At 73.7% G+C, this 56322-nt stretch carries 50 protein-coding genes (1 of these 50 only partly in view); 26 read left to right on the forward strand and 24 right to left on the reverse strand.

The features are described 5' to 3' along the window. Positions 1–88 precede the first annotated feature (88 nt). Complete coding sequence (locus ACFWP2_RS34520; RefSeq protein ID WP_380458960.1) at positions 89–373, forward strand: hypothetical protein; 285 nt, start codon at positions 89–91, stop codon at positions 371–373. A 61-nt stretch (positions 374–434) separates the two neighbouring features. On the opposite strand, the gene ACFWP2_RS34525 is transcribed toward ACFWP2_RS34520, so the two are convergent. Beyond that, complete coding sequence (locus tag ACFWP2_RS34525; RefSeq protein WP_380458963.1) at positions 435–845, reverse strand: VOC family protein; 411 nt, start codon at positions 843–845, stop codon at positions 435–437. Between the two features lie 36 nt (positions 846–881). Between ACFWP2_RS34525 and ACFWP2_RS34530 the strand changes: the two genes are divergently transcribed. Next, entirely contained in the window at positions 882–1160 is a 279-nt protein-coding gene (locus ACFWP2_RS34530; RefSeq protein WP_380458966.1) for a MarR family winged helix-turn-helix transcriptional regulator, read from the forward strand. Positions 1161–1312: 152 nt separating this feature from the next. On the opposite strand, the gene ACFWP2_RS34535 is transcribed toward ACFWP2_RS34530, so the two are convergent. The 3 genes from ACFWP2_RS34535 to ACFWP2_RS34545 all read right to left on the reverse strand — a co-directional run bounded on the left by ACFWP2_RS34535 (position 1313) and on the right by ACFWP2_RS34545 (position 3373). Then, complete coding sequence (locus ACFWP2_RS34535; protein ID WP_380458968.1) at positions 1313–2059, reverse strand: phosphotransferase family protein; 747 nt, start codon at positions 2057–2059, stop codon at positions 1313–1315. An 87-nt stretch (positions 2060–2146) separates the two neighbouring features. Further along, the gene (locus ACFWP2_RS34540) at positions 2147–2773 is read right to left on the reverse strand and encodes a C40 family peptidase (RefSeq protein WP_380458971.1); all 627 of its coding nucleotides are present in this window, start codon (positions 2771–2773) and stop codon (positions 2147–2149) included. A gap of 240 nt (positions 2774–3013) precedes the next feature. Then, entirely contained in the window at positions 3014–3373 is a 360-nt protein-coding gene (locus ACFWP2_RS34545) for a hypothetical protein (protein WP_380458973.1), read from the reverse strand. 208 nt (positions 3374–3581) lie between these two features. Between ACFWP2_RS34545 and ACFWP2_RS34550 the strand changes: the two genes are divergently transcribed. From ACFWP2_RS34550 to ACFWP2_RS34565, 4 genes are all read left to right on the forward strand, one after another. Continuing rightward, positions 3582–4148, forward strand: coding sequence for a TetR/AcrR family transcriptional regulator (locus ACFWP2_RS34550; protein ID WP_380458977.1), 567 nt, complete (start codon positions 3582–3584; stop codon positions 4146–4148). A 146-nt stretch (positions 4149–4294) separates the two neighbouring features. After that, the gene (locus tag ACFWP2_RS34555; RefSeq protein ID WP_380458980.1) at positions 4295–4795 is read left to right on the forward strand and encodes an SRPBCC family protein; all 501 of its coding nucleotides are present in this window, start codon (positions 4295–4297) and stop codon (positions 4793–4795) included. A 52-nt stretch (positions 4796–4847) separates the two neighbouring features. Next, positions 4848–6221, forward strand: coding sequence for a carotenoid oxygenase family protein (locus tag ACFWP2_RS34560; protein WP_380458983.1), 1374 nt, complete (start codon positions 4848–4850; stop codon positions 6219–6221). Positions 6222–6420: 199 nt separating this feature from the next. Then, on the forward strand, positions 6421–6615 hold the full coding sequence (locus ACFWP2_RS34565; protein WP_380458986.1) for a hypothetical protein: 195 nt from the start codon (positions 6421–6423) through the stop codon (positions 6613–6615). Positions 6616–6676: 61 nt separating this feature from the next. Here the strand turns inward: ACFWP2_RS34565 and ACFWP2_RS34570 are convergent, their stop codons facing one another. From ACFWP2_RS34570 to ACFWP2_RS34585, 4 genes are all read right to left on the reverse strand, one after another. Further along, positions 6677–7309: a peptidase inhibitor family I36 protein gene (locus ACFWP2_RS34570; RefSeq protein WP_380458988.1), complete on the reverse strand. Its 633-nt coding sequence runs from the start codon at positions 7307–7309 to the stop codon at positions 6677–6679. Between the two features lie 110 nt (positions 7310–7419). Further along, complete coding sequence (locus tag ACFWP2_RS34575) at positions 7420–8280, reverse strand: DUF4389 domain-containing protein (protein WP_380458991.1); 861 nt, start codon at positions 8278–8280, stop codon at positions 7420–7422. 214 nt (positions 8281–8494) lie between these two features. Further along, positions 8495–9100 carry a hypothetical protein gene (locus tag ACFWP2_RS34580; protein ID WP_380458993.1) on the reverse strand — a complete coding sequence of 202 codons (606 nt, stop codon included), beginning with the start codon at positions 9098–9100 and terminating at the stop codon, positions 8495–8497. Between the two features lie 173 nt (positions 9101–9273). Then, positions 9274–9948, reverse strand: coding sequence for a hypothetical protein (locus ACFWP2_RS34585; protein WP_380458996.1), 675 nt, complete (start codon positions 9946–9948; stop codon positions 9274–9276). A 124-nt stretch (positions 9949–10072) separates the two neighbouring features. On the opposite strand from ACFWP2_RS34585, the gene ACFWP2_RS34590 reads away from it, so the two are divergent. Continuing rightward, positions 10073–11524 (forward strand): BTAD domain-containing putative transcriptional regulator, encoded by a 1452-nt coding sequence (locus tag ACFWP2_RS34590; RefSeq protein ID WP_380458998.1) that lies wholly within the window; start codon positions 10073–10075, stop codon positions 11522–11524. A 253-nt stretch (positions 11525–11777) separates the two neighbouring features. On the opposite strand, the gene ACFWP2_RS34595 is transcribed toward ACFWP2_RS34590, so the two are convergent. The 3 genes from ACFWP2_RS34595 to ACFWP2_RS34605 form a co-directional block, all read right to left on the reverse strand. Next, the gene (locus tag ACFWP2_RS34595) at positions 11778–12605 is read right to left on the reverse strand and encodes a hypothetical protein (RefSeq protein ID WP_380459001.1); all 828 of its coding nucleotides are present in this window, start codon (positions 12603–12605) and stop codon (positions 11778–11780) included. Beyond that, positions 12602–13012, reverse strand: a complete 411-nt coding sequence (locus tag ACFWP2_RS34600; protein WP_380459004.1) for a peptidase inhibitor family I36 protein — start codon at positions 13010–13012, stop codon at positions 12602–12604. Before ACFWP2_RS34600 ends, ACFWP2_RS34595 begins: the two co-directional genes overlap by 4 nt. 72 nt (positions 13013–13084) lie before the next feature. Continuing rightward, on the reverse strand, positions 13085–14140 hold the full coding sequence (locus ACFWP2_RS34605; RefSeq protein ID WP_380459007.1) for a helix-turn-helix domain-containing protein: 1056 nt from the start codon (positions 14138–14140) through the stop codon (positions 13085–13087). A gap of 501 nt (positions 14141–14641) precedes the next feature. On the opposite strand from ACFWP2_RS34605, the gene ACFWP2_RS34610 reads away from it, so the two are divergent. From ACFWP2_RS34610 to ACFWP2_RS34630, 5 genes are all read left to right on the forward strand, one after another. Beyond that, a complete protein-coding gene (locus tag ACFWP2_RS34610; RefSeq protein ID WP_380459010.1) occupies positions 14642–16042 on the forward strand; it encodes a M14 family metallopeptidase in 1401 nt (466 codons plus the stop codon). A 298-nt stretch (positions 16043–16340) separates the two neighbouring features. Next, positions 16341–20405: an AAA domain-containing protein gene (locus ACFWP2_RS34615; RefSeq protein WP_380459012.1), complete on the forward strand. Its 4065-nt coding sequence runs from the start codon at positions 16341–16343 to the stop codon at positions 20403–20405. Between the two features lie 293 nt (positions 20406–20698). Further along, positions 20699–21415 carry a ScbR family autoregulator-binding transcription factor gene (locus ACFWP2_RS34620; RefSeq protein ID WP_380459015.1) on the forward strand — a complete coding sequence of 239 codons (717 nt, stop codon included), beginning with the start codon at positions 20699–20701 and terminating at the stop codon, positions 21413–21415. 300 nt (positions 21416–21715) lie between these two features. Continuing rightward, positions 21716–22597 (forward strand): BTAD domain-containing putative transcriptional regulator, encoded by an 882-nt coding sequence (locus tag ACFWP2_RS34625; protein ID WP_380459017.1) that lies wholly within the window; start codon positions 21716–21718, stop codon positions 22595–22597. 75 nt (positions 22598–22672) lie between these two features. Then, positions 22673–23356: a ScbR family autoregulator-binding transcription factor gene (locus ACFWP2_RS34630; RefSeq protein ID WP_380459020.1), complete on the forward strand. Its 684-nt coding sequence runs from the start codon at positions 22673–22675 to the stop codon at positions 23354–23356. A gap of 144 nt (positions 23357–23500) precedes the next feature. Here the strand turns inward: ACFWP2_RS34630 and ACFWP2_RS34635 are convergent, their stop codons facing one another. Next, a complete protein-coding gene (locus ACFWP2_RS34635) occupies positions 23501–26863 on the reverse strand; it encodes an LPXTG cell wall anchor domain-containing protein (protein ID WP_380459022.1) in 3363 nt (1120 codons plus the stop codon). 369 nt (positions 26864–27232) lie between these two features. Here ACFWP2_RS34635 and ACFWP2_RS34640 point away from each other — a divergent pair, with 369 nt between their 5' ends. Continuing rightward, entirely contained in the window at positions 27233–28024 is a 792-nt protein-coding gene (locus tag ACFWP2_RS34640) for a putative protein N(5)-glutamine methyltransferase (RefSeq protein WP_380459024.1), read from the forward strand. A gap of 88 nt (positions 28025–28112) precedes the next feature. On the opposite strand, the gene ACFWP2_RS34645 is transcribed toward ACFWP2_RS34640, so the two are convergent. After that, positions 28113–28541, reverse strand: coding sequence for a PPOX class F420-dependent oxidoreductase (locus ACFWP2_RS34645; protein WP_380459027.1), 429 nt, complete (start codon positions 28539–28541; stop codon positions 28113–28115). Positions 28542–28826: 285 nt separating this feature from the next. Here ACFWP2_RS34645 and ACFWP2_RS34650 point away from each other — a divergent pair, with 285 nt between their 5' ends. Further along, positions 28827–29273, forward strand: coding sequence for a hypothetical protein (locus ACFWP2_RS34650; protein ID WP_380459030.1), 447 nt, complete (start codon positions 28827–28829; stop codon positions 29271–29273). A 106-nt stretch (positions 29274–29379) separates the two neighbouring features. Next, entirely contained in the window at positions 29380–29883 is a 504-nt protein-coding gene (locus ACFWP2_RS34655) for a DinB family protein (RefSeq protein WP_380459032.1), read from the forward strand. Positions 29884–29967: 84 nt separating this feature from the next. Here ACFWP2_RS34655 and ACFWP2_RS34660 read toward each other — a convergent pair whose 3' ends face one another. Next, a complete protein-coding gene (locus tag ACFWP2_RS34660) occupies positions 29968–31404 on the reverse strand; it encodes a pyridoxal phosphate-dependent decarboxylase family protein (RefSeq protein WP_380459035.1) in 1437 nt (478 codons plus the stop codon). Positions 31405–31678: 274 nt separating this feature from the next. Here ACFWP2_RS34660 and ACFWP2_RS34665 point away from each other — a divergent pair, with 274 nt between their 5' ends. The 3 genes from ACFWP2_RS34665 (at position 31679) to ACFWP2_RS34675 (ending at position 35432) form a co-directional block, all read left to right on the forward strand. Further along, positions 31679–33079: a cytochrome P450 gene (locus ACFWP2_RS34665; RefSeq protein WP_380459038.1), complete on the forward strand. Its 1401-nt coding sequence runs from the start codon at positions 31679–31681 to the stop codon at positions 33077–33079. Positions 33080–33165: 86 nt separating this feature from the next. Beyond that, positions 33166–34143 (forward strand): pentalenene synthase, encoded by a 978-nt coding sequence (locus tag ACFWP2_RS34670; protein ID WP_380459041.1) that lies wholly within the window; start codon positions 33166–33168, stop codon positions 34141–34143. 89 nt (positions 34144–34232) lie between these two features. Next, positions 34233–35432: a cytochrome P450 gene (locus ACFWP2_RS34675; protein ID WP_380459044.1), complete on the forward strand. Its 1200-nt coding sequence runs from the start codon at positions 34233–34235 to the stop codon at positions 35430–35432. Here the strand turns inward: ACFWP2_RS34675 and ACFWP2_RS34680 are convergent. The 5 genes from ACFWP2_RS34680 to ACFWP2_RS34700 form a co-directional block, all read right to left on the reverse strand. Next, a complete protein-coding gene (locus ACFWP2_RS34680) occupies positions 35422–36807 on the reverse strand; it encodes an MFS transporter (RefSeq protein ID WP_380459046.1) in 1386 nt (461 codons plus the stop codon). The two genes, ACFWP2_RS34675 and ACFWP2_RS34680, sit on opposite strands and share 11 nt — an antisense overlap. 38 nt (positions 36808–36845) lie before the next feature. Next, positions 36846–37439 carry an ArsR/SmtB family transcription factor gene (locus tag ACFWP2_RS34685; RefSeq protein WP_380459049.1) on the reverse strand — a complete coding sequence of 198 codons (594 nt, stop codon included), beginning with the start codon at positions 37437–37439 and terminating at the stop codon, positions 36846–36848. A 125-nt stretch (positions 37440–37564) separates the two neighbouring features. Beyond that, positions 37565–38485 (reverse strand): transglutaminase-like domain-containing protein, encoded by a 921-nt coding sequence (locus ACFWP2_RS34690; protein ID WP_380459051.1) that lies wholly within the window; start codon positions 38483–38485, stop codon positions 37565–37567. A gap of 205 nt (positions 38486–38690) precedes the next feature. Beyond that, positions 38691–41609: a poly(A) polymerase gene (locus ACFWP2_RS34695; RefSeq protein WP_380459053.1), complete on the reverse strand. Its 2919-nt coding sequence runs from the start codon at positions 41607–41609 to the stop codon at positions 38691–38693. Then, entirely contained in the window at positions 41609–43474 is a 1866-nt protein-coding gene (locus ACFWP2_RS34700) for an RNA ligase family protein (protein WP_380459056.1), read from the reverse strand. Before ACFWP2_RS34700 ends, ACFWP2_RS34695 begins: the two co-directional genes overlap by 1 nt. A gap of 222 nt (positions 43475–43696) precedes the next feature. Between ACFWP2_RS34700 and ACFWP2_RS34705 the strand changes: the two genes are divergently transcribed. From ACFWP2_RS34705 to ACFWP2_RS34715, 3 genes are all read left to right on the forward strand, one after another. After that, positions 43697–44482: a class I SAM-dependent methyltransferase gene (locus tag ACFWP2_RS34705; RefSeq protein WP_380459058.1), complete on the forward strand. Its 786-nt coding sequence runs from the start codon at positions 43697–43699 to the stop codon at positions 44480–44482. A 115-nt stretch (positions 44483–44597) separates the two neighbouring features. Beyond that, positions 44598–45368, forward strand: coding sequence for a carboxylesterase family protein (locus tag ACFWP2_RS34710; protein ID WP_380459108.1), 771 nt, complete (start codon positions 44598–44600; stop codon positions 45366–45368). 58 nt (positions 45369–45426) lie between these two features. Next, positions 45427–46143, forward strand: a complete 717-nt coding sequence (locus tag ACFWP2_RS34715) for a flavodoxin family protein (RefSeq protein ID WP_380459060.1) — start codon at positions 45427–45429, stop codon at positions 46141–46143. A gap of 311 nt (positions 46144–46454) precedes the next feature. On the opposite strand, the gene ACFWP2_RS34720 is transcribed toward ACFWP2_RS34715, so the two are convergent. Then, complete coding sequence (locus tag ACFWP2_RS34720; RefSeq protein WP_380459062.1) at positions 46455–47390, reverse strand: helix-turn-helix domain-containing protein; 936 nt, start codon at positions 47388–47390, stop codon at positions 46455–46457. Between the two features lie 103 nt (positions 47391–47493). On the opposite strand from ACFWP2_RS34720, the gene ACFWP2_RS34725 reads away from it, so the two are divergent. Then, positions 47494–48519 carry a saccharopine dehydrogenase NADP-binding domain-containing protein gene (locus ACFWP2_RS34725; protein WP_380459065.1) on the forward strand — a complete coding sequence of 342 codons (1026 nt, stop codon included), beginning with the start codon at positions 47494–47496 and terminating at the stop codon, positions 48517–48519. A 179-nt stretch (positions 48520–48698) separates the two neighbouring features. Here the strand turns inward: ACFWP2_RS34725 and ACFWP2_RS34730 are convergent, their stop codons facing one another. Continuing rightward, positions 48699–49838: a PucR family transcriptional regulator gene (locus tag ACFWP2_RS34730; protein WP_380459068.1), complete on the reverse strand. Its 1140-nt coding sequence runs from the start codon at positions 49836–49838 to the stop codon at positions 48699–48701. A gap of 88 nt (positions 49839–49926) precedes the next feature. Between ACFWP2_RS34730 and ACFWP2_RS34735 the strand changes: the two genes are divergently transcribed. Both ACFWP2_RS34735 and ACFWP2_RS34740 read left to right on the forward strand, forming a co-directional pair. Further along, positions 49927–50982, forward strand: coding sequence for a ferredoxin reductase (locus ACFWP2_RS34735; protein WP_380459070.1), 1056 nt, complete (start codon positions 49927–49929; stop codon positions 50980–50982). 7 nt (positions 50983–50989) lie between these two features. Continuing rightward, positions 50990–52108 (forward strand): fatty acid desaturase family protein, encoded by a 1119-nt coding sequence (locus tag ACFWP2_RS34740; protein ID WP_380459073.1) that lies wholly within the window; start codon positions 50990–50992, stop codon positions 52106–52108. A 542-nt stretch (positions 52109–52650) separates the two neighbouring features. Here the strand turns inward: ACFWP2_RS34740 and ACFWP2_RS34745 are convergent. Together ACFWP2_RS34745 and ACFWP2_RS34750 are read right to left on the reverse strand one after the other, a co-directional pair. Then, positions 52651–53535, reverse strand: a complete 885-nt coding sequence (locus ACFWP2_RS34745; protein ID WP_380459075.1) for a RimK family alpha-L-glutamate ligase — start codon at positions 53533–53535, stop codon at positions 52651–52653. 209 nt (positions 53536–53744) lie between these two features. Beyond that, entirely contained in the window at positions 53745–54014 is a 270-nt protein-coding gene (locus ACFWP2_RS34750; RefSeq protein ID WP_380459078.1) for a lipopolysaccharide assembly protein LapA domain-containing protein, read from the reverse strand. Positions 54015–54326: 312 nt separating this feature from the next. Between ACFWP2_RS34750 and ACFWP2_RS34755 the strand changes: the two genes are divergently transcribed. Continuing rightward, positions 54327–54686, forward strand: coding sequence for a UBP-type zinc finger domain-containing protein (locus tag ACFWP2_RS34755; protein WP_380459081.1), 360 nt, complete (start codon positions 54327–54329; stop codon positions 54684–54686). Positions 54687–54701: 15 nt separating this feature from the next. On the opposite strand, the gene ACFWP2_RS34760 is transcribed toward ACFWP2_RS34755, so the two are convergent. Then, positions 54702–55646 carry a DUF5996 family protein gene (locus ACFWP2_RS34760; protein ID WP_380459084.1) on the reverse strand — a complete coding sequence of 315 codons (945 nt, stop codon included), beginning with the start codon at positions 55644–55646 and terminating at the stop codon, positions 54702–54704. A gap of 172 nt (positions 55647–55818) precedes the next feature. On the opposite strand from ACFWP2_RS34760, the gene ACFWP2_RS34765 reads away from it, so the two are divergent. Beyond that, on the forward strand, positions 55819–56322 hold the 5' portion of the coding sequence (locus ACFWP2_RS34765) for an alpha/beta fold hydrolase (protein ID WP_380459087.1). It continues 183 nt past the right edge of the window; 504 of the gene's 687 nt are visible here — the first part of the coding sequence; its start codon is at positions 55819–55821; the stop codon falls past the right edge of the window.

The raw sequence follows: 56322 nt of genomic DNA on the forward strand, positions 1-56322 counted from the left end.
CCGGTGGGGGGCCGCCGGGTGGGGGGGGGGCGCCGCCCCCCCCCCCCCCCGGGCCACCGCTGTCCCCACCCGTACGGAGGTACCCCCGATGCGCATTCCACGCGGCTTCGCCGTTCCCGCTCTGGCCGGCTGTCTCGCCCTCGCCGGGGCGGTGGCCGCCACCCCGGCGGGCTCGACCGAGCTCCGCCCGCTGCCCAGCCCCGCCGTCCAGTACTGCGCCGCGGTGCTCGGGCACGTCCCGGGTGCCGACACCGCCGCGCAGGCCCTCGGACGGGCCTGCTCCTCGGACTTCCGGGCCGACCAACTCGAGCAGGCCGGAGCCGGGTTCGAGGCCGCCGGGCTGCCGGGCCGCCCCGCGCTGCCGATGGAGTAGCCGGCGATCGACCGCGCCGCACGAGGTCAGGGCTCCGTGCGGCGCGGTCGGTCCGTACGGCTCAGTACGACTGGAGCTCGATCACCCGGCCGTCCGGGTCGCGCAGATGGGCGCTGCGCAGGGTGGGGCCCCACTCCGGACGGTCGGTCGGCGGCGTGACAGGGGTGCCGCCGTGGCGCAGGCAGAGGGCGAGTGCGCCGTCCACATCGTCCACCCGGAGGACCAGCATCGCGGTGTCCTGCGAGGGTGCGGCGGGCTGGGCGGGCAGGTCGGCGGTGCCGAGGGTGGCGGCCATCGCGGAGCGGTCGAAGAGGGCCAGGAAGGTGCGGTCGGCGAGGTCCCAGCCGGCGTACGGGCCCTCGGGCGTGCCCTTGGCCAGGGTGGCGCCGGCGAGCGGCGTCAGGACCGCCCGGTAGAAGCCGAAGCACTCGGCGAAGCGGGTGACGAGCAGGCGGGGGTACGGGGCGTCCACGGGAGAACTCCTGGCAGCGGGCGGAGGGTGCGGTTGGTGTGGCGGCTCGCCATCGACCCGAGCGACCTCGCCAAGGTCGCCGACCAGCTCGCCGCCGCCGGGTACGTCGAGCGCGCCCGCGACCAGACCGACCGCCGGCGGGTCTCGGTCTCGATCACCGACGCCGGACGGGCGCTGCTCGCCGAACTGCAGGCGCAGGCGCGGGCGGTGCAGGACGAGGTGCTCGCGCCGCTGGAAGCCGGGGAGCGGCAGGTGCTGCACGAGTTGCTGGTGCGGGTGCACCACGGCACGGGGGAGTGGCGCGGCGGCCTGTGACCGCGGGCCGACGGATCTCCGCTGCCGGTGCCGGGCGAGACCGCGGCCGGCCCTGAAGGAGGTGACACCTCGACGGCCGGTGGTCGGGGCGACGCCGATGGTGGCGCTCCTGGCAGGCGAGGTCGTGCGGCTGCTCGGGCCCGCGCGGTGGTTCACATCAGGGATCTCAGCACGTCGACCTCACAGCCCGGTGCGAAGGGGTCGAAGCCGTGCTCGATCAGCCAGCGAACCGCCAGCAGGCTTCGCAGCGACCACCATGCGTGGATCACGTCGAGGTCGACGGCGGTGCCGTAGCCGGCGATGACGTCGTCGAGGTGCTCCCCGTGTCCGAGCGTGAAGGTGGCGAGGTCGTACAGGGCGTCGCCCTGGCCCGCCTCGGACCAGTCGATGATGCCGGTGACCTCGCCGCCGTCGACGAAGAGGTGCGCGATCTGCAGGTCGCCGTGGGTGAACGCCGGAGTCCACGGCCGGAGCGCGGCCTCGGAGACCCGGCGGTTGCGGGCGACCAGGTCGGCGGGCAGGATCCCGTTCGTCACGAGGGTCTCGCACTCGTCGTCGAGTTCCGCCGCCAGTGCGGTGATGCTCCGGCCGGCCCGGCCGCGCCAGGGCGGCAGCGGCGCGTCGTGCAGCGTCCGGATGGCGGCGCCCGCCGCGGCCCACTCCGCCGGTGCCCCGGTCGACGGCCCGCCGAGGCGCCCGAGCGTCGTCCCCGGGAGCGCGGCGATCGCGAGCACGGGCGGCCTGCGCCACAGGACCTCCGGGGTCGGGACCGGCGCGAGGGCCATCGCCTCGACCTCGACGTCGATGCGCGCCTGATCGGCGTCCACCTTCAGGAACACGTCGCCGACGCGCAGGGTCGCGCGTTCGGAATGGGCGACGACGACTTCGACCTCATCCATGGGAGACCAGTATCCCGGGGACGACCGCGGACGTCGCCGGGTTTGTCACGTGCGATGACCGCGGCAGGCCGCCACCCGCTCCCCGAGTCAGGCCGCGGGCGGGCCCGGGCGGCGGGCGCCGGCGAACTCGCCCGCCCAGCGCGGGACGTCGAGCACGTTCTCGACCCGGGCGACCAGGGTGCCCGTCCGCTCGGCGTGGATCATCGCGCCCTCGCCGACGTGGATCCCGACGTGGTGCAGGGGGGCGTCGGGGCGGGAGAAGAACAGCAGGTCGCCCGGGGCGAGCGCGTCGCGCGCCACCGGGGCGCTGAGGTTGAACTGCGCGACGGTGTAGTGCCCGAGCTCGACGGTGCCGTGGCTGGCCCGGTACCAGCAGTAGAGGGAGAGGCCGCTGCAGTCGAAGCCGACCGTCTTCTCACCCAGGCACTCGCCGTTCAGCCAGCCGTTCTCCTCGTCGCAGAAGCCGAGGCCCGCGCCCAGCCGGTCGCCGCCGCCCCAGGCGTACGGCACGCCGAGCTGGCTCGTGGCCACCTCGGCGACCCGGCGGCCCAGCGCGGCCGCGGGCAGGATCCGCGGCGTCTCGGGCGAGGTGTCGGACGCCGCCTGGGCGGCCGGGCCGAGCGCCGGGACGAGGCCCGCCCCGAGCGCGAGGCCGAGCATGCGGCGCCGCCGTACTCCGGAGAGCTGGTCGCGGCCGGACGGTTGGGGCTCCATGGCGGTGCCTCCCGGTGCTGGAGGTGGCTGTGTCGGACGTCCGGTGGCGTGGTGCCCGGGCGCACCCACCAGGATTCCGTTCCGGCGGGCCGGTCCGCCATCACCCGCAACGGTGAATCGCGGCCGCAAGGGCGGTGGAACGGAAGGGAGTTCGCCGGTGTGCATGGGGGCGGGGCCGGTCGGCTCGCGCCGATGGGTACGGTTCCCGAGGGCGGCCCGCCCCCGCCGGTCAACCGGTCATCAGCGCACGCTGAGCTTCACCGTGGCGCTCCTGCCCGTGTAGAACTTGTGGATCTGCTCGCGCGTCCCGGAGCCGCAGGCCTGCACCTCCTCCGGGTAGCGCCCGCCGTCGGGCGCGATCGTGACCGTCGCGCACATGCCGTCGGCCCGGGTGTCCTCCACCCACCCGTCGACGTACAGCGACTCGACTCCTTCGACCTTCTTGCACTTCAGGGTCCAGGTGGCCTCCGCGCCGTCGATCTTGGGCGAGTCGCTGTGCGGGCACGTCGCCGCGGTGGCCGGCGTCGCGACGACCATCACCGACGCGCCGACCAGCGCGAGGACGGTGAGGACGGCGCGGAGGGACAAGGCCAGTCGCATGGTGGGCTCCTTGGGTGGGCGCGGAAGGTCTGCGGAGGGGTTCTGCCGCACACGAAGCAGATCGACTCCACAGGGCCGCACAATGCGCTCGTGTGGGTGACGTCCGGTCCGGGGCGGTGCGGTGCGCACCGGCCGGGACACATGGGGTGGCGGCGCTCCTGGGCGCCGGATCTTGACGGTGATGAAGTGTGAGTGGTTGAGTACTCACATGCAGAAGGAACGACCCCGGCAGCTGTCCACCGCCGAGGAGCGTCGCGAGACGGTGCTGCGCACCGCGATCGGGGCGTTCGCCGCGCGGGGGTACTTCGGCACCACCACCACGGAGGTGGCGAAGGCGGCCGGCATCTCGCAGGCGTACGTGTACCGGCTCTTCCCGAGCAAGGAGGCCCTGTTCGTGGCGGTGGTCGAGCACTGCTTCGTACGGGTCCGGGGGAGTCTGGAGCGCGGCGCGGCGGAGGCGGGGGGGAGTTCCCCGGAGGCGGTCCTCCAGTCCATGGGGGACGCCTACGCCAGGCTGATCACCGACAACGACCTGATGCTGGTCCAACTGCACGCCCAGGCGGCGGCGGTCTCCGAGCCGGCCGTCCGGGAGGCGGTCCGGCAGGGGTACGCCCGGCTGGTCGAGTACGTGCGCGGGGCCTCGGGTGCGGCGGAGCCGCAGATCCAGGGCTTCTTCGCCACCGGCATGCTCTGCCACCTGCTGGTCTCGATGGGTGCGGACGAGGTCGACGCGCCGTGGACGCGGACCCTCGCGGCCGGCATCACGCACTACTGATCGCACCCGTCGGCCATTCCCGGTCGGCGCCACCCACCCCGGCGGGGCGGGAGGTCCGCGCGCACGCGACGGGCCGAACGCCGCCGCCCTTTTTTCGGGAACAAGTGTGAGTGGTTAACCACTCATCCAATCCGGGAGACCACGAAGTGACCACTCACCCCACCCACGCCATCGACGCCACCGCCCCCGTCGTCGTCCGCCTCGCCACCACCGTCGACGCCCCGCCCGCCCTCGTCTGGGCCCTGCACACCGACGTCGAGGCCTGGCCGGGCTGGAACCCCGACATCGAGCAGGCCCGCCTCGACGGCGCCCCGCTCACCGGACCGGGCACATCCTTCACCTGGCGCACCCACGGCCTGGACATCACCTCGACCGTCCGCGAACTCGCCCCCGGCCGCCGGATCGTCTGGGGCGGCCCCGCCGAGGGCATCGAAGGCATCCACGTCTGGTCCTTCGAACCCGCCGGCGACGGACGGGTGACCGTCAGCACGGAGGAGTCCTGGAGCGGACCGGCCGTCGACGCCATGCCCGAGGCGCTGGGGCAGGCGCTGCGGGAGTCCCTGGAGCGCTGGCTGGACCACCTCAAGGCCACCGCCGAGACCGTGCACCGCCCCGCCACCGCCGCCGCCCAGGCCACCGCCGACTGAGCTCCCGAACCTCGTCCCCACCCGCCCGCACCGTGCACGGAAGGACCCTCCCATGACCGCCGCCTCCGCCCCCAAGCCCTACCTGGCCGGCCACTACGCCCCCGTCGCCGACGAGCTCACCGCCACCGAACTGACCGTTGAGGGCCACCCGCCGCCCGAGCTGACCGGCCGTCTGATCCGCAACAGCCACAACCCCAAACCCGGCATCACCCCCTCCCACTGGTTCAAGGGCAGCGGCATGGTGCACGGCATCCGGCTCCGCGACGGCCGTGCCGAGTGGTACCGCAACCGGTGGGTCAGGACCCCCGCCCTCGACGGCGCCCCGTACCTCACCGAGCACGGCCCCGACCTGACCGCCTCCACCGCGGGCACCCACGTCATCGAGCACGGCGGCCGCCTGCTCGCCCTCTGCGAGTCCGCCCTCCCCTTCGAGCTGACCGCCGAGCTGGAGACCGTCGGCGCCTACGACTGGAACGGCCGGCTCACCTCGGCGATGACCGCCCACCCCAAGGAGGACCCGCTCACCGGCGACCTGCACTTCTTCGCCTCCTCGCCGTTCCCGCCCCACCTGATCCACCACGTCTCCTCGCCCGACGGCACCGTGCTCACCAGCCAGGAGGTGCCGGGCGCGAGCGCCGCGCTCAAGCACGACTTCGCGATCACCGCGCACCACGTGGTCTTCCTGGAGGGCTCGGTCACCTTCGACCCGGCCGACCACTCGGGCATCCCGTACGGCTGGAGCGACGGCCAGGCGGCGCGGCTCGGTGTGATGCCGCGCGGCGAGGGCGGGGCGGCCGCGGTCCGCTGGTTCCCGATCGAGGCCGGCTACGCGATGCACCTCGCCAACGCCTACGAGGACGCCGCCGGGCGGATCGTCGTCGAGGGCCCGTCGGTCGGCCGGGACGGCTGGCAGCGCTCGTGGAACTGGTGGGTCGGCGCCCCCGACCGCGGCGCCGAGCCCAACTCCGGCTCCCGCGGCCGCCGCTGGGTCGTGGACCTGGTGGCCGGGCGGGTCCGGGAGGAGCAGACCGACGACCTCACCGTGGAGTTCCCGACCATCAGCGACGCGTTCCTCGGCCGCGAGCACCGCTACCAGTACGCGCTCTCCTTCCCCGACGACCGGGGCGTCGGCAACCACGCCCTGGTCAAGTACGACCGCCGCACCGGCGGGCGGCAGCTGCTCCCGGTCGGCACCGGGCAGCTGCCCGGCGAGGCCGTGTTCGTCCCCGCCGAGGAGCGCCCGGACGCGGACGAGGACGCCGGCTGGCTGCTCACCGTCGTCAGCGACCTGAACGTGAACGCCTCGAAGCTGCTCGTCCTGGACGCCTCCGACCTGACCCTCCCGCCGGTCGCGACCGTCCACCTGCCGCGCCGGGTGCCCGCCATGATCCACGGCTCCTGGATCCCCGACACCGCCCTTGCGTAGCACCCCGCGCCCTACCGACCGCCCCCGGCCGCGCTTCCCCCGCACGGCCGGGGGCTCGTGCGTGCCCCGTCACGATCGCGCCCGGCTCTCCCCGGAACCCGGGGGGCGCCGGGCGGTACGTCAATCCTGATTGACGGTTGAGCTGCCCATCGGGCCGTGGCGGCAAGGAAGTTGACCGCTCCGCCCCTACCCTTGGGCCATGAAACAGCACATCCTCACGCTGGTCCTCGGGGGCCTTCTGCTGGGCATCGTCGCGTTCGGTGCCGGCTGGTACGCGGCGGACTCCCGGCAGACCGCTCCGGCGCCGACCTACATCACGGTCACGCCGGAGCCGGTCCCCACCGGCGCGGTCTCGCCCCCGGTCTCACCCCCGGCCTCGGCCGGCGGCCGGTAGCGCGGCCGGTGTGCGACCGATGGCAGGGCCGATGGCAGGGCCGATGGCAGGGCGGGGTGGACTACTGCCTGACCGCCCAGAACCGGTCGGCCATGTTGTCGTACGCGACCGAGGCGGACAGCGACACCGCCGGCTCCTTCCAGAGCATCTGCCACTGGCCGTCGCCCGGGTCGTTGTCCACGATCACCTCCAGCCCGCGCGCCGTGTTCACCCAGCTGCTCGCCTGGTCGCGGAACCCGTAGTCGGTGAAGTACACGGCGGCGTCCTCGTGGAAGAGGTTGAACTGGAGCCGGCGGCCGCCCCAGTTCTTGTCGGTGTAGAAGCAGTAGTACGACGGCTCGGTGGCCGGGGTGGGGCAGTTCTTCCAGTCCGGGCTGCGACCGGCGCGGCGGTGGTGGTCGCCGCTCCACGGCGGTGCCTGCGCCTGGCCGGGCAGCGGGAGCACCATCACCGCGCCGTCGGGGTAGGTGATCTCGTTGGCGGCGGTCTGCTTGCCGCCCTTGCCCGCGGCGAGCTGGGCGTCCACCGCCTGCTGCAGTGCGTCGCGGTCGCGGTCGCCGAGTGCGGTGATGATGGCTCTCTGGTCCCCGGCCGGGCTGTGCGCGGCGGCGGCCTGTGCCCCGAGGGGAGCGGCCAGGAGCACGAGCGCCCCGGCTGTACGGACGAGGAGTCGGCGGACTCGAGAGTGCGTCATATGCCAAACGTAGCCGTACACGTACGGCCGGTAACCTCGCTTTCTCGATCAGACGGCGCGTACGCGGCGACAGCACGCCGGTGCGCACGCGCCCCCCTGATCGGGCGAACCTACGACCCGCGGGTGGACTCGCCGGGCCGGTGGGAGTCGCGCGCCCGGTCGGCGGGGCCCGGTACGAGGGGTGCGACGACGCGCCGGGTCGGGGCGGAGCCGCCCTCGTCGTTGTCGTCGTCGTCCGAGTTCACCGAGGCGGTGATCGAGCCCGTCGCCGAGGAGGCCAGGCCGATGATCAGGAAGAGGACGAGCAGCCCGCGCGCCGCGCCGCTCAGGACCAGCGGACGGGTGGCCGAGGCCGGGCCCTCCGGCTCGCTGCCCGGCTCGTCGCCGAACAGGCGCTTGGGGTAGGCGGACGAGATCATCACCAGATAGGCGTAGAAGCGCATCCGGTAGCGCAGGATCGCGGTCGTCGCCTCGTACAGCGCCTGCGGCATCCGGCCGAGGACCAGCACCACCAGCCAGAGGACGAACGACACCGCCCACCACCCGGCGAACACCAGGCCCTGCACGATCGCGGCCGGGATGACGAGGAAGATGCGGAACAGCACGGCGAGCCGGTTCAGCTCACCCGGCCGCAGCCCGACCTGCACCGGATAGTCCGGGACCTCGAACCGGAACGGCGGGTAGCGGTCCACGGTGAGCATCAGGTACGCGGTGACGCGGATGTCGTACGGGACGAACACGGTGAGGTAGTCCGCCACGAAGACCGGCAGTCGGCCGAGCGCCAGCGCACCGAACCAGCCGACGACGGTGACGAGGAACGCCACCACCGACAGCACCCACACCACCACGAACTGGGGGATCAGCAGCAGCGCGCGCAGCAGCACCGTCCAGCGGTTCTGCGGGCCGGGCGCCGGCATGTCCAGCACCGGGAGCCACTCGCGGCTGACGGGGGCGGGGGGAGCCTGCCACATCCGGGCCTCCACGGTCTCGGGACGACGGGACCCGGCGGTCGGGCGCGGCCGGGTGCCCTCCGAAGATCGCAGCAACCCGCCCGCCCCGCGCGTCACGCTGCGCCGGACGGGGCAGCCGGCCGACGTGGCCCGGCGCGCCGTTGTCCGGCGCGGCCCGGCCGACCTGCCCGGTGGGGGCGGGGGCGCCGGTGAAGGCCGGGCGCGTGGCGCCCGGTCAGGCGATCTTCGCGCAGAGGGGCTCGGCGGAGCCGTGCTCGATGGTCAGCGTCCGGTAGCCGGTGGCGCTGATGTCGATGGTGTAGACACCGTCGACGGTGTAGAGGTCGCGGGGCAGGTTGCCGGCGTTCGCGCCGACACCGAGCAGGATCGGGCCGCGGGCGTGCCAGGTCTGGGAGTTGTCGGGACGGTAGTCCACGACGGACCGGCCGCCGGCGTCCGCGTCGTACGAGGCGCCGGTCGTGGTGTTGGTGAGCCGCAGGACGAGGGCTCCCCGGAAGGCGGCGCGCCGCACGGTGGTGCCGTCGGGGGCGTACTCCAGGACCCGCCGCTGCACCTCGTCGACGACGGCCTCCATGTGCACGGGGAAGTCGCAGCGGGAGCCGGCCGGGAGGTCGAACGTCGGCGACGGCCACGGCTCCCACCCGCCCTGACCGGCGACGGTCCCGGAGGTGTCCGATGAGGTGTCCGAGGCGGTGGACGAGGCGGAGGAGCCGGCCGGGCCGGACACGGCGCCGGCCGGGGTGCCCGCCAGGACGGTCAGGGCGACGGCGGTGGCGGCTGCCAGCACGGTGGACGCGGCGTTGAGCAGGATTCGTCGCATGATCGCTTCTCCTGGTGGGGTGTCGGGCCTTCAGGGGCCTCAGCCTGGCAGGCACCCCTGACCGGATTCTCACCACGAGCCCCGGGCCGTCGCCGCCCGGCGCGCCGCCGACGGACCGCCCGGCCGCGCCGCCGGCGGACCGCTCGGGCTCCTCCCGGCGGTCCGCCGAAGGGTCAGGACGTGCCGGCGGCCGTGAGAGCACCCACGGCGAACTGGTGCGTCCGTGCGGCGGCTTCGTCGATCGGCACGTGCTTGCCGTCCGGCGGGAAGAAGTCGACGACGCCGATCGCTCCGTAGTTCGCCCAGAAGCAGGTCGTCATGGGGAAGGTGTCGCTGACGTTCTGCTGGCACTTCACCACCAACTCCTTGGTGGTGAAGGTCCTCGGCTCGCCGACCGGGTTCCGGCCGTAGCCCTTCACCAGGTCCATGGTGTGGGAGAAGACCGCGTTCAGTGAGGCGGCGGGGTCCGCGACCTTCTCGTACAACGTCGTTCGGGTGGTGAGGTGCGGCACGGTCGCCCGCATCCCGCCCTTGCCGAGGGTGATGCGCGTCGCGCCGAAGCAGGAGACCTTGTCCTTGCCGGAGTCCTGCTTGATCTCCGGCAGGTCGTCGTCACCGGCGATCAGCATGTCCAGGTCGTTGCCGAAGTGGAAGCCGCCGTTGCCCTTGTCGCAGGTCAGGCCGTCCAGCGCGGGCACGCCGATCGACGTGTACCGTGCGCCGGTGTCGGCGGCGAGCTTCTCCGCCTTCGGCAGCGCCTCCTTCTTGTCGCCGCCGTCGGACCCGCAGCCCGTGGCGAGCACGCCGACCGCCACGGCCGCGGCCAGGATCCCCCGTGCGTTCCTCATCGCTGATCTCCCCTCGTTGATGATCATCAAGGGATCCTAAGGCCCGGGGACTCACGGGCCGTCAACAAGGGTTCCGGAACCGGCCCCCGAAGACCTCCGGGGCCGACCGCTAAGGTGGCCCGCCATGGAGTTCCGACTGCTCGGGTCGTTCGAGGCCGGCCACGAGGGTGAACCCGTCCTGGCCGGCAGCCGCCGCCAGGAGCGGTGCCTGCTGGCCGTCCTGCTGCTGGAGGACGGACGGGTCGTCACCACCGACCGGCTGATCGACCTGCTCTGGGGCGGCAATCCGCCCGGCTCGGCCCGCGGCACCGTCCACACGTACGTCGGGCGGCTGCGGGCCCGGCTGCGCCCGTACGGGGTGGTGATCGAGACCCGGCACGACGGGTACGCCCTCGCTTCCGGCCAACACGCGGTCGACGTCCGGGAGTTCCTCGACCTGACCGCCCGGGCGGCGGCCACCGGGGACCCGGGTGAGCGGCTGCGCTGCCACGACCGGGCGCTCGCGCTCTGGCGCGGACCGCTGCTCGCCGACGTCGTGGACGAGGAACTGCGCGGACGCCTCGGCCGCCGACTGGCCGAGTTGCGGCTGTCCGCGCTGGAGCAGCGGGCTGAGATCCTGCTCGCCATGGGCCGGCACGAACAGGTGCTCGCCGATCTGACCGCGCCTTCTCTGACCGGGCCTTCTCTGAGCGCGCCCTCTCTGACCGCGCCCTCGGTCGGGACGCCGGCCAACGACGGTTCCGAGGCTGCCGGCGCCCCGTCCGGCTTCCCCGCCGACGACCTGCTGTCCCGCGAGCGCCTCGTCCTCGCCCTGATGACCGCGCTCTACCGGGCCGGCCGGCAGGTGGAGGCGCTCGCCCTCTACCGCCGCACCCGGCGCCTGCTGGTGGACGGCCTCGGCGTGGAGCCGGGCGCCGAACTCGCCGCCCTGCACGACCGCATCCTGCGGGCCGACCCCCGGCTGGACCGCCCTCCGGCGCCGCTGTACGCGGTGCGGGTCGGCGAGCAGTGGCTGCCGTGGAGCGCGGGCGGCCATCCGGCGCTGGAGTTCTGCAACACCTACGCCGGCTGGAGCGTCGACCCGGCGGCCCCGCCGCTGCCCGGGTCGGACTGGCTGCGCGGCTACCCCACGCTCGCGGTCTGGGCCGGCCACCACGACCTCGCCGACGAGCTGGTGGTCGAGGCGCTGCTCCGCCGGGCGGCGGAGCGGCCCGAGGAGGCCGCCGCCGTGCTCGCCGGCGCCCGCGCGTTCCGCTCGGCCCTCCACGCGTGCCTGACCGACCCGCAGGACGGCGCCGCCTTCGCCGCGGTGGCCGCGGTGGTGCAGGAGGCGGGGCGGTCGGCGGTCTTCACCCGGGGCGAGGACGGGCTGGCGCACTGGCGGCTGCCACCGGCGGTCGGCCTGCGGCTGCCGCTGTACGCCGCCGCCCGCGCGGCCGGTGAACTGCTCGCCGACCCACGCCGGTTCACCATCCGCCGCTGCCCCAGCAACGGCTGCGGCTGGCTCTTCCTGGACGCGAGCGGCCGGCGGCGCTGGTGCAGCCTCTCGACCTGTGGGACCCGTTCGGCCACCTGAGCCGTACGGGCCGTACGGGCCGTGCGGGCCGTGCGGGCGGGCGGGCCGAAGGGCGCGGGTTCGCAGGATCCTGGATCAGGATGCCACGGAACTCGCTCGTGACCCGTGGGTCGGGCGGGGTGCCCACGGGCTCGCCTCCTGGCACGACGGGGCTCCGGTACGGGAGCGGCCTCGCATGGTCACCCACGTACCGGAGCCCCGGTCGAGCGCTCGCCACGGTCGGCGGACGCGGTGGCTCGTCAGCCGTCCCCTGTCAGCCGTCGAGCACCGCGCGTGCCCGGTCGACGACCCGCTGCGCGGCGGACCGTTCGGCCGACAGGGCGTCCTTGTTCCGCTCGATCATCTCGTCCTGGTACGCGGCCTCGACCGCGAACCACTCGCGGACGACGCCGGACGAGCGGTTGCACCGTACTTCCGAGGCGGCCTGTGCCCGCTCCGCCGCCAGGTCGGCGGCCTTCCGGTCGCTCGTGTCCACGGGCGAGGAGGCGTGGTAGCCGAGCGCGTTCATGCACGACGACCACCTGGCCGTCGCCGCGACGACCCGGGGATCCTTGGCCGACGCGTCCCACGACTTCCGCTGCAGTTCCATGGCGACCGGTGTCTCCCGCACCCTGGCGGCGTCGCCGAGCTGCTCGACGGCCCGGCCCACGCAGCCCTGCGGCTGCTCCCCGCCCGGCGTTCCCTCGTAGACGAGGCGTTGAGCGTCCGTCAGCTCCGGCGGGGCCGGTGCCGGGGCGGCCTCCCTGGACGGAGGGAGCCCGTAGCCGTACCGCTCGGCCTGTTCCAGGTCGGTCAGGCCGTAGCGCCGTTCCAGGAAGTCCTTCAGGGGCGGGCGCACGTGCACCAGCGGCTGGATCGGCGCGCCCCGTTCGCGCATGCAGCGCTCCACCAGCCGTTCGTACGCGCTGTTCAGGTCTTCGCGCTGCTGGTAGGTCAGCAGGTACGCCTGCACGGGGAGCTCCGCCCGTGTGGTCCCGGTGCCGTCCGTGCCGCGGCCGGCGGTGGTCGTGTAGCCCACCGCCCCGCCGGCCGCGACGCAGACGGCGACCGCGCACGCCGTCAGTGCGGTCCGCCTGTTCACGGCCCGAACTGCACGGAGGCGTCCTCGTTGTACGTGTTGCCGAGGTTGCGAAGGGCGTTGGTCGGAATGAAGTCGCTCGGGCCCAGGTAGTTGAACCGGTAGAAGACGGTGGCGGCGTAGAAGTCGTTGGTGTTCCGCGCCGAGGCGGCGTTGTTCCAGACGCTCTGACCGATCCCGTTGCAGTTGGTGCCGCAGGCGTTGAACTTGACGTCCGTCAGGTTGGGGATGTTCCCGCCGATCCTGACGAACGCTCCGCCTCCGTTGGAGTTGTAGTAGAGACAGAACCATCCGTTGACGCAGCTGTCCGCGCTCGCCGGAGCGGCCGCGGCCACGGTGCCGGCCGTGAGGCCCGCCGCGGCCAGTGCCGCCAGTAGCAGACTGCGTCCTCGCGTCTTCGTTCGTCGCATGTTCGCTCCTCCGTTGGGGGACGGGTCGCGACCGTCCCGTGCGAGAAGTCTCCGTCGGACCGTGCGGTGGCGTCATTGCCCGGGGGCGCAGCCTTCCTTGACGCTGCGCGCAGGGCGGCCGGAGCCGGCGCGGGCGGGACGGGTGGCCGGCGGAGCGGGAAGCGTCGATCGCCGGTGCTCGGCGGGGGTGATGCCGTAGGCGCCGCGGAAGGAGCGGCTGAAGGTGGCGGCGTCGGCGATGCCCCAGCGCGCGCCGATGGCGTGGACGGGCAGCGCACGCAGGGCGGGGTCGCTCAGGGCCGCGTGGCAGCGCGCCAGTCGGCGGCTGCGGATGGTCGCCGAGACGGTCTCCCGCTGCTGCCGGAAGAGGTAGTGGAGCGTCCGTACCGAGATGCCGTGGTGGGCGGCGACGGACGCGGGGGACAGCGCGGGCTCGGCCAGGTTGTCCTCGATGAAGGCGTTGATCCGGGCCAGCAGCATGCGGTTGCGGGCCTCCGGCGGCAGGCGGTCGTGGGCGTCGAGGTGGTGGGCGAGGAAGGCGGCGGTCAGTTCCAGGGCCACCGTGCCCATCCGGTCCAGCGCCGGCCCCTCCAGCGACGGTGCCTGGTCGACGACGCTGCGCAGGAAGGCCGCGAGCACCGCGCCGGCACCGCTCCGGCCCGGCAGGGCCCGTGCCAGGAGGCGGTCCATCCTGCCGCCCGGCAGCGGGAACCCGGAACGCGGCAGATGCAGCACGATCCCGCGCAGCAGTGGTCCGGCCGTCCCGCCCAGCCCCTTTCCCTCGTACGGCAGCGACGTGTTCCACAGGGCGAAGTCGCCCGTCGACAGGCGGCTGTCCTGCCGGGACTGCGATATCGACATCTCGCTGTCCAGGATGAGCGCCAGTTCATAGCCCTCGGGGTCGGAATTCCTGATCAGCGCGGGCGTGCGCAAGGAGTGGATCGGCGGAAAAGACATCGTGGTCAACCGGACGGCCCCCAGGTCCAGGGCGCCGGTGTCGGCCAGGAAGTCGGAGGTGTGGCCGCTCCGGATCCGTACGGGGGCGACGGAACGGCCTATCAGGTCGCACCACCAGTCGAAGCGCTGCTCGGCCGGCACACTGGTCGTGCTCAGGACGGTGTATCCCACGGAACCTCCAGTTCCCACGTCGGGGTGAGGGGATCGTCGGCCCGGTCCGCGTCCGGCGGGGACTTCTCCGCGCGGAGGTCGCGTGCATCAAGGACGGCACAGCGCGGACTCCCTGCCTCGGCGGTACACGCGATGTGGCTACCTCGGCGGTACGCACGATGTGGGCGGCGAAGGTTCGGCCGAGGGCCGGCGCCGTACGGGTTCATCGAGGCCGCGCGCCGCCCGGGGACAGCTGCCAAGGGCCCCTTCGACAGTAGGCAGAGCCCACCTGCCGGATCCCCGCGATCCCGTGGAGCTGGCCCGAACCGATCCCCGTGTGGCCGGAAGCACGGAGACCGGGACGCGGTTCGGCAGGGCCCACGCGCGACTCGCGTCCGGCCCGCGCCGGACCCGGCCTTTCCAACGCCTTGACGAACCCATGACACTGACGCACCATCAAGCTGGCGCGCGCCTCACCTCCTCCACCGTTCCGCCTCCACGGACCCCCACAGGAGGACAGTCATGCGACTGCCCCGCCGAGGGAAGCCCGCCGCGGCCACCGCCGTGCTGCTGGCCCTCGCCCTCGCCACCCCGCTCACCGCCCAGGCCGCCGCCCCCGACCGCCTGCCGGCACCCACGCCCGTCACCGCCGACCGTGCCACGGACATCCGCGTCGACTTCGGTGCCGACTTCGGTGTCGACACCTCACGGCAGTACCGGATCGACGGTCCCCGCACCGTCGCCGAACGCACCGCCGTCGCCGCCACCGGAGCCTCCGTCGACGCCGTCCTGCCCGACGCGGTGGTGATCACCGCCACCCCGGCCGAGGCCACCCGGGTGCGGGCGCTCGGCTGGTCGCCGGTCGCCCTGCCCGGCCCGCGCTACGGCGCCGAACCCGGCGACGAGGCCCTGGCCGGCCCGGTGTACGACTTCCCGCAGGCCGACTCCGGCTACCACAACTACGCCGAGGCCACCGCCGACATCGACGCGGTGGTCGCCGCGCACCCGGACATCATGAGCAAGCGCGTCATCGGCACCTCCTACGAGGGCCGCCCGATCGTCGCGGTGAAGATCAGCGACAACGTCGGCACCGACGAGAACGAGCCCGAGGTGCTGTTCACCGCCCACCAGCACGCCCGCGAGCACCTCACCGTCGAGATGGCGCTCTACCTGCTGCACGAGTTCGGCGACAAGTACGCCACCGACAGCCGCATCGCCAACGCCGTCAACAGCCGCGAGATCTGGGTGATCCCCGACCTCAACCCGGACGGCGGCGAGTACGACATCGCGACCGGCCGCTACCGCAGCTGGCGCAAGGACCGCCAGCCGAACGCCGGCAGCGGCAGCGTCGGCACCGACCTCAACCGCAACTGGAACTACAAGTGGGGCTGCTGCGGCGGCTCCTCCGGCTCCACCTCCAGCGAGACCTACCGCGGCAGCGCCCCGGAGTCCGCCAAGGAGACCAAGGTGGTCGCCGACTTCGTCCGCAGCCGGATCGTCGACGGCAAGCAGCAGATCACCGCCGCCATCGACTTCCACACCTACAGCGAACTGGTGCTCTGGCCGTTCGGCTGGACCACCGCCGACACCGCCACCGGCATGACCGCCGACGAGTACAACACCTTCGCCGCCCTCGGCCGGGGCATGGCCGCCACCAACGGCTACACGCCCGAGCAGTCGAGCGACCTCTACATCACCGACGGGGCGATCGACGACTGGCTGTGGGGCGCGCAGCGGATCTTCGCCTACACCTTCGAGATGTACCCCGGAGAGACCGGCGGCGGCGGCTTCTACCCGCCCGACGAGGTGATCGGCCGCGAGACCAGCCGCAACCGCGAAGCGGTCCTGCGCCTGGTGGAGACGGCCGACTGCGTCTACCGCGCGATCGGCAAGCAGCAGCAGTACTGCGGCATCCCGGCCTGACCGGGCGCCGATGGTACGGCTCGCACCGTGCCACGGCCCGACGCCGGCCGCGGGATCGACCCCGCGGCCGGCCACCCGTCGTTCCGGGCCACCCGTCGTACGCGGGGTGGATCCTGCGCGAAGGCGGTGTGGCGCGGCGGCTCCGCCGTACCCCGGCCGAGCCGGGTGGGTGCGGTGCCCGCCGCCGGATCCGACCCGGGCACTCGGCGTACCCGCCCGCCGTCCGGTAGATTCTGCCGCCGGTTGATCGGCACACGAAGCGGCTGCGGGCCGCTGGTTCGGATCAGGGGGCTACGGGGTGCGGGGTAGGGACGGGCGGGTCGGGGACCTGCTGGAGTGCTGGCGGGCGGTCGAGCTGTTCAGTCCGCCGTCGATTCCGGAGGTGCCGCGCAAGCGCCGGACGGGCCGCCCCCGGGCGTCGGACGTGATCGTCGTCGACGTGACGCCGGCGGCGGGCCGTGCGGCGCCGCTGCTGCCGTGGGCGCCGGAGCATCCGGAGACGGCGGCCCGGCGGGCGCCGCGCGGGATGGTGTGGCGGCACGAGGTGTACGGCGGGGTGTTCGACCTGGAGCTGTTGCGGCAGGCGATGATCGCCGTCCTGCCGAAGGGAACCGACCCGGATCCGGGGGTGCCGGACGAGGAGCTGGTGCTGTCGGGGAAGAGCGCGATGTTCGCCCTCGTCCTGGACGAGCACGGGCGGCCGGTCCAGGACACCTCGGTGGTCTCCGCGTGCGGCTGGGCGACGGGCCGGCTCTTCGACCCGGGGCCGTCGGCGGCCGGTTGGCTGGACGGCTTCGAGGAGCTGGGCGAGGCGTTCGAGGTCGCGGTGGGGCGGCTGACCGCGACGCCGGTTCCGTACGCGCCGGGGCCCGGGTTCCTGCCGGAGCCGACGCCGGTGGGGGAGGAGACCGCCCGGGGCTGGCGCCAGCTGCTCGCGGAGATCCTGGGCGGCGCGGCGGTGGCGGCGGTCGGCGCGCTGTTCGGCGAGGTCGCCGGGGCCGCGGTGCAGGGGGCGACGGACCCGCTGGTGCGGCGCGTCGCCGAGTGGGCGGCGGCCCGCCGCCCGGACCAGGCCGGGGCGGCCACGCGTTCGGCAGACGGGGCCACGCACCCGGCCGAGGGGGCTGCCGACGGGACGGAGGCGGACGGGACGGCGGAGGACACCGGCCCGCGCCCGGTCACGCTCGCCGACCTCGTCGCCCTGACCGCCCAGATCGCCCATCTCTGCGGTGTCGAGACGCACCTGGACCCGCGGGTGATCCGGGTCCAGAGCCGGCTGGTGCACCGTCCGCGCGACCCGAAGGCCAAGCCCGCCGCCGCGCAGCCGTTCCTCAACAGCCTCCTGCCGCCCGACCTCGCCCGGGTCCGTGGCGCCCTCAAGGACGGCCTCGGCCCCGCCCTGGAGGCCTACCTGACCGGCCGCGGGGACATCCCGGTCGACGCCCGCACCGACCTGCGCGAGGACCGCACCACCGTCCTCGCGGGCGTCGATCCGGCCCTCGTCCCCGCCGGACGCTGGCCCGCCAAGGCGCGCTACCCGTTGGCGCTCAGCCAGCAGTTCGCGGTCAACCGGATGCTCGCCGACCGCGCCGCGCTGGGAACGGCGCCGGGAACGACGGCCGGGACGACGGCGGGTACGACGGCCGGGAAGACGGACGCCGCCACCGCGAGCACCGACCCCGGCGGCCTGTTCTCCGTCAACGGCCCGCCCGGCACCGGCAAGACCACCATGCTGCGCGACCTGGTCGCCGCCCTCGTCGTCGAACGGGCCGCCGTCATGGCCGGCTACCGGCGGCCCGAGGAGGCGTTCGTCGGCCGCGCCTGGCGGGGCAAGGACCGCCAGGGCGTCCACCCGCGCTTCGTCTCCGCCCTCGACCCGCGGCTCACCGGCCGCGAGATCGTGGTCACCTCCTCCAACAACGGCGCCGTGGAGAACATCACCGCCGAACTGCCCGGCGCCGACGCCCTCGACGCGCACTGGCACGACGGCCCCGACCACTTCTCCGACCTCGCCTCCGCCCTGCTCGGCGGCGCGCCCGCCTGGGGGCTGGTCGCCGCCGTCCTCGGCAACAAGACCAACCGGACCAAGTTCACCGAGCGCTTCTGGTGGGGCCGCCTGCCCGAGGACGAGACCGCCGCCCGCGACGCCGCCGGGCTCCCGCCGCTGCGCGGCATGAACGCCGTCCTCGGCGACTGGGTCCCGCCCAGCGCGCCCAGGCCCGCCCGTACCCCGCGCGACCGTCAGACCGCGGCGGCCACGGCCGCTACCGCTCCCGAACAGGCCCCGGCCCCCGCCCAGCCCGTCCCCTCCTGGTTCGAGGCCGTCGGCGCCTTCAAGGCCGCCCAGGCCGAGGTCGAACGCCTGCGCGCCGAACGCGTCCGCCTCGCCGCCGCCCTGGCGGAGACCCGGGCGGAGCGGGTCCAGCCCCGCCTCGACGCCCTGCGCGCCGCCATCGCCCGCGCCGACGAGCGCGTGGCGGCCGCCGAGGCCCGCCACGCCGCCGCGGCGGCGGCCGCCGAGACCGCCCGCACCGCCACCCACAGCGCCGAAGCCGCCCACCGGGCCGCCGCCGCGCACGTGCCCCGGGCCCGCGAGGCCCTCGCCGACGCCCGGGCCGCCCTGGCCACCGCCCGCGAACGCGCCGACCAGCACCGCCGACAGGTCGAGGTGCTGACGGCCCTCCACGACGAGCCGCCCGGCGCGCAGCCGGGCCTGCGCGCCGGGCTGCGCCGCCTGCTCCAGAGCGGCGCCGAACGCCAGGCCGCCGAAGAGCACCGCGAACGCAGCCGGAGCGACCTCCTCGCCCAGCTCGTCCAGCAGCGCACCGCTCTGGAGGAGGCCCACGACCACGTCTCCCGCTACACCCGCGCCGAGGACCTCGCGGCCGACCTGACCGCCCGCACCGCCACCGCCGTCACCGAGGCCGAGACGGTCGCCGCCCGTGCCCGCGTCCACCAGGACGCCGCCCGCGGCGCGGAGTCCGCCGCCGGGGCGGACGTCGAGCGGGCCCGGCAGGCCGCCCGGGCCGCCCGGAGCGACCTGGCGGCCGCCGACGCCGAACTCGGCGCCGCCCACCGGGCCCTGCGCGCGGCCGCCGCCGGACTGCCCTCCCTTCCCCTGGACTGGCCGCAGCTCGACGACCACGAGCAGGAACTCGGCGCCCCCTGGTCCGACGAGGCCTGGAGCACCGCCCGCAGCGACCTCTTCCTGCGCGCCCTCGACCTGCACCGGGCCCTCGTCGCCAACACGGCCAAGCGGATCCGCGGCAACCTCCAGGTCCTGGTGGAGCTGATGGCCGGAAGCGGCGGCCCGGTCCCCGACGAGCAGGTCCTCCAGGCCTGGCAGACCCTCTTCCTCCTCGTCCCGGTCGTGTCCACCACCTTCTCCTCGATCGGCAGCATGTTCGCCCGCCTCGGCCAGGGCTCCATCGGCTGGCTCCTCGTCGACGAGGCAGGCCAGGCCACCCCGCAGGCCGCCGTCGGCGCCCTCTGGCGGGCCCGCCGCGCCGTCCTCGTCGGCGACCCGCTCCAGCTGGAACCCGTCGTCACCATGCCGACCGCCCTGCAGCGCCGGCTCCTGCTGGCCTACGGCGTCGACGAGGAGTGGCTGCCCTCCGCCACCTCCGCGCAGGCCGTCGCCGACCGGGTCAACCGCTACGGCACCTACCTGCCCGCCCCCACCGGCGGGGAGGACGACACGGTCTGGGTGGGCTCACCGCTGCGCGTCCACCGCCGCTGCGAGGAGCCGATGTTCACCGTCAGCAACGAGGTCGCCTACGGCGGCCTGATGGTCCACGGCACCCACCCCCAGCCCTTCCCCGACCCGGACCACGACGGCCTGCTGCCCAGCCGCTGGCTCGACACCCCGGACCCCGACCGCCCGGCCGACGCCCCTTGGGGCGAGCGCGACCGCCGCGCCCTCACCTTCCTCCTGGGCCGACTCGACCGTCACGGTGTCGGCGTCGAACGCCTGCGGATCATCGCCCCGTTCCGCGCGCTCGTCTCCGAGGCCCGGGAGACCTGCCGCAGGCTCCCCGGCTGGACCGCCGAACTCCTCGACGAGCGCTGCGCCACCGTCCACAAGGCCCAGGGCAAGGAGGCCGACGTCGTCATCCTGCTGCTCGGCGCGGGCCGCCCCGGCGCCCGCGCCTGGGCCGCCGCGACCCCGCACCTGCTGAACGTCGCGGCCAGCCGCGCCAAACGGCGCCTCTACGTCGTCGGCGACCGCGCGCTGTGGGCCCCACTGCTCCACTTCGACGTCCTGGCGGCCGAACTCCCCGCCTACGACCACGTCCGCGACCGCGACTCCTGGCCCCTCGACGACCCGGCCGGCGATCACGCCGACCGGGGAGGCGAGGGCTGAGCCCCTCGGTCTTCCGAGCGGTCCCGTCCGCGACCCGGAAGCCGATGAGGCGGCGAACCGCACCGGATGAAACCGTTCGTTCGGTTTTCGGGGGACGGGGCGGCGGGCCGGCCGCCGAAGCACCGGAGTGATCGAGATGTGTACTCGTCAACGGAGCGGTGCGGTCTGACGGATCGTGGGGAGAGGGGGAGCGCTCGGCGGGATCCATTCATCGACATCGTCTTGTCGGTCGCGGGTGAGGCGAAGCTAAGATACGGGGTGTTTGGTTTTGTTTTCCGGGAGCCCAGGGCGGGGTGGTTTCGGTGGTACGGCAGGAGCGGGCGCTCCGGACACGTCGGCTGATCCTGGAGGCGGCGGCCTCGGTCTTCGACGAGTTCGGGTACGAGGGCGCGACCATCGGTGAGGTGGTCTCCCGGGCCGGTGTGACGCGCGGTGCGGTGTATTTCCATTTCGCCTCGAAGCGGGATCTGGCGCAGGGCGTGGTGGAGGAGCAGTTCGTCCAGGACGGAGTTCCCGAACGGAGCTGCAAGCTCCAGGAGTTCGTGGACACCGGAATGGTGGTGGCGTACCTGATGCCGCGTGACCCGCTGCTCAGCGCGGGAGCCCGGCTGTCGCTCGGGCAGGACCTCTTCGACGACCTCGGCGGCGGTGCCACCCCCGGCTGGATCAGCCGGTTCGAGGCGCTGCTGGTCGCGGCCGGCGAGCGCGGCGAGCTGCTCCCGCACGTCGTGCCGGCCGACACCGCGTGGCTGCTGGTCGGGGCGTGGACGGGGGTGCAGATCCAGTCCCAGAAGCTGTGCGGCCGGGCCGACTTGGAGCTGCGGGTGTCCGGTCTCTACCAGCACCTGATGCCGAGCATCGCGGTGCCGGGCGTGCTCGGCTCTCTGCAGATGGGGCCGAACCGCGGTGCCGAGGTGGTCGCCGAGGCCGAGGCGGCCCGTGCGGCCGCGGACGGCGACGTAGCCGATGTCGCGCGCGCCGAAGCGCAGACGGGGGTCGGCGTGGGCTGACGGCTCCTCACCAGCCCTCCCGTCAGCGGGAGTCCGGCCGGGAGCGGCGAAACCGGCGGCGACGGGACCACGGGGTTCCGGCGCCGCCTTTGGTTTGTCCGGACCCGGTCGCGCAGCGCGGCGGAGGTCCTCTCGGGGTGGGGATCGTGATGGCTCGACAAAACAAACAGCACGTTCGGTTTTGTATTGACAAACCGCGCGTCCTGTTTTTGACTGGGTGACAGCTGACCCAGGGTGTCGACCCGGGTGCCGGCCGTGGCGAAGGCGGCCGCGGCGTTCCGTGTGATTGGGGTGGTCATCGTGGAGATCCGGGTGCTCGGGACGCTGGACGTCCGAGTGGGCGGAGTGTCGGTGGTGCCGTCGGCGCCCAAGCCGCGGCAGGTGCTGGGCCTGTTGGCGCTTCGGGCGGACCAGGTGGTCCCGGCCGAAGCGCTGGCCGACGAGCTGTGGTCCGGCCGTCCGCCGCGCAGCGCGCGCACCACCGTGCAGACGTACGTGCTCCAGCTGCGCGAACTCATCGACCGGGCGCTCACCGCGGCCGGTTCGGCCAGGGAGGCGTCCTGCGCGAAGGACGTCCTGGTGACCTCGTCGGGCGGCTACCTGCTCGACAGCGGCGGAGGACCGACGGACCTGCGGGAGTTCGAGCGGCTGTCCGGAACGGGCTACCGGGCGATGGACGGCGAGGATTACCCGGCGGCGGCCCGGCTGCTCGGCGAGGCGCTGGCGCTGTGGCGCGGACCGGCCTTCGCCGACGTCCCGGTCGGCGGCCAACTCACGGTCGAAGCCAGGCGCTTGGAGGAGACCAGGCTCTGCGCGCTGGACCAGCGGATCGAGGCCGATCTACGCCTCGGTCGGCACCGGGTGCTGCTGGCCGAACTCACCGTGCTCGTGGACCGCTACCGCACCCACGAGAGCCTGCACGGCCAGTACATGGTCGCCCTGCACCGCTCCGGCCGCCGGGGCGAGGCGCTGGAGGCGTTCCAGTGCCTGCGCAACACGCTGGTACGGGAGTTGGGCATGGAGCCCTCGGCCGGACTGCGGCGCCTCCAGCGCTCCATCCTGCTCGCCGGGCCGGAGCACGTGACGGAGCGTGCGACGGAACGTCCGGTGGAGCGCGTGCCCGCCGGTGCGGGCGCGGCCGCCGGGTCGCTGGGGGTGGCCCGGTTCAGCCGGGTCGGGTGAAACCGACCGGCCGTCCGGGGCGGCCGGCCGCGGTCCGGTGGGAACCTGCTTGTCGTGGTGAGGAGTTGGGGACGGGTGGTCCAGGAGAGGTCGGAACGGACGCGCGGGCGGCTGGTGGCGGCGGGAGCGGCACTGTTCGACCGCCGCGGCTACGCCGGCGCCACCTTGGGCGAGATCGCCGCGGCCGCCGGGGTGACGAAAGGGGCGCTGTACTTCCACTTCGCCTCCAAGGAGGAGCTGGCCAGGGAGGTGTTCTGGCAGGCGGAGGGCTCGCTGCGGTCGGTGTGTGCGGAGCTGCGCGCCGCGTCCTCCCCGCTCCAGGGGTTGATCGACGCGGGGTACTGGCTGGTCGACGCCCTCGGGGCGGATCCGGTGATCCGGGCGGCCTTCCGCCTCGGCCGCGAGGACACCGGCTGGCAGACCACGTCGGCTACGGCGGGGCCCGCCGTAGCCGACGCCGGGCAGCCGGCCTTCGCCGACATGCGCGGCTTCCACGGCGTCTGGGCCGGGCTGGTGCGCGACCTGCTGGCCGGCGCCCGCCGCGCGGGCGAACTGCGCGACCGCTCGGGCGGCCTCGGCGCGGAGACCCTGCTGGTGACCGCCGCCTGCGGCCTGGAGGTCGTGTTCGCCGACGGCTGCCCCGCGGAGGAGCGGTCCCGTAGGGTCGGGGCCCTCTGGGACTGGCTGCTGCCCTGCCTGGTGCCCCCGGGCACGGCCGCCGGCTACCGCACCGGGCCGCCGGCCCCGCGGCCGGCCTGAGGCCGGGCCCGTCCGAATCCGGGTCCGTCCGAATCCGGGTCCGTACGCATCCGGATCTGCCGGCCGGACAGCGGGCCGCCCCCGGTACCCGAAGGCACCGGGGGCGGCCCGACCGCCGTCGCACGGCGGAATCGCGGGTGTTCGTCAGGCGACGTACCGGTCGGCGGTCGCGCGGCGGCGGGCCCGGTAGAGCACCAGACCGCCGAGGGTCACCAGCCCGCCCCCGGCCAGGCCCGCGCTGACGGCGCCGGTCGATACGCCGGTCGCCGGCAGCCCGCCCGAGCCGCCGCCCTGCGGCGGAACCGGGTGGTGGCCGTGGTCCGGGCGGCTCGGGCAGCCGTGGCCCCCGCCGCCCTTGTGGTCGTGCCCCTTCGGCGGGCAGGGCTCGACGGTGATGCAGAGCTCGGCCGGCGGGCTCTCCACGAGTTCCCCCTGCGGGTCGCGGGCGGAGGCCCGGGCGGTGTTGGTGACGCTGCCCGCCCGTCCGTCCTCCTCGGTCACCGTGTAGGTGCCCTCGCAGGTGGTGCTCTCCCCGGGGTCGAGGGTGCTCTCCTCGCAGGTCACCTGCCGCACCCGGTCGTCGTTGACGGCGACGTCGCTCAGCGTGGTGGTCCCGGTGTTGGTCACCGTGTACGTGTAGGTGACGGTGTCACCCGGATACACCGTCCCGGCGGCGTCGGACCGCTTGGTGATGGCCAGTGAGGTCACCGGGGTGACGACGTTGACGGTGGCGTCGGCGGGTGGGCTCTGGACGGGTCGGCCCTGGGGGTCGGTGCCGTCGGCGTGGGCGGTGTTGGTGACGTGTCCGGCCTGGGCGTCGGGGGCTGTCACGGTGTAGGTGCCGTGGCAGGTGGTGTTCTGGCCGGGGTCGAGGGTGGTCCGGTCGCAGCTGACGGACGTGACGTGGTCGTCGGTGACGGTGACGTTGTCGACGACGGTGTTGCCGGTGTTGGTGACGGTGTAGGTGTAGGTGACGGTGTCACCCGGATGCACCGTCCCGGCGGCGTCGGACCGCTTGGTGATGGCCAGTGAGGTCACCGGGGCGACGACGTTGACGGTGGCGTCGGCGGGTGGGCTCTGGACGGGTCGGCCCTGGGGGTCGGTGCCGTCGGCGTGGGCGGTGTTGGTGACGTGTCCGGCCTGGGCGTCGGCGGCTGTCACGGTGTAGGTGCCGTGGCAGGTGGTGTTCTGGCCGGGGTCGAGGGTGGTCCGGTCGCAGCTGACGGACGTGACGTGGTCGTCGGTGACGGTGACGTTGTCGACCACCGTCGTCCCGGAGTTGGTCACCGTGTAGCTGTAGTGCACCGTGTCCCCGACGTGGTACGGGCCGGCGCTGTCGGCCCGCTTCGTCAGGTCGAGCTTCGCGACGCCCACCACCGGCAGCGTCACCTGGTCGATCGGGCTCACCACCTCCTGCCCCTGCGGGCCGGTGGCGGCCGCCTGGGCCGTGTTGGTGACGTGGCCGAGCCGCAGGTCGGCGTCGGTCACGGTGTAGGTGCCGCGGCAGGTGGTGCTCTGGCCGGAGGTCAGGGTGGTCTGGTCGCAGGTCACCGGGGAGACGTGGTCGTCGAGGACGAGCGCGTCGGTCAGCGTGGTCGTCCCGGTGTTGGTGACCGTGTAGGTGTAGTGCACGACGTCCCCGACGTGGACCGGTCCGGCGGTGTCCGCCTGCTTGGTCAGACCGAGCGAGGACGGGCCGACCACGGTGACGGTGGCGTCGGCCTCCGGCGAGGTGACCGGCTGGCCGTTCGAGCTTCCGGTGGCGTGGGCGTGGTTGGTGACCTGCCCGGCCTGCGCGTCGGCCGCCGTCACGACGTAGCTGCCGTGGCACTGCGTGCGGTCCCCGGCGCTGCCGGCCGGGGCCAGCGTGGTGGAGTCACAGGTGATCCCCGTGACCTTGTCGTCCGTCACCGCGAGACCGGTGATCTGGGTCCCGCCGGTGTTGGTGACCACGTAGGTGTACGGGACGGTGTCCCCGACGTGGAACGGCTCGGCGGCGTCGACGTGCTTGACGACGTCGAGCCCCGGCGGCGCGATCACCGGCACGTTCTCCGAGGCCGGTGGCGAGGTGACCGGGCCCTCGTCGGTGGTCCCGGTGGCCTGGGCGGTGTTGGCGACCTGGCCCAGCGCGGCGTCCTCGGCGGTGACCCGGTAGGTCGCCGTACACGTCACCGTCTCGCCGGGGGCCAAGGTGCTCACCGGGCAGTCGACCGGCCCGACCTTCGGGTCCTCGACGCCCAGGTTGGTGATCGGCACGTTCCCGGAGTTGGTCACCACGAAGTCGTACGGGACCGGGGTGCCCACGGTGATCAGCCCGGGCAGCGGCTGGTGCGCCTGCTTGACCAGGTTCAGCTCGGGCAGCGGCTGGTCGGTGTGGATCACGACGTTGCGGATCAGGTGCACGTCGGTGAACAGGCCGGTCGACCCGGCGAAGCCGAACTTGTAGGTGGAGGGCACCGGTTGGGGCGCCGGGGTCTGCAACACCTGGTGCGAGCCGGTGCCGTCGTTGAAGTCGACGGAGACCGTGAGCACCGGGGAGGGCGCCGGGGTCAGGTGGACGTTGACCCGGCGGCGCGAGGGCTCCAGCAGGGTCTGCGCCTGGTCCGGGGTGACGCCGGGCGGCAGCGAGGTGAGGGGGCCCTGGAGCTTGCCGGGCAGGGTGGAGGGCCACGGGCTGCTGGTGGTGAAGTTGCTGGTCGTCGCGGTCAGGAAGCAGTAGCCGGTGGTGCCGTCGCCGGGGCCTCGGACGGTGACCATGTTGGAGCCGGGCGCGGGGATGCGGAAGGACGTGCCGGCGGGGGAGCGCTGGGCGCAGCCGCTACCGCGCTGCTCCCAGTCGCCGAAGTAGTTGCCGAGGACGTCGAGCCCGACGCCCAGGTAGCCGCGGTCGACGCCGGGCAGGAAGGCGAGGTTCGGGTTGTCGTCGGGCAGCTTCTGGGCGTAGCCGAGGCTGCCGCCGAAGGCCCCGGGGTGGGTGAGCGAGACGTCGCCGTTGACCAGGAAGAAGGAGATGCCGTCGGCCGGGGTGTTCGGCGTGGTGCTGCCGTACTGCCACTGGTCGAAGGTCACGTCCAGGCCGTTGCCGGCCGGCAGGGCCTGGTCGAAGAGCACCGCGCCGCTCTGGTCGTTGCCGGCGTCGGTGATCCGCAGGTAGCCGAGCGGTGCGCTGTTCAGCGGCGGCACCGGGCCGGTCTCGGCGGTGGGGCAGCCGCCCAGCGGGTGGTCGCCCGACCCGGGTGTCCCGGGGGCCGCGCCGGTGAGGCAGGCGGAGCCGACGGCGATGAAGCGGGGGTCGGCGGTGGCGCCGGTGAAGTCCTCCTCGACCAGGGGCGTGCCGACGGCCCGGACACGCTCCGGCAGCGGCGCGGCCGGGTGGCGGTCGGGGGTGGCGGCCTGGGCGAGGGGGGCGGTGAGGCCGGCACCGAGCAGACCCAGGGTGGCCGCGGCGCTGATGAAGCGGGCCGTTCGGGCGCGAAGCCGTGACGGTCCGCGGGCTTGTCTCGTCATACGGGTACTATGCGCGGCCGCTACGGTCCGTCATGGCTGAAGTACTGTCAGTGGAGTCATCGAATCGCCCGGACGGGGGAGGGGGAGAGGGGGTGTCAGGTGCTTCCCGGGTTGTCGCTGGGATGGCAGTGCTCTCCTGGATCATTCCCATGATTCCCACTCAACCGGTGCGGTAGGGTGGCCGACGCCGAGTATGACCGCGACTCAGGGAGGTGAGACCCATTACCGGAATGTCCGAGCGGGTGCTCCCGGAGCGCGGCCGTGCGGGCGCCCCGCGCGCGTAGCGCGGCCGGCGCGCCGACGCGGTGTCGGCCCCTGCGGGAGCCCTGACGGAATCGTCAGCCCTCCCGTCCTCCCCAAGGGGTTCTCTTGCCCGTCCACTCCTCCGCCTCCCTCCGTTCCTCCGTGGTCTCCCGACTGCGCGCCGCCGGCTGCGTGTTCGCCGAGGACGAGGCGCGGATCCTGCTCTCCGCCGCCGCCTCGCCCGCCGACCTGGCCGCCATGGTCAGCTCCCGCGCCGACGGGAGACCGCTCGAACACGTCGTCGGCTGGGCCGAGTTCGCCGGGCTGCGGATCGCCGTCGACCCGGGCGTCTTCGTCCCGCGCCGCCGCAGCGAGTTCCTGGTCGCCGCCGCCACCGCGCTGACCACCCCGGGCGCGGTGGTGCTCGACCTGTGCTGCGGCAGCGGCGCGCTGGGCGCCGCGGTGGCGTCCGCGGCCGCGCACCCGGTCGAGCTGTACGCCGCCGACATCGATCCGGACGCGGTCCGCTGCGCCCGCCGCAACCTGGCCGGCACCGCGGCACGCGTCTTCGAGGGCGACCTGTTCGCCGCCGTGCCCGCGGAGCTGGCCGGCCGGGTGGACGTGCTGATCGCCAACGTCCCGTACGTCCCGACCGGCGACATCGGCCTGCTGCCGCCCGAGGCGCGGCTGCACGAGGCGCTGCCCGCCCTGGACGGCGGGGCGGACGGGCTGGACGTGCTGCGGCGGGTGGTCGCCGAGGTGCCGCGGTGGCTGGCGCCCGGCGGGTCGCTGCTGTTCGAGACCAGTGAGCGGCAGGCGCCGGCGGCCCTCGCGGTGACCCGGGCGGCCGGGCTGGAGGCGGCGGAGAGCCGGGAGGAGGACCTGGACGCCACGGTGGTCACCGCGACGCTGCGCTGAACCGCTCTGCTGACGGGGGAGTTCGCTCAGGCCGAAGGGTCGTGGCCCGGCCGCCGCCGCTCCGGGACGGCGGCCGGGCCGGAGTCGGTCAGATGTGGGTGCCGTAGACGTGGTCGACCGGGATGGTGAGGAGCACCCGGCGGTCGGAGACCATCGCCTCGCGGTACTCCGCCCAGTCCGGGTGCTCCCCGGCGGCGCGGCGGTAGTAGTCCACCAGTGCCTCGACCTCCGGCCCCTCGGGGTCGGTGCCCGGCCCGGTCAGGGTGGCCACGCCCTCGGCGGTGGCCCAGGAGCGGCCGTCCGGCCCGGTCACCTCCAGACTGGCCCGGGGGTCCCGGCGCAGGTTGACGGTCTTGGCCAGCCCGTCCCGGGTGGAGATCAGGAGGGCGTTCGCGGCCCGGTCGTAGAACGGCAGGACGGGGGAGAGCTGCGGGCGGCCGTCCGCCTTGATGGTGGCGAGGATGCCGAGGCGGCTCTGTTCCAGGAGGGCGTACGGGTCGAAAGCGATGGCGGTCATGGGGGACATCATCGGCCTTGCGCGCCGGGGTGCGGGCGAGATCCGCCACGCGTGTTGGGCGAGTTCGCCGGGCAGGCGGGGTGGGCCGTCCGGCAGGAGGGTCGAGGTCCGTCGGGCCGGTGGGGCGGGGGAGGCTCCGCAGGTGGTGCCGCTCGGCGAGGAGCGGGGGTGGAAGGTTCGGGAATCCGCCGTGCCGTCCGGCGCCAGCCGCTAGGGTGTCGGTCGCGATAACGGTGACGGTGCGTCAGCGAGCGCGTACCGTCCGAGCCGAGGGGGCACCGCACGATGGCACGCGAACGCAAGCCGGTGGAGCTGCTGGAGTTCTCCGACGACCTCCACACCGACGACGTCACCCCGCTGCAGGCCTTCCTGGCCGCCCGGATGCGCGAGCTGGTCCAGGCCCAACCCGAGGGCACCAGTGCCCGGTTCGCGGCCGAGCGGCTGGCGGAGGTCACCGCCTGCGACTGCGTCTTCCTCTCGGACATCCTGGTGGCCTGGGAGGAGGTGGTCCTGGAGGGCCGCAACGATGAGCCCGGCTGGACGCAGCGGATGCGCCAGGACGCCATGATCTGGTGGGAGCGGCTGTGCGAGACGGCCGACCAGTTCCGCGACCACCCCGACCACCACTCCCGCTGGCGCCCGCTGCACTTCATGAACCTCGCGCACGCGGAGCTCATGGCGAGCCTGACCGACCGGGCGGGCGGCGTGTACGGGGACGGGGCGCACCCGTGATCCCGGACGGCTGGGGGCAGTGGCCGTAGGGGCCCGGCTGTCGGAGGCGGCTGTCGGAGGTGACTGTCGGAGGTGGCTGTCGGAGGTGGCTGGTACCGTCCGGCGCATGAGCAACCATGTGCCCTACACGGGTGGGGAGAAGGAAAGCCTTCACGCGGCGCTGGACCGGCACCGCGATGCGGTGCTGTGGAAGCTGGAGGGGCTGGACGACGAGCAGCTGCGCCGGCCGATGACGCCCAGCGGGACCAACCTGCTCGGGCTGGTGAAGCACCTCGGCGGCGCCGAACTCGGCTGGTTCCGGGAGACGTTCGGCCGGGAGACCGGCCCGCTGCCGTTCGACATCGACGCCGACGACTCCTCCGACATGCGGGTGGAGCCGCACGAGTCGACGGCGGACGTCCTGGCCTTCTACGCGCGGGCCCGGGCCGACTCCGACGAGACGATCCGGGAGCTTGCCCTGGACGACCTCGGCACCTCCTGGTCGGGGAACACCGTCTCGCTGCGCTGGGTGCTGATCCACATGACCACGGAGACGGCGCGGCACGCCGGGCACCTGGACATCGTGCGCGAGCTGATCGACGGGGGGACGGGGGACCACAACCGGCGCTGACCCAGGACGGTGCCGCCGCCGGTCCCGTTCCGAGTCCGGTCCCGTTCCGAGTCCGGCGCCGGGCCCGTCCGTGGGCCGAGGGCCTCAGGGCGTCAGCTTCCGGACCGCCCGGGCCAGCGCCTCCGCCGTGCGCCGGACGTCCGCCTCGGTGGTGCGCCAGTTGCTGAACGCCGCGCGCAGGGCGGGCCGCCCCGCGTAGCGGGTGGGGGTGAGGAAGGCCTCGTCGGCCAGCTCGGCGGCGAGCGCGGCCAGCCGCTCCGGGGTCGGGTCCGCCGTCAGCGAGAAGCAGACGACGTTCAGCCGCACCGGGGCGAGCAGCTCCAGACCATTGATCCCGGCCACCTCCGCGCCGAGCGTCCGGGCACCGGCGATGCAGCGCTCCACGATCTCCCGGTGCCCGGAGCGGCCGTACGCGCGCAGGGTGAACCAGGCGGCGAGGGCGCGCAGCCGGTGGGAGTTCTCCGGTGTGAGGTGGACCAGGTCCGGGTGCTCGCTGAGAGGGCCCAGATAGGCGGCGGCGTTCTGGAAGACCCGGGCCTGGAGGTCCGGGCGGCGGGTGAACTGCACGGCGCTGTCGTAGGGCACGTTGAGCCACTTGTGCAGGTCGACGCAGACCGAGTCGGCGAGGTCCAGCCCGGCCACCAGCTCCGCGTGCTCCGGGGACAGCGCGGCGAAGGCGCCGAACGCGGCGTCCACGTGCAGCCAGAACCCGTACCGCTCGCGCAGCGCGGCGATCGCGCGCAGGTCGTCGAAGTCGACGGTGTTGACCGTCCCGGCGTTGGCCACCACGACGCACGGCCCCTGGGCCTCGGCCAGCGCCCGCTCCAGCGCGGCCACGTCCACCGCCTCCCGGCCCGGCAGGACGGGCACCGTCCGCAGCGCCGTCCGGCCCAGGCCCAGGACCGACAGCGCCTTGGCGACGCTGGAGTGCGCACTGCCCGACAGCACCCGGACCGGCCCCAGCGCGCCGACCCCGTCCTCGGCGACGTCCACGCCGAGCCGCTCGCCCAGCCACTCGCGGGCGATCGCCAGCCCCACCGTGTTCGACATCGTCGCGCCGCTCACGAAGGTGCCGCGGTGCGCCGCCGAGAGCCCGAACAGCTTGCGCAGCCACCCGACCGTCTCCCGCTCCAGCTGCTGACCGGCCGGGTCCAGGGAGGAGTTGGAGTTCTGGTCCACGGCCGAGGTCAGCCAGTCGCCCGCGAGCGCAGCCGGCGTTGCCCCGCCGGTCACGAACCCGAAGTAGCGCGGCCCGGCACTCGCGGACAGCCGCGGCTCCCAGCGCTGCGCGAACTCGGCCAGCGCGGCCCGCGCACCGCCGCCCTCCTCGGCGAGCGGCGCGCCGGCGGGCTCGATGACGGCGGGCTCGATGACGGCGGGCTCGATGACGGCGGCCGCGCCGGCGGCGGACGGTAGGACGGGCCGTTCGTCGAGGGCCTCCAGGAAGGCGAGCGCGCGCTGCCGGGTCTCCTCCAGGAGTTCGGGTAACTGTCCGAGATCGGCGGCGAGTTCGGGGTGCATGGCGCTTCTCCATCGATCGACTGTGCGGTGCGCCCGAGGCTAGTGGCGGGGGCGGACGGAGTCCCGGTCCAATCGGGGACGGGTGGCCTGAAACGCGCGGGCAGGTGGGGGAATTCACGCCGTTCGGCTCAAAAGCACCCCGGTGGTGCAATTTCGGCCGGTCCCTTGACCTCTCTCGATCCGTCGGATGATGATCACCGTGCACCGCGAGCGAGTGAATGTTCCAAAGGTCGGGCGGATTTTCGATCCGCGACTTCGGGGGAGGTGCAGGGCCGTGCGTTCCATCACCGCTTCCGTGGCGGCACCCGTGGCACGGGGACGCCTTCCGCTGCTCGGCCACCTGCCGCAGCTCGCCCTCAAACGCGTGGAGTTCCTGCAGTCGATCCGGGCGCAGGGCGGGATCGTCAGGATATTCCTGGGCAATCGGCCGGTGTTCGTCCTGAACTCGCCGGAGGCCGTCCACGAGGTTCTGCTGACGCAGAGCCGGAAGTTCGGCAAAGGCCTGCTGTTCGACGTCGCACGGCCTTTCATCGGGAACGGCATCATCACCTCCGAGCACGACGTCCACCTCCGTCAACGGCGCGCGCTCCAGCCGGCCTTCCGCCGGGACGCCATCGCCGCCGGCGTCGCCACCATGACCGCCATCGCCGAGGAACAGGCATCGGCCTGGCGCCCCGGCGAGGTGATCGCCATGGACCTCGTGCTGCGCCGGACGATGACGGCCATGCTCGTGGCGACGCTGTTCAGCACCGAACGCCCGGACGGCGCCGCGGCCGTCGCCGAACTGGGCGAGCGCGTCGCCGAGCACCTCGACACGGTGATGCGCGGGGTCTTCGTGGGCACCCTGCTGCCCGCTCCCCTCGCGACCTCACCCGCGCTGGGGCACCGCCGGTACCTGGCCGCGGCCGCGGCGCTGCGCGAACTCGCGGACTCCGCCGTCCGGCAGGCCCGCCAGGACCCGACCGACCGCGGCGACCTGCTGTCCATCATGTTCGCCGGCACCCCGGGCAACCCGCGCGGGATGACCGACGTGGAAGCCCGCGACGAACTGCTCTCCCTGCTCATGGCCGGCGCCGAGACCACGGCCACCACCCTGGCCTGGGCGCTCCACGAGATCGGACGGCGCCCGGAGCTCACCGAACGGATCAAGGCCGAGTGCGACGCCCTGCCCGCCGGCGCCCTGCCCGGCGCGGCCAACCTCCCGTTCACCGAACGGTTCCTGCGCGAGGTGCTCCGGCTGCACCAGCCCAGCTGGCTGCTGATGCGGCGGGCCCTGGAACCGGTGCGGGTCTGCGGAGTCGACCTCCCGCAGGGCGCCGAGCTGATCTACAGCGCGCTGACGATGCACCGGGACCCGGCCTACTACCCGGACCCGCTGCGGTTCCACCCGGACCGGTGGCTCGACCGCACCGAGAAGGACCTCCCGCCGGGCGCCTACGTCCCCTTCGCCCTCGGCAACCGGAAGTGCATCGGGGACCACTTCGCGATGACCGAGATGCTGGTCGTGCTGCGCTCGATCGTCTCCCGGTGGCGGCCGCGACCGGTCGGGGGGCACCGGGTCCGGCCGGTGGTCCACGCGCTGATCCGGCCCGACGCGCTGCCCATGCGCGTCTCACCCTGGCCGGCCGACCGGCCCCCGGCCCCGGCCGACCGGCCCCCGGCCCCGGCCGACTGACCCCCGGCCCCGTTCGGCACGGCCCTGACCCGGGCCCCGTCCCACGCGGCCCTGAACCGGCCCCGTCCCCGGAGGTGCGCCCCACCATGACGACCACGGCAGAGATCCTCTCCCCGGGCCCCGACACCCCGGCCCTCGACCCGCTCCCCTTCCCGCGCCGGATCAGCCCGGACTTCCGGGCCGCCCACGACCGCCACCTCGACTGGCCGCGCTCCTTCGGCTTCCTCGCCACGGAAGCGGAGCGGGCCCACCACCTCAAGGGCCAGTTCCCGCTGATCGCGGCCATGTTCTACCCCAACGCCACCGGGAGCGAACTGGACCTCGGCGTCGACCAGCAGAGCTGGTACTTCCTCTTCGACGACGCGCTCGACGAACAGTGGGGCGGCACGCCGGAGCGGGTCCGCCACCTCGTCGGACTCGTCCGGGAGGGCGTCACCGGCCAGGCGTCCCCGCTGCCGCTGGCCGCCGCCTTCGCCGACATGCGACGCCGCAGCTGCCAGGGCATGCCCGAGGACTGGATCCGGCGATCGGCCGTCCACTGGTCCTCCTACCTCGACCACCACGTCCACGAGGCGCGCAGCCGGCAGTCCGGCGCGCCCATGCCGCTGAGCACCTACCTGCGCGTCCGGCGCCACACCATCGGGGTGGCACCGGTCGTCGACCTCGCCGAGCGGCTGTCCTCCTGCGTCCTGCCCGACCACCTGTACGCGCTGCCGCACCTGTCCGTCATGCGCGAGATGACCAAGACCTTCATCATCTGCGACAACGACATCGTCTCCCTGGAGAAGGACGCGGCCCAGGGGGAGCAGAACAACCTGGTGCTCTGCCTGGAACGCGAACACGGACTCACCCGGGCGCAAGCACTCGACCGGGCCCTGCGCCGCCGCGGCGAAGCCCTGGAGCTGTTCACCGGCGCCCACCGGGCCCTGCTCGACAGCACGGCGACGGGCCACCTCGACCCGGCCGAACGCGACCTGCTGCGGCGCTACTGCACCGAGGCGCTGCAGACCACCATCCGCGGCGCCTACGACTGGCACCACGCCTCCACCCGGTACCACGGGTAGGCCGACGCCTCCCGCCTCCCACCGCCTGACCGCGTGCCCGGACCGCATCCGGACCGGACCCGGACCGATCCAGCTGAGGAGCCCGCACCATGCCCGACCGCCGCTCGGCGTCCTTCGTCGCCTCCGAACGGGACCGGACCTGCCCGTTCGACCCGTCGCCGGACCTCCGCCGGATGCGCGAGGAGGACGGCCTGCCGCGGCTGCGCGTCACCCACCCGGTGCGCGGCGAGATCGAGGCCGTCGTCCTCACCCGCGACGCCGACGTCCGGGCCGCCTTCGCGGACGACCGCCTGGTGACGGGCAACGGCATCGACCCGATGCTGCCGCGCACCCTCTTCAACCACCCGGGCTTCCTGCCCGCCTACAGCGGCGCGGACCACGCCCGCCTGCGCCGGATGCTCACCGGCAGCTTCACCGTCCGCCAGGTCGAGGGGCTGCGGCCCGCGATCGAGACGATCGTCTCCGAGCACCTCGACGCCATGGCGGAGCGGGGGCCGGTCGTCGACCTGGTCGAGGCCTTCGCCCTGCCCATCCCCTCGCTGGCGATCTGCGAACTGCTCGACGTCCCGTACGGCACCCGGGCGATGTTCCAGCGCTGCTCGCAGGTGATCATGGACGGGACCGCCGACGCCGCACAACTGGTGGCCGCCTCGGCCGAGTTGAACGCCGCGATGGCGGACATCGTCGCCCGCAACCGGGCCACCCCCGGAGCCGGCGTGCTGGGCGCGGTCGTGCGCCGGCACGGTGCCGAGCTCACCGACGAGGAGCTCATCGGCTTCGGCACCACCCTCCTGGTCGGAGGACACGAGACCACCGCGACCCAGCTCGCCCTGAGCGTGCTCGCACTGCTCCGCCACCCGGACCAGCTCGCCGCCCTCCGCGACGACCCCGAGGTCACCGGCACGGCGGTGGAGGAACTGCTGCGCCACCTCGCCATCCCCGCGCCGCTGCTGCGCACCGCCGTGGCCGACGTCGAGGTCAACGGCCACCGGATCGCCGACGGCGAGCACGTCCTGCTCTCCCCGCTGACCGCGAACCGCGACCCCGAGCTCGTGCCCGAGCGCCCGGACGACCTCGACCTGCACCGCCGCCCGGTCGCCCAGCTGTCCTTCGGCTTCGGCGCCCACCAGTGCCTCGGTCAGCAACTGGCCCGGCTGGAACTGAAGGTGGCCCTGCCGGCCCTGCTGCGCCGCTTCCCGACCCTGCGGCTCGCCGTGCCCGAGGCCGAACTGCGCTTCCGCGAGGGCTCGACGGTCTACGGCGTCGAGGCGCTCCCGGTCACCTGGTGACCGGGCTGCCGGGGCGGCGACCGCGCCCGGTGGAGGACGTCCGGCGGGCGGCCGCGCGGGGCGGTTCCGCGCGGGGGAGTTCGGCTTGTCGGACGGCGGGAGAGGCGAGGGCGAGGGCGGCGCCCAGACAGGAGAGGGCGCCGCAGCCGACGAAGACCGGGGCACTGCCCCAGGCCCCGATGGCGGCGCCGACCAGCGGGTAACTGAGCGGGGCGAGGCCGACCATGGTGAGCATCGTGACGGAGGTGACCCGGCCCAGGTAGGCGGGGTCGGCGGAAGTCTGGATCAGGGCGCTGTCCAGGCTCCCGAAGACGCCTGCGCTCAGGCCGACCAGGGAGGCGAGGACGGCGGCGGTCCACAGCTGCGGCACGAGCGCCATGGCCGCCGCGCCGACGCTGCCCACCAGCAGGGTACAGGCCATGGTCAGCCCGGCCCGGGGAAGCCGCCCGGCGACGGCGAGCAGCGCGGCGCTCGCGGCGGCCCCGGCGCCGAAGCAGCCGACGATCCAGCCGTAGCCGGACGGGCCCCAGCCGCGCTCGGCGTTGAGCAGCACCATGCCGACGTTGAGGGTGCCGGTGAGGCCGAGTTCGCAGACCGCACCGGCCACCACCAGCGGGCCGATCAGGCGGTGGCGGCGCAGGTAGCGCAGCCCGTCGAGGAGGTCGGCGCGCGCGGTGCCCGAGGTCCTGTTGTTCGGGGCGCCGTTCGAGGGCGCGCCGTTCGAGGGCGCGCCGTTCGAGGGAAGGTCACCTGCGGGTGCTTCGAGCGGGCTGATCCGCACCGAGAGCAGGAGCGGCAGGGAGAACGCGAACAGCAGGCCGGCGGTGGCGAAGGCGGCGGCCGGGCCGCCCAGCCCCATGGCCAGGCCGCCGAGCGGCGGTCCGGCGATCTGGCCCAGGCGCATCGACAGCGAGCGCAGGCCGGTGACCCGCGCCAGCTGGTCGGGGCTGGTGATCCGGGGCGGGAGAGCGCCGACGGCGGGAACGAACAGGGCGTCCACGGCACCGAAGACGAGCGCCACCGCGACCAGCAGCCAGAGTGCGGGCGCGGTCAGGGCGATGGCGGCGGCCACCGCGAGGATGAGCAGACAGCGCACGGCGTCGCTGCCGAGGATCACCCTGCGCGGGTCGAGCCGGTCGGCCAGGACACCGCCGCCGAGCATGAGCAGGGCGCGCGGCGCGGCGCCGGCGGCCATCACCAGGCCGACCTCGGTGGGGCCGGCGGAGCGCTGGGCGGACCAGGCGAGGGCGGCGAAGTAGACGCTGTCGCCGATCAGCGAGGCGGTGTACGCGGTGAGCCAGCGCAGCACGTTGGCGTCGCGGTGGGCGGGCGGCACGGAGGCTCGGTGGGGGAGGGGCGGTTCCGCGAGGGCCATGGGGGACTCCGGCGGTCGGGGACACGGCGGCGCCGGTGTCAGGGGCGGAAGGGGAACCCGTACAGGTGGACGGACACGTGCTCGCGGCCCGCGGAGTCGCCGGCCGCCCCGGCAGCCTTGCCGCGCTCCCGCCAGCGCCGGCCGAGGGCCTGCAACTCCTGCTCCAGCTCGGCGAGTTCGGCCGCCGTGAGGTCGAGCAGCCACTCCGAGGTGAAGGCCGCGTCGGTCCACTCCTTGCCCCAGGCGGAGCTCTGGTCGAGGTAGGCGCGGTACTGGGCGGCCCGGGAGTCGACCAGGCCCTTGGTCACCGCGCCGACGACGGCCGCGCCCTCGGGCGTGCTGGCGAGGTCGGACTCCCGGAAGCCCCAGCCCTCCTCGGAGGCGACCTGCCACCACCGCTCCCGGCCGTCGGTGCTCCGGGTGCTCGCCTCGGTGACGAAGCCCTGCTCGGCGAGCTTGCGCAGGTGGTAGCTGACCAGGGACGGCGCCTGGTCGACCTGCTCGGCGAGCTGCGAGGCGGTCGCGCTCCCGGCGGCGTAGAGCAGGCGGTAGAGCTGCATCCGCAGCGGGTTGGTGAACGCCTTCAAGCGGGACAGGTCGGTGATCCGGTCGGGCCGGGGCTTCTCGGGCATGCCTCGACGATAGATCTGAAGGAAAAGTTGCGCAATAAAAATTTCAGATCTCGATATGGCCCGTCCGGCCGGTTCGTCGGGTTCGCTCGTGGAGGGCTCGTCGTCGATGGTGGCGGTGGGTGGCGTCAGCGCAGGGTGACCTCGCGGGGGCCATTGAAGGGGGCCAGGGACAGGACCGTCTTCGGGGTGCGCAGGGCGTCGTGCTCGGCGAAGAGGCGGCGGACGGCGGGGAGGTCGACCGGGCCGACGGTCAGGTGGGCGACCTCGTCGTACGGGGCGTGGGGCGTGTTGGTGGAGCCGGTGCCCCAGGTGTCCCAGAGGAGCGTCTCGACCTTGTTCAGCGCCGCGAGGTCGAGCCGGGTGGAGTGGGCGACGAACCACGCGCCGTTGAGCGGGCCCTCCTCGGGCGGGTGGACGCCGAAGGAGCCGGCGGCGGCCCGGTCCGCGCGGATCGTGCGCCAGGCACGGCCGGCGACCAGGAAGCGGTCGCGCGGGACGTCCATCGGGTCGAAGTCCACCCGCCAGGCGGCGGCGACCCTCGGGTCGGCCAGCTGCGGATCGGCGAGCAGCCAGCCCCTCCGGTCGTCCCAGTACTCGGTGGCCACGTGGTCGCCGTGGAAGCCGTCCGGGCCGAGGTAGTCGGCGAAGCCGCAGCGCAACCGGGCCGGGATGCCGACGTGGCGGAGGAAGGAGCAGTGAAGCAGCGCCAGGTCCCGGCAGACGCCGACGAAGCGGTCGGCGGGTGCCCGGGGGTGGCTGAGCGGGGCCGGGTCGCGCTCGGTGATCAGGTGCAGGATGTCGTCGAGGTAGCGGGTCTCGGCGTCGTGGTGGAGCCGGCTGGTCGGGATGTGGTGGTGGAACAGCCGGCCTTCGAGGCGATGGATGATCAGGTTCCGGGCGATCCGGGACAGTTGGCGGGGGTCCTTGGGGAGCTCGGTGTAACGGGGGAGGTGGGTTCCGGGGTCGGAGAAGGCGCTCTGCCCGAGATAGAAGGCGGGGAAGTCGGCGGAGGGCACGGGGGAACTCCCATGGGGCTTCGGCCGCATGATCGATGGCTGGGCCGCTGGTCCTCACCGTGGCAAATTTCGGGGGTGATTGTCCAGAAGAGACCGATGGGCAGGGCTGGTTCGGCTGATCCTGGTGGTTCGGGGGTGGGGGGTGGTTCGGTGGGTGGGGGCTGTCCCGTGGGTGAGCGTGGTCCGGCCGATCGGGATGGATCGGTTGGGTGGTTGGGCGGTGGCGCGGTGCGGTTCAGCGGGTCGGGGTGGGGGCGCCGCCGCCGTCGAGGTGCTCGACCCGGACGCCGGGCAGGGTGCGGGACCAGGCCTCGGTGAGCGGGGCGAGCCGGGCGGCGGAGAGCGGTGCGGGGCCGAGGCCGATCGGGAGGTGGGCGCGGCCGTCGGCCGTCCGGTACGGGTGGGGCCAGGCGTGCAGCCGGGTGGCCCCCGCCTCCTCCAGGGCGGCCAGCAGGGCGCGGATGCGGCCCCGGACGAGGCCCAGTGACTCCTCGTCGGTGCTGACCACGGCCCAGGCGGCGTGCCGGCGGTGCAGCGGGGGAGCGGCGAGCAGGGTGCGCCACGGGGGTTCGGTGCCTGCCTGGCCTGCCTCGTTCGCCTCGGCGGCCTCGGTGGTCAGCTCCCAGGCGCGGTAGAGCTCCTCGGTGACCAGGTCGCGGGTGTCGGCGCCGACCTGGGTGGTGCAGCTGCGGACCGGGGCGGAGGGAGTGAGGACGGTGAGCGGGCCCGGGCCCGGGCCGGCGGGTGTCGGGTCGCCGGTGAGGGCGACGGGCCGGCGCCAGTCCCAGCTCGCCCAGGTCTCGGTGAAGCGCCGGAAGAGGTCCTCCTCGGGGCTTTCGGCCGCCTCCAGGACCGTCCGGGCGACCAGCACCGACCAGGCGAGTGAGGGGAGTTGGCCGAACGGCGCGGAGTCCAGGCCGCGCGCCCGGGCCCAGGCCTTGACCTGGCGCGCCAGCCGGACGAAGCGGGCGTGCCGGTCGCCGAGCGCCGTCAGGATCGCCTCGGCGTCCGTGACCGCGCTCAGCGCGACGGCTTCGGCCTCGCCCAACTCCGTGCGGCGGCCGACGGCCTGGGCCGGATCGAGAGCGCCGGTGAAGACCACCACGAGGTCCACCGCCAGGCCGTCGGCGGTCAGCCGCAGCCCCGGCACCCGGGCGCCGCGCACCTCGCGCAGCCCCCGGGCCCCCGGCAGCGCGGCCGCCAGTCGGGCGCGGACGGCGGGCAGGTCGGCGGGGCCGGGCAGCGCCGCCACCAGGTCCAGGTCGGCCCCGTCGAGCTGGCAGCCGAGCCGCCGGGAGCCGACGGTGTGCACCACGCCCTCGGGCAGGGCTTCCGCGACGCGCTCGGCCAACGCCCGTGCGGTGGAGGTGCGTTGAGCCGACTCGCGGGACGGGGAGGCGAGTGGCTGCTCGGGCGCCGGCCGCACCTCACCCGTCCCCAGCGAGACGATCGCGCGTGGCCGCATCGGCTCGGCGCCCCGACGGGAGAGCACCACCAGCTCGCCGACCCGGGCCGAGACCCCGGTGAGCCGGGCCGCGCAGTCGGCGGCCACGCGCTGCGGGTCGTCGCTGCGCCCGAGGCTCAGGTGCGGAGTGAAGCCCCGAGCCCGGCCGTGGCAGCGGGGGAAGCGCCGTTCCAGCGCTTGCCGCAGCGTCGCCCAGGGCGTGGGGGAGTCGGCGGCCGGGTCCAGCCAGACGGTGGCGTCCTCGCGGTGGCCGAAGGTGCGCACGCCCTCCAGTCGCGCGGTGAACGGCACCACCTCGGCGGCGGCCGCGGCCAGCAGCGGCAGTGCGCGGTCGAAGTCGGCCTCCGGAACGAAGCCGAACAGCAGGTTGACGTGCGGGGGCCAGCGGCGCAGCTGCGGGTCGTACGCCTCGCGCAGTCGCTGGATCGGCGGCCACAGCTCCTCGGGTGGCAGCCAGGCGACGGCGGTGCGGGCGGTGGGCGCGGCGTCGAGGACGTCCGGTGAGCCGGTGCCGAGGTCCTCGCCGTCGAGCAGGAGGTCCACGGCCACGCCGTAGTGGTCGGAGGGGAGGAGCCCGTCCTCGTCGGGGCGGTCGCCGAGCAGGACGGCCGCGGTGGCGCGGGTGCCGTCGCCGCGGTGCAGGACGCGGTCCAGGCGGCCCGGGCGGCCGGTCAGCGAGGAGACCGCGGCGAGCGGGTTGGCCGTCGGGTCGAAGGTGGGGGTGTCGTCGGACGGTCCGTGCACCTGCGTCCAGGCGTCCCGCAGGCCGAGCGCTGCGGCCGGGCCGGACGGGCCGGAGCGGCCGTCGTTGAAGTCCCCGAGCAGCAGCAGCTCGCCCTCGACACCGGCCAATCCCTCGGCGAGTCGGGCGAGTTCGGCCTGGCGGCGGGCGGCGCCGTCCGGCGAGTGGTCGCTGCTGAGGTGGACGGCGGCGACGGTCAGCGGCGTGCCGCCGTTCGTCCGTACCGAGAGGGCGGTGACGGCCTTGTGCGGGCCCAGCGCGTGCCGTCCGGCCGCCAGCACCGGCAGCCGGCTGAGCAGCAGCAGGCCGTGGTCGTCGACGTCCGGCCCGAGCGGGTCGGCGCCCAGGGTGTACCCGGCGCGGACCCAGGGGGCCGCCAGCAGCAGGGCGACCAGGGCGGGCTCGACCTCCTGGAGGGCGATGACGTCGGTGTCGGCGGCCTCCAGCGCGGCGAGCAGCAGGGGCCTGCGGCGGGCGGTGGCGATCCGGTCGGCGTCGTAGCGGTCCCACAGGGTGTTCCAGGTGACCACGCGCAGGCCGGTGGCCACGTTCAGGCCGGTGGCGACGCGTGGGCCAGTGGCCACGTGCAAGTCGAGGGCAGCCGTGGCGTCCGGGCCGGTGCCGGCGGGCCGCCAGCCGCCGCCCGGGTGCCAGGCGTGCGGGGTGGTCGCGGTGAAGAAGGGCGAGGGCAGCCGGGCAGGGTCGGTGCGACGCCCGGCCTCGGTGGTGTCGAGCAGGTCCACGCCCGAGGCGCGGTCCCAGACCCGTACGCCGTCCGCCTCGACCCAGTGCACCCGGTGCCAGGGGATCTCGCCGGAGGCGGCGAAGGCCTCCAGCGGGACGCGCTTGGTGCGGTCGTCGCGCTGGCGCACACCCAGGGTGAAGCGGGCCGGGTCGAAGCGGGCGTCCCAGCGGATGCGCTGGCAGATCTGTTCGATGGGGCGCATCACTCCTCCTCGTCCCTCTCGTCGAGCGTGCCCGCCGTGTCCTCCACGGTGCCACCGGGGCCGACGTACCAGGTGCGGTGCGCCTGGCCCGGGTAGGGCGGGCCGAAGCGGTGCAGTTGCGCGGTGAGCACCTCGGCGGGCACCGGGTGCGGCCGGACGGCGTTGCGCCGTACCAGCTCGTCCTCGCCTACCACCAGCACCACCTGGGTGACCAGGGCGCCGCGGCGCTGCGCGACGGCGTGGACGTGGGAGCGCTGGAGGCGGTTGAGCGAGGTCGCGTCCCAGACCACGGTGGCCGCCTTCGCGGCCGTCCCGGCAGCCGCCTCCGTGACCGCGGCCGCCTCGCCGTAGCCCGGGGTGCCCAGGGTGCCCGGGGCGGCCAGGGCGGCGTCCAGCCGGGCCAGCCCCTCACGCAGCACCTCGGCGTTGTCGCGCTGGTCGGCGCGCGAGCCCCGGGCGGCGCGCAGGTCGTCCAGGCTGATCCGGGCGGTCACCCCGGCGAGCCCGGCGGCGAAGCTGCTCTTGCCGCTGCCGGAAGGGCCGCACAGGTGGACCAGTCGGGGGAAGCGGCCGTGGCGCCAGCGCCAGGTGGCCGCCACGGCCTCCTCGGCGGTGGCGATCCGGCCGAGGGCGTACGCCTCGCGGGCCTGGGCCCAGCAGCGGTCGGCGGCGTCGCGGTCCAGACCGGCCAGCGCCTCGCGCAGCCCGGTCCGCAGCCGGGCGAGCGGCGCCCCGTCGAGCAGCCCGGCGTCCTCGGCGTACAGCGCCGACCAGGCGACCTGCTCGCGCTCCACCCGCCCGGGGGCGGCGGTCGCGGCGACGGCGTGCAGCACCCCGAGGTCGGCGGCGGCCGAGAGCCGGACCAGCCCGGCGCGGCGCTCCTCGTCCGGGTACGGCTGCTGGAGCGCCGGATGCAGCCCGACCAGGTCGGCGACCCGCCGGGCCAGCGGCAGCCCGAGCGGGCCGGCCAGCCGGGGCGCCAGCGACTGCCGGCGGGCGGTGCGCAGCGCGGTGGCGAGCACGCCGGCCAGCCGGGCGTCCCCGCCCCGGCCGAGTTCGTCCAGCCGGGCCGAAACCTCGGCCAACTCCTCGGTCGGGCAGGTGAGTTCGGGGAGGTCCAGAGCGGCCGCGAGGGCGGCGGGTTCGGGCAGCGCGCCGGAGCGTACGGCCCAGAGCGCGGCGCTCGGGCCGAGCCCGTTCTCCACCACGGCGGCGTGCATCCAGTGGGTGTCGGTGCGCACGTGCCGCGGGCGCACCCACTTGGCGACCCGCTCGCCGAACTCGTCCCGGGGGAAGCCCCGGACCGTCCGCACCACGTACCCCTCCTGCCGGTCGAGGTCCAACCGCAGGGCACGCAGGGCCCGTTCGTCGTACCGGCCGCGCCACAGCACCCGGGGGGTGGGGATGCCGAGGCGGCGCAGGAAGCGGACGGTGTCGTCCCAGTCCAGGCAGTGGTCCCGGCCGTCGTTCCGGGCGTTGTCCGGTCCGTCGTTCCCGCCGTGGCTCCGGCCGTCGTGCTTGCCGCCCGTCCAGACCGAGAAGCCGTAGAACCAGCTCTCCAGGTCGGTGTACGGGATCGAGTGCCGGGCGAACAGGTTCTCGCCGCAGATCCGCCAGCCCGCCGGGATGCGCGGGGCGATCCGGCCCTGGAGTCCCTTCACCCAGGCGCGGGAGGGGTGGTGGGCGGAATCCAGCGAGCGGGCGTGCAGGCCGTCGCGGTAGAGCGTGGTGTTCTCGCCGTCGAGCTTCTCGGTGACGACGACCTCGACGCCGGCCAGCCCGGACAGGTCCCCCGTCCGTACGTCGTCCGCCGCCGCGCCCGGTGACCAGGGCAGATGCGGCGTCCTGGGGTAGTGCACACGCATGTCCGGCTCCCTGGGCGTTCTTGATCCGGCCGACACTGTAGGAGCGGCCGCGAGGCCCGGGCCACCGATTTAAGGCGGGTCTGAAGGTGGGGCTGAAAGGTGGGCCTCGGGTTGCCGAAAGACCTGAACGCCACGCGGGCAGGAACGTCCCTGCACCGCCTCGCCGCGCCCTTGGGATCCAATGGCGCGACCCGACACGTCGTCAACAGGGGAGGCCCACCGGTGGAGACGAGGACGAAGGACGCGGACCCGGTCCGGGTGCTGGACGTGACGAGCGCCGACTACCGCCGGGCGTTCGAACTCTTCCTCGCCGGAACGGACGAGAAGCCGATCACCCACGCCCGGCTCGGCGAGATCGTGACCGCCCTGCCGCACCGCCGGGTCCTGCTCGACCTCGGCGCGGGCGACGGCCGCACCACCGCCTACCTCAGCCGCTCCTTCGACCGCACCATCGCGGTCGAACCCAGCGCCGCGATGCGCGAGAAGCTCACCGCCACCTGCCCCGAGGCCCTCGTCCTCCCGGACCCGCTCGACAAGGCCGACCCGCCCGAGCGGGCCGACCTCGTCCACCTCTCCCACGTCCTCTACTACGTGCCCGAGACGGACTGGTTCGGCACCGTCACCCGCGCCCTGGACTGGACGGCCCCCGGCGGCACCCTCCTGGTCGTGCTCCAGAACCCGGAGAGCCCCTGCATGCGGATGGCCGCGCACTTCACCGGCGTCCGCTACGACCTCGCCCCGCTCGCCGACCGCCTGCGCGAGCACCAGCCCGAACACCGCTACGCCCTCGAAACCCTCGACCTCCACTACCGCACGCCCCACCTCGCCGAGGCGGTGGACGTCGCCGAGTTCATGGTCAACGTCGCCGACCTGGCCACCCTCGACCCCCGCCCCTCCCGCACGGCCCTGACCGCCTACGTCCAGGACCACTTCGCCCTCCCCGCCGGCGGCTTCGCCATCGGCCACACCCAGGACATGCTCATCATCCGCCGGGCCGCCCAGGCCTGATATTTCGGTTGCGGTCGTGCCGGTCGGGAGGAAGGCTCCTTACGCCTCGAACACCTCCGAACACCCCCGAACATCCCGTGCACTTCCGAAACCGGACATCCCGATGAGCAGTGTCATGGTCAGCACCGGTCGCGGTCAGGTCCGCGGTCGCCTCCACGACGGAACGGCGTCCTTCCTGGGCATCCCGTACGCGGCACCGCCGTTCGGTGCGAACCGGATGCGTCCGCCGCGGGCCTGCGAGCCGTGGAGCGGGGTGCGCGACGCGCTCGTCCACGGGCCGAGCGCACCGCAGCCGGGCTACGCCCCGGCCATGGCGGGCCTTCTCGTGGAGGCCGGCCCCCACGGCGAGGCCTGCCTCAACCTCAACGTCTGGACGCCTTCGCCGCACCGGTCAGGCGAAGGGCTGCCCGTCATGGTGTGGATCCACGGTGGCGCCTTCCGCAACGGGTCCGGCTCGCTGCCCACCTACGACGGCTCCGGGCTCGCCCGTCGGCCGCCCCACCAGCGGTCACCTGCCACCCTGGCCCGCCTACCTGCCCGGTCGGTCCGTCATGTTCCTGGACGCCACCGCACCCGCCGTCCATCACGACCCCGCCCGGCCCGAACGACTTCTGTGGCACGGCCTTCGCTGACCGCGAAGCGGCGGAGCCCAGCACAGGGCCGCCGCCCGGCATGCCCACGCGACGCCGACCCGGAGCACCCGACCAGGGCACCGTTCGCGTCGCGTCTCCGAAGCCAGGGGCGGCCCGATCCGCGGTCGACCGCCCCCGGAAGACCGCTGAGCGCGGTTCAGACAGCCCGGCTCGGCCACCGGTCGGTCGACCGGACGGCGCGCCGTCAGGCAAGCGGCCCAGCTCAGCGAGCGTCCACCGCGCGGGGCTGGTGAGCTGTGCGGGGAGTCCGTGGCCCGACCGGTCTCCCGCAGCATCTGGAGGAGGAGCCCCGTGCCGGACCCGACGACGTCGTACGCCGACCTGCGCGCCCTGGTGATCAACTGCACGCTGAAGCGTTCGCCGGAGCGCAGCCACACCCAGGGCCTGATCGACGTCAGCACCGGCATCCTGGAACGCCAGGGCGTCGCGGTTGAGGTACTGCGCGCGGTCGACCTCGACATCGCCACGGGCGTCTGGCCCGACATGACCGAGCACGGCTGGGAGACCGACGAGTGGCCCGTCGTCTACTCCCAGGTCATGGCCGCCGACATCCTCACCCTCGCCGGACCCGTGTGGCTGGGCGACAACTCCTCGGTGATGAAGAAGGTCGTCGAGCGGCTCTACGCCTGCTCGTCGATCCTCAACTCCGAGGGCCAGTACGCCTACTACGGTCGGGTCGGCGGCTGCCTGATCACCGGGAACGAGGACGGCGCCAAGCACTGCGCGATGAACGTGCTCTACAGCCTCCAGCACCTGGGCTACACCGTCCCGCCCCAGGCGGACGCCGGCTGGGTTGGCGAGGCGGGCCCCGGCCCGTCCTACCTCGACCCCGGGTCGGGCGGGCCGGAGAACGACTTCACCAACCGCAACGCCACCTTCATGACGTGGAACCAGCTCCATCTGGCCAGGATGCTGAAGGACGCCGGCGGCGTCCCCGCGCACGGCAACCAGCGCTCCGAGTGGGACGCCGGCTGCCGCTTCGACTTCGAGAACCCCGAGCACCGCTGAGCCGCCGGTCATTTGTTGGGTGGGGCTGGAAGCCTGGCCACCACCCGCAAGCTGATCGAGAGCCTTTGCCACTATGCACGGAACCGGATGGAGAGGCCGTCAAGGGCGAACCCGTGGGCGGCGTAAGCGGCACCTTCGGCTTCGGGTGCCGGCTGCGAGCAGGTGACCCGCAGGGGGCGTAGACGAGTGCCTTCGCCGCGATGAGATCTCCGTGGGCCGGGGCGGTGTCCGACCGCGGTCCGGTGGGAAGATCGGATGAGTACTCGCGGCTCGTCGTCATCCGCCCACCCTGTCACGTCGGAACGGCTCGGCTAGGAGCGGAACGTGCGGCGGTAGGTGTCCGGGGGCACGCCGACGGTGCGGTGGAAGTGGCGGCGCAGCGTGGTGGCCGTGCCCATTCCGGTCGCGCCGGCGATCCGCTCGATCCCGTCGCTCGTGGTTTCCAGCAGCTCCTGCGCGCGGCGGATGCGTTGGACGAGCAGCCACTGCAGCGGTGTGGTGCCGGTGACCGACCGGAAGTGCCGGCCCAGGTGGCGCGAGCTCATGCGGGCCTGCCGGGCGAGGTCCTGCACCGTCAGCGGCTGGTCGAGCCGCTCCAGTACCCACGGGAGGAGTTCGGCGAGCGGGTGGTTCTCCGGGGCGGGCACGGGAGTGGTGACGAACTGGGACTGGCCGCCGTCCCGGTGCGGTGGCACCACCAGGCGGCGGGCGACGGTGTTGGCGACCGCGGCACCGTGGTCGAGGCGGACCAGGTGCAGGCACAGGTCCATCGCGGCGGCCTTGCCCGCGGAGGTGAGCACGCTGCCGTTGTCCACATAGAGCACGTCCGGATCCACCGTCACCCGCCGGTAGCGAGCGGCCAGCACGTCGGTGTGGGCCCAGTGCGTGGTGGCCCGCCGGCCGTCCAGCAGTCCGGCGGCGGCCAGGACGAACGCGCCGGTGCAGAGGGAGGCGACGCGCGCCCCCGCCTGGTGGGCCGCGCGCACGGCGTCGATCAGCTCGGCGGGCGGGTCCACGTCCACGTCGGCCCATCCCGGGACGATCACCGTGTCGGCGGCCGCCAGCCGGTCGAGGCCGTGGTCGGGCTCCAGGCGGAACCGTTCCACCCGGACCGGGCCCGCAGCGCAGACCGCCAGGTCGTACCAGGGGCCGGTGAGGGCGTCCGGGCGTGAGCCGAAGACCTCGTGCGCCAGGGAGAGTTCGAAGTGCAGCATGCCGTCGGTGACAGCCAGTGCGACGGAAGTCATGTCCGGAATTGTACGAGCCGTGTCGTTCCGGACACTCACTGCCCGGGGCCCGCCCCGACCAGGATCGCGGACAACGGGAATCGAACAGGGAAGAGGCACAGCCATGGGACAGACGGTCGCGGTGTTCGGGGCGTACGGGCACACCGGGCGGTTCGTGGTGGCGCAGCTGCGGGAGCGGGGCTTCCACCCGGTGCTGGTCGGCCGGGACGCCGGCAAGCTGGCGGCGCTGGCGGCCGGGCACCCCGGCAGTGAGGCGCGGCCGGCCTCGGTCGAGGACGCGGACTCGCTGGACCGCGCGCTGGCCGGCGCCGACGCGGTGATCAACTGCGCGGGGCCGTTCGCCGGCACCGTCGCCCCGGTGATAGAGACGGCGCTGCGCGCCGGGATCGCGTACGTGGACGTGGCGGCGGAGATCGAGGCCAACCTGGACACCTTCGACCGGTTCGCCGACCGCGCCCGGGCCGCGGGCACCGTGGTGGTGCCCGCGATGGCCTTCTACGGCGGCCTCGGCGACCTGTTGGCCACCGCCGCGATGGGCGACTGGACGGCAGCCGACGAGGTGCACATCGCTTACGGGCTGAGCAGCTGGCACCCCACCCCGGGCACCCGGCTGTCGGGCACGGTCTCGCGGGAGCGGCGCGGCGACCGCAGGCTGCGCCACACCGGCGGCCGGCTGACGTACCACCAGGACGAGCTGCCCGCCCTGCAGTGGGACTTCCCCGAGCCGCTGGGCGTCCGTCCGGTCATCGGCGAGTTCGCCATGGCGGACATCGTCACCGTGCCGAGCCACCTGGCCGTCACCGACCTGCACAGCTACATGACCGTCGAGGCGGTCCGGGACCTCGCCGCCCCGCAGACGCCGGCGCCGGTCGCGGCCGACGAGCAGGGCCGCTCCGACCAGACCTTCCTGGTCGACGTGGTGGTGCGGTCCGGCGGCAGGCAGCGCCGGGCGGCGGCCCGGGGGCGGGACATCTACGCCATCTCGGCACCCCTCGCGGTGGAGGCGGTGCACCGCATCCTCACCGGGCGGACCCGGGCGGTCGGGGTCGCCGCCGCGGGCGAGGCCTTCGACGCGGTCGACTTCCTGCGGGCCCTCTCCGGCCACCTGGCCGTGGACCTGGCCGGCTGAGGCCGAGCGCGGACGCTCTCGAAGCGAAGCGGCTTCGCCCTCGCCGCTCCGCCCCTCGCCGCTCCGCCCCTCGGAGAACCGCCCCTCGGAGAACCGCCCGAGCCGGCTGACGACACCGAGAACGAGAGCATGATTGCCGGACCGCTCGCGGACGCGATCGTGGACGGTCGGCGGAGGCGTCAGCCGGCCCGAAGACCCACCGCCAGCGTCAGTTCGAGGACCCGGTGTGGCGATGCGAGATCCGGAAACAGCTCCCGCAGCTGCGACATCCGGTAACGGACCGTCTGGGGATGGACGAACAACGCCGCCGCCACCTCTTCCCGTCTGCCCTGGTGCAGCAGCCACGCCCGCAACGTCTCCTCCAGCCGCCGTGCGGTCGCGACGGGCAGGGTCCGCAATGGTGCGAGGGCCCGGGCCCGCAGGTCCGCGAAGGCGTCCACGTCGGCGCTCAGCACCAGCTCGGGCAGGTGGTCCTCGGTGTCGCGGATATCAGGTGAGAGGGAACGCGCGCGTACGGCTCGTGCGTACGAGGCGGACGCACGAGTCCATGGCCGGGCCGGGCCGACCACGGCGGTGCGGTCGGTCAGCTGCCGCAGGAGATGTGATCGGTCGGCGTCGGGGACGAGCAGCACACCGGTGGCGTCCGGCAGATCGTCGAGGACGAGGGTGCTCGGGTCGAGCGCGCGGTAGGCGGGCCGGGCCTGGGCGGCCGGCAGCAGGACCGCGGTCAGCGAGACCGGAGGCTGCCACCCGGCCCGGTGGACAGAGGCCAGCAACACGTCCGGGCTCGCGCCGGCGAGGAGGTCGCGGGCCAGGTGCTCCAGGTGGCGCTCCCGGGCCCTGCCCCGGGCGGCCAGCTCGTCGGCATGGCCCGCGGCGCTCGCGGCGGAGAGCTCGTCGATGTAGGCGAAGGTCAGCTCGGCGAACTTGGCGACCTCGGCGGCGGGCAGACCCGCGGGTACGGCACCCGCTGCCAGGCACCGCCAGGCCACGCGGGCGCCGACGCGGTAGGCGCTGAGCAGGGCGTCCATCGAACGGCCGTCGCGCACCTCGCCGCGGCCCAGCTCGTAGGCCGCGTCACCGGCGTCGCCACCCGTGGCGTTCCCGCTCGCGAGGTCCAGGTAGTGCCCCAGGGCGGTGCGGACGGCTCGGCGGATGGTGGCGCCCATGCGGCCCGAAAGGGCGTTGGCATAGGGAGGGACCTCGTCGATGATCGCCTCGACGACCTCGTCGGCGGTAGACGTCAGCGCGGCCCGAAGCGCGGTGACCGTCGTCTCGTCCAGGACCAGCTCGCTGGCCCTCCGGATGGCATGGCTCACGTTCTTTGTTCCCCACGAACAATTCAGCCGACCAGATTCACGTCCTACGGTCAGGACTTTACGCCCCAAGGCGCAGCAAGCTGGAGTCATGACGAGTGCAACCCTCCGCGGCAGGGCATGGAAACTGCTGGAGATGGTCACGACGCCGCTGCTGCCGTCGGACTACCTCGACCTGGTCAGCCCGCTGCGTGCGGGCGCCGACCTGCGGGGACGCATCGAGGCCGTGCACCCCGAGACGGGTGATGCCGCGACCGTCGTGATCAGGCCGGGGCGGGGCTGGCGGGGCCACACGGCCGGTCAGTACGTGCGGATCGGGGTCGATGTCGACGGGAGGCGCCTGTGGCGGGCCTACTCCCTCACCTCGCCGACGAACCGCCCGGGCGGCCGCATCACGATCACCGTGAAGGCGATCCCGGACGGCAAGGTCAGCAACCACCTGGTCCACAGGGCGACACCGGGCACACTGGTCCAGCTCGACCAGCCGACCGGTGACTTCGTGCTGCCGCAGGCCAAGCCCGCCAAGGTGCTCTACCTGACGGCCGGCAGCGGCATCACGCCCGTGATGGGCATGCTGCGCGACCACGAGTTCGCCGACGTCGTCATGGTCCACTGCGCGCCGCGGCCGCAAGACGTGATCTTCCGCGACGAACTGCACGGCCTGGTCGCGGACGGCAGGCTGCGCCTCACCGAGGTGCACACCGAGACGGACGGCAGGCTCGACGTCGCCCGTCTCGGCGAACTCGTGCCCGACTGGGCCGAGCGCGAGACCTGGGCCTGCGGGCCCGCGGGCCTGCTCGATGCCGCGGAGGAGCACTGGACCGAGCACGGCGTCCGAGTGCGACTGCGCACCGAACGCTTCCGCCCCGGCATCGTCGTCGCCGGCGAGGGCGGCGAGGTCACGTTCAGCGCCACCGGCAGGGCCGTCGACGCGGACGGCGCCACGTCGTTGCTGGACATCGGCGAGGAGGCCGGCGTGCTCATGCCCTCCGGGTGCCGCATGGGCATCTGCTTCGGCTGCGTCACGCCGCTCAAGGCGGGCGCCGTCCGCGACCTGCGCACCGGCGAGATCACCGAGGCCGAGCCGGGCGTCCTCATCCAGACCTGCGTGTCCGCCGCGGCGGGCCCCTGCGACATCGAACGGTAGAAGCACCTTGACCGCCATCGACCCCACCACCCACCTGACCGCGGAGCAGATCGAGGAGCTCGGCCGCGAGCTGGACGCGATCCGCGACGAGGTGATCGCCAACCGCGGCGAGAAGGACGCCGCCTACATCCGCAAGGTCATCTCGGCGCAGCGCAAGCTCGAGCTGGCCAGCAGGGGCGTGCTGCTGTTCTCGATCTTCCCGCCCGCGTGGCTGCTCGGCACCGCCGGCCTGTCCGTGGCGAAGATCATGGACAACATGGAGATCGGCCACAACGTCCTGCACGGCCAGTGGGACTGGATGCGGGACCCGAAGATCCACTCCACCACCTGGGAGTGGGACCACGTCTCGCCGTCCGAGCAGTGGAAGCACTCGCACAACGAGCTGCACCACACGTACACCAACGTGATCGGCAAGGACAACGACCTCGGCTACGGGATCATGCGCGTCGACGAGGACCAGAAGTGGCGCCCCTTCCACCTCGGCCAGCCGCTGTGGAACTTCCTCAACGCCTGCTTCTTCGAGTACGGCATCGCGGCGTACGACCTGGAGCTCGGCAAGAACCTGCACAAGCGCCGCCGCAAGGACCCGGAGTTCCGCGCGCGGGCCAAGGCCGTGGGCCGCAAGATCCGCAAGCAGGCGCTCAAGGACTACGTGATCCACCCGCTGCTCTCGGGCCCGTCGTTCCTCACCACACTCGCCGCCACCTTCACCGCGAACCTGGTCCGCAACCTCTGGACCCACTCGGTGATCATGTGCGGGCACTTCCCCGAGGGCGTACAGGTATTCGAGCGCCAGTCGATCAAGGGCGAGACGCGCGGCCAGTGGTACCTGCGCCAGATGATGGGTTCGGCGAACATCAGCGGCAGCAAGGCCATGCACTTCATGACCGGCAACCTGTCGCACCAGATCGAGCACCACCTGTTCCCGGACCTGCCGAGCAACCGGTACGGCGAGGTCGCGGTGAAGGTGCGGGCGCTGTTCGAGAAGTACGAGCTGGAGTACGTCACCGGGCCGCTGCCCAAGCAGGTGTTCTCCGCGTGGCACAAGGTCTTCCGGCTCTCGCTGCCGAACAGGAAGCCCAAGGTCAAGATGCCGGACCGCGAGCATGAGCTCGTCGCCGCCTGATTCCCGGTATCAGTTCAGGCCTTTCGAGCCGGGAACCGTCCGAGCCGGGAACCTCCCCGCACAAGAGCGAACGCGGCCGGCGAAGCACCCGCCCGAGCACCAGGGCCTCAGCAGTCCGCCCACCCACCAGTCGTGCGGCTTGCCATCGTTGGCGATGCCATGCCTCGCCGATCAGGCGCCGGCCGGCGTCGGGCGCTTGGGCGGGATCCGACGGAGGGTTCCGATGAGCAGTCCTCGTCCGTCGTGAACGGGATGGTGCCGCTCGCCGTCGACCTCTCGCGGTTCGCCGATGTGGCAGAGCAGGCGGCTGGCGTCGGGGTGGCCGGCCGCTCGACGTCGCTGATGACGAACTCCCTGACCCGTTCCCAGTCAATGGGTTAAGACGGGAGGTTCCGCAGTGCTTTTCCTGTCCTTGCCCAAGCGCATTTCCGCCATCCAGACTGTCCGACCGACCAGTGCTTCACCATATGCGGTGTCGGTCGGGGGCCACCCGCCGCTTGATGTGCAGGCCTTCTCCTCGCACGTCTGTGCCAAGCGCAGGATCAGTGCGGTGCTCCGGCTCGCGCTGCCACGGCTTCGGCGAAACGCCCCAGCCCTTCCGGATCAAGCTGAAGGAACAGGTTCGGTTCGATGAGCTCCAGTTCCAGGACCACCGGTTCCCCGGCGTTGCACAGCACCAGATCCACCCGGGCGAACAGCGGTGCAACCGGCGACGGCACCGCTGCCAGAGCCGCCACCGCGGTACCGATCTCCGCCTCGGTCGGCCGGTACGGCGCAACGCCGAGATGCGGCACCAGGTCGTTGTCGATCACCCCCGGTTCCGTCAGCAGGGGGTCCTTGCGGATCGCATGGCTGAAGGCGCCGCCGACGAAGACCAGAGCGCGCTCTCCCTCGTCGACCCGGGGCAGGTACGGCTGGACCATCACGCTGCGGCCCCGGTCCAGCAGCATCCGGGCGTGACGGGCGGCATTCGCGTGCCGTCCAGGCTCGTAGCGCGCGGTGTCCAGGGCACCCGCGGAGACCGCCGGCTTGACCACCACACCGTCCGCCCCGTCGAAGTCGGCCGGGGTGATCCCTCTCCCGGGTTCGAGGAACCGCGTCGGCACGACGGAGACGCCGCGCCGGGCGAGCTCCCCCAGGTAGTGCTTGTCGCTGTTCCAGCGGACGACGGACGCGGGGTTCCACAGCCGGGTGACACCCGCAGTGGCGTCGGCCCAGGTCAGGAACTCGTCGAGCCGTTCCACGTAATCCCAGGCGGACCGGATGACCGCCAGGTCGAACCGCTCCCAGGTCACCGAGGCCGTGTCCCACACCACCGGTTCCGCCGACAACCCGTCGGCGCGCAGCGTGTCCACGATCAGCGGGAGATCCACGTCATGCTCCAGGCCAGCCCCGCTGGTCACGACCGCGACCCTGGCAACGCTCATGCAACTCTCCCGCCATCCACCTCTGCCCGCTGTCGGAGAAGCGGGAAGCACTTCGTCGGGAAGCGCTCGGCCGCGGTGCACTCCGTCGCGTAGCCGCTCCGTCGTGGTGTACTCCGTCGCCGGCCGCTAGGGCAGCACGGCGACGGAACGGGGCAGTCCGCGCTCGGGCTGCCGGGCGGGCTCCGGGCTTCGCCGTCCGGGCTCCGCGATCACTGTCGGGCCGACTTGCGGGCGGCCCGGCGGCGGGTCAGGAAGACGCCGATCAGCATGCCGACGAAGATCGTGACGGTCAGGACGACCCAGAGCGGCATGGTGACGTCGGAGATCCACAGGGTGATGGTCACCGAGGCCGTGTTGACCGCGATGAACCAGACGGCCAGGACCGCGATGACGGCCATGGCGATGGTGCGCAGCCGTACCTCGCGGCCCTTGACCGTGAGACGCGACGGCTCGTGGTGCGTGCTGGCGTTCTGCGGCATGGTTTCAGTATCGGGCGATTTGCGCGATTCGTCCCCGGAAGGTGCCGGTGCGGGCCCAGGGTCGGTGCGGGAGCCGGGCGCGGGACGCCCTTGGTCGGGGGCCGTCGTCCTCGGCGCGGCCGTGGTCCGTGACCGGGGCGCGGGCGGTTCAAGACCTCCGCGGCCACCGAGGCCATCGCCGGGCCGGGCTCGTCGCGGAATCTCCGAGCGGACCTGCTGGTTGGGATACGGATAGACGGTCCGACGGCTTCGGCTCCGGCGTCGGTGTTCCGAACCGGCGCCCGGCCGAGCCCTCACCGGGAGGCGTGTCCGATGGCTGACAGCACGATCCGCGGGATCGATCCCGCCGCGCGGCCGAGCGGGGACGGGTGTGTGGAGTGCCTGGCGGGGGACGGTCCGGGGTGGTGGTTCCACTTGCGGCGATGCGCCGCGTGCGGGCACATCGGATGCTGCGACTCCTCACCCTCGCAACACGGCACGAGGCACGCCCGGGAGGCGGGGCACCCGTTCCTGGCCAGCTTCGAGCCCGGCGAGGCGTGGTTGTGGAACGTCGAGACCGAGGAGTACTACGAGGGGCCGGAGCTGGCGGCGCCCGTCGCGCACCCGGCCTCGCAGCCGACGCCCGGCCCGCTGGGCAAGGTCCCCGCCGACTGGCAGTCGCAGCTGCACTGACCTGCTCGGACGTGCTCAGAGCGGTGGAGCGTGCAGGCGCGGGTCGGTGATCCCGCCCGGGCAGGCGAGGTTGTCGACATCCCAGCCGGCCCGGGCGGCTCCGGCCTGGTAGGCGCTCTCGTAGAAGCCGAGCACGGTTGCTCTCGGATCGGCCTCGGCCCGGGCCGCGTCGTAGCGAAGGACCGCCAGGTGGCTGTCGTTGAGCTCGGTCCACCGGGCGGATGCAGGTGTGAGCGGGTCGTCGGCCAGATGCGCGGGCTCGGGGGTCGTGTAGGAGTAGAAGGCCGCCTCGCCCAGGTTCTCGTCCCCGAACCAGAACCCGAAGCTGATCAGCTCCCGGGAGTACGCCTCACGCGTGACGGGGTCCACCTGCGCCGGCTGGTCGACGGTGCGTCCGGAGAACCGGGTGTGGGCGATGTCGAGTGAGTGCCAGAAGAGGTGGACGGGGCTGACCTTGCCGGAGAAGCGCGCCGCGAACTCCTCCAGCACCAGCCCGACCTGGCTGAGCACCTGCCAGTAGCGATTGGCCCAGGCGGGATCGTACGTCGCGTGCTCGAAGTCTTCGGCGAACGGCCGGTCGGAGTCGGCCAGCCGGTACGGCCGGGGGACCCGGAGCTCCATCCGGACGTCCAGCGCCGCCAGCACCTCCAGGGTCTGCCGGTGGAACGAGGCCACCGACTGGCCGGTGAGCGGGAAGGACCCTGTCCCGCCGTCCGCCGTCGCCACGACCAGCCGGTGGTCGACGAAGTCGAAGTCGATGGTGAAGATCGGGTTGCCGTCGACCTGTCCCATGGGCCGGGTGGTGATGCCGCGCCCGGTGAGGTGGAAGGGGACGTTCCACCAGTGGTTGCGGCGCACGCTCGCCGTCAGGCGGATCTTGCCCACCACCTGCGTGAAGCGGTGCAGCGTCTCCTTGGTGTCCCGCCACTCGGAGAGCGGCATCGGCGGGAACAGCTCCATCGCGCATCACTCCTGCCCGTTCGGCCGCAGTTCCATGATGACCACGGTGGTCCGAACGCGCAGACGGAGGCGGGGCGGGAGCAGCGGTCGCGGCCGACTGCGATGAGTCATAGCGTGGGCACCCGGTGTAGCCGGATTGCGATGGCTCGATATTCGATGAAATGAGGAACCCATGGCCAGCAAGGCCAGCATCGTCTTCGCCCACGGACTCTGGGCCGACGGGTCGTGCTTCAACAAGCTCATCCCCGCGCTCCAGGCCGAGGGGTACGAGGTCTCCAGCTCGCAGCACGGCCTCGACTCGCTCGAAGGCGACGTCGCGTGCGTCACCCGCTCCATCAACCGCGTGCCCGGCCCGGTCGTGCTCGTCGGTCACTCCTACGGCGGGACCCTGATCACCAAGGCCGGCGTCCATGACCGCGTGGGCGCACTGGTCTACATCGCCGCGCTCGCCCCGGACGAGGACGAGACCTCGCAGGACGAGCAGAACAAGTTCCCCCGTACGCCCGTGTTCGATCACATCGAGGTCGTCGACGGCCGGATCTGGCTCAAGGAGTCGGCTACCGGCGACTTCTGCGGCGATCTGCCGCCGGCCGAGCAGAAGCTCGTTCGGGCCGTGGGCGCCGTGCCGGTCCCCGACCTGTTCGACCAGCAGGTGCCCGGCACCGCCTGGCGCACC

This window comes from Kitasatospora sp. NPDC058444, assembly GCF_042721415.1.
In the GTDB taxonomy this organism is placed as follows: domain Bacteria; phylum Actinomycetota; class Actinomycetes; order Streptomycetales; family Streptomycetaceae; genus Kitasatospora.

Excerpts from the sequence above, each read along its gene's own strand:
- ACFWP2_RS34655 (WP_380459032.1), top strand. The coding sequence starts at position 29,380 with ATGAGCAACCATGTGCCCTACACGGGTGGGGAGAAGGAAAGCCTTCAC.
- ACFWP2_RS34635 (WP_380459022.1), bottom strand. The coding sequence starts at position 26,863 with ATGACGAGACAAGCCCGCGGACCGTCACGGCTTCGCGCCCGAACGGCC.
- ACFWP2_RS34540 (WP_380458971.1), bottom strand. The coding sequence starts at position 2,773 with ATGGAGCCCCAACCGTCCGGCCGCGACCAGCTCTCCGGAGTACGGCGG.
- ACFWP2_RS34545 (WP_380458973.1), bottom strand. The coding sequence starts at position 3,373 with ATGCGACTGGCCTTGTCCCTCCGCGCCGTCCTCACCGTCCTCGCGCTG.
- ACFWP2_RS34710 (WP_380459108.1), top strand. The coding sequence starts at position 44,598 with ATGGTCAGCACCGGTCGCGGTCAGGTCCGCGGTCGCCTCCACGACGGA.
- ACFWP2_RS34650 (WP_380459030.1), top strand. The coding sequence starts at position 28,827 with ATGGCACGCGAACGCAAGCCGGTGGAGCTGCTGGAGTTCTCCGACGAC.
- ACFWP2_RS34570 (WP_380458988.1), bottom strand. The coding sequence starts at position 7,309 with ATGACGCACTCTCGAGTCCGCCGACTCCTCGTCCGTACAGCCGGGGCG.
- ACFWP2_RS34700 (WP_380459056.1), bottom strand. The coding sequence starts at position 43,474 with ATGCGTGTGCACTACCCCAGGACGCCGCATCTGCCCTGGTCACCGGGC.
- ACFWP2_RS34720 (WP_380459062.1), bottom strand. The coding sequence starts at position 47,390 with ATGACTTCCGTCGCACTGGCTGTCACCGACGGCATGCTGCACTTCGAA.
- ACFWP2_RS34760 (WP_380459084.1), bottom strand. The coding sequence starts at position 55,646 with ATGGAGCTGTTCCCGCCGATGCCGCTCTCCGAGTGGCGGGACACCAAG.
- ACFWP2_RS34750 (WP_380459078.1), bottom strand. The coding sequence starts at position 54,014 with ATGCCGCAGAACGCCAGCACGCACCACGAGCCGTCGCGTCTCACGGTC.
- ACFWP2_RS34675 (WP_380459044.1), top strand. The coding sequence starts at position 34,233 with ATGCCCGACCGCCGCTCGGCGTCCTTCGTCGCCTCCGAACGGGACCGG.
- ACFWP2_RS34695 (WP_380459053.1), bottom strand. The coding sequence starts at position 41,609 with ATGCGCCCCATCGAACAGATCTGCCAGCGCATCCGCTGGGACGCCCGC.
- ACFWP2_RS34560 (WP_380458983.1), top strand. The coding sequence starts at position 4,848 with ATGACCGCCGCCTCCGCCCCCAAGCCCTACCTGGCCGGCCACTACGCC.
- ACFWP2_RS34600 (WP_380459004.1), bottom strand. The coding sequence starts at position 13,012 with ATGCGACGAACGAAGACGCGAGGACGCAGTCTGCTACTGGCGGCACTG.
- ACFWP2_RS34550 (WP_380458977.1), top strand. The coding sequence starts at position 3,582 with ATGCAGAAGGAACGACCCCGGCAGCTGTCCACCGCCGAGGAGCGTCGC.
- ACFWP2_RS34690 (WP_380459051.1), bottom strand. The coding sequence starts at position 38,485 with ATGCGGCCGAAGCCCCATGGGAGTTCCCCCGTGCCCTCCGCCGACTTC.
- ACFWP2_RS34735 (WP_380459070.1), top strand. The coding sequence starts at position 49,927 with ATGACGAGTGCAACCCTCCGCGGCAGGGCATGGAAACTGCTGGAGATG.
- ACFWP2_RS34755 (WP_380459081.1), top strand. The coding sequence starts at position 54,327 with ATGGCTGACAGCACGATCCGCGGGATCGATCCCGCCGCGCGGCCGAGC.
- ACFWP2_RS34660 (WP_380459035.1), bottom strand. The coding sequence starts at position 31,404 with ATGCACCCCGAACTCGCCGCCGATCTCGGACAGTTACCCGAACTCCTG.
- ACFWP2_RS34520 (WP_380458960.1), top strand. The coding sequence starts at position 89 with ATGCGCATTCCACGCGGCTTCGCCGTTCCCGCTCTGGCCGGCTGTCTC.
- ACFWP2_RS34580 (WP_380458993.1), bottom strand. The coding sequence starts at position 9,100 with ATGCGACGAATCCTGCTCAACGCCGCGTCCACCGTGCTGGCAGCCGCC.
- ACFWP2_RS34565 (WP_380458986.1), top strand. The coding sequence starts at position 6,421 with ATGAAACAGCACATCCTCACGCTGGTCCTCGGGGGCCTTCTGCTGGGC.
- ACFWP2_RS34575 (WP_380458991.1), bottom strand. The coding sequence starts at position 8,280 with ATGTGGCAGGCTCCCCCCGCCCCCGTCAGCCGCGAGTGGCTCCCGGTG.
- ACFWP2_RS34535 (WP_380458968.1), bottom strand. The coding sequence starts at position 2,059 with ATGGATGAGGTCGAAGTCGTCGTCGCCCATTCCGAACGCGCGACCCTG.
- ACFWP2_RS34685 (WP_380459049.1), bottom strand. The coding sequence starts at position 37,439 with ATGCCCGAGAAGCCCCGGCCCGACCGGATCACCGACCTGTCCCGCTTG.
- ACFWP2_RS34680 (WP_380459046.1), bottom strand. The coding sequence starts at position 36,807 with ATGGCCCTCGCGGAACCGCCCCTCCCCCACCGAGCCTCCGTGCCGCCC.
- ACFWP2_RS34670 (WP_380459041.1), top strand. The coding sequence starts at position 33,166 with ATGACGACCACGGCAGAGATCCTCTCCCCGGGCCCCGACACCCCGGCC.
- ACFWP2_RS34610 (WP_380459010.1), top strand. The coding sequence starts at position 14,642 with ATGCGACTGCCCCGCCGAGGGAAGCCCGCCGCGGCCACCGCCGTGCTG.
- ACFWP2_RS34745 (WP_380459075.1), bottom strand. The coding sequence starts at position 53,535 with ATGAGCGTTGCCAGGGTCGCGGTCGTGACCAGCGGGGCTGGCCTGGAG.
- ACFWP2_RS34585 (WP_380458996.1), bottom strand. The coding sequence starts at position 9,948 with ATGAGGAACGCACGGGGGATCCTGGCCGCGGCCGTGGCGGTCGGCGTG.
- ACFWP2_RS34645 (WP_380459027.1), bottom strand. The coding sequence starts at position 28,541 with ATGACCGCCATCGCTTTCGACCCGTACGCCCTCCTGGAACAGAGCCGC.
- ACFWP2_RS34725 (WP_380459065.1), top strand. The coding sequence starts at position 47,494 with ATGGGACAGACGGTCGCGGTGTTCGGGGCGTACGGGCACACCGGGCGG.
- ACFWP2_RS34590 (WP_380458998.1), top strand. The coding sequence starts at position 10,073 with ATGGAGTTCCGACTGCTCGGGTCGTTCGAGGCCGGCCACGAGGGTGAA.